Here is a 57,247-nt window from a genome sequence, read left to right on the forward strand (position 1 = left end):
GCGGCGAACTGCGCGGCCTGCGACCCGACTCCGCCGGCGGCGGCATGGATCAGCACGCTGTCCCCGGGCGCAACGGCGGTGACGGAGTTGATCAGGTCGTAGGCGGTCGGCGTGACCCATCCGAACCCGGCCGCCGCACGTGGGTCGACTCGGTCGGCGTTGATCGCCAGCACCGCGGGCGCGGTCACGACCTCGGCGAAGCCACCGCCGCCGATCAGCGCGGCGACCTGTTCGCCCAAGCGGGCGTCCGCCACGCCCTCCCCCACCGCGACGATCTCGCCTGCCGCCTCGAAACCCGGCACGAACGGGCGTTCGACGGGGAAATGACCCGCGCGCACGAGTACATCGCCGTACTGCACTCCCGCATAGGCGACCCGGATCGCGACCTCGCCCGCGCCAGGCACAGGTTCGGCCACCTCGACGACCCGGAAGCAATCATCGACGCCCAGAACGACGGCCTTCATCACATCAAGCCCCTGTCTCAACTCAGTATCCTGACACTTGGAACCCAATCTGTATCAGATACCTGAGTCAACTAAGAGGTCTGTGACATGACCGACGTACCGGTCGAGGAATATCTGTGCACCCGCATCCGGCGCGCCGAGCAGGCCCTGATCGGCCACCACGAAGCGGTGCTCCGCGGCTACGGGCTGACCATGCCCCAGTACACGGTGCTGCTGGCCCTCTCCCGCGAGGAGGCCATGTCCGGAGCACAGTTGGCCCGCGCGTGCGGGGTGACCCAGCAGAGCATGGCCAGCGTGCTGACCGGCCTCCAGAACAAGGGGCTCCTCGACCGCCGGCCGTCGCCCGTGCACGCGAAGGTCCTCATCGCGACCCTCACCGACGCCGGCCACGACATCCTCGACCGCGCCTACCAGGAGGTGATCGTGCTGGAACGCGCCCTCACCGACCGGTTCACCCCGGCGGAACACCGGCAGTTCTGCGACCTTCTCGACCGCGCCACCGCCACCCTCGTCGAGCAGACCCCCGAGCGCGGCGGAAGAACCCAGTAGATCGGACCGCCTCTCGGCTCGGCCGTGGCTGCTCCAGCCGTGGCTACTCCAGCCGTGGCTACTCCAGCCGAGGCTCGATGGCCGGAGCGAGGAGTCTGATCAGCGCGTGCGGCCTGGAGGTCCTGAGGTACTCCCCACAGGCTTTGTCGTTCGCGCGTCGTTCCAGCGACTGCCAGGCGACCGTCCAGCCAGCGTGCGCGGCGAGCTGGCGCAGGAACGCGCGCTGGGTCCGCCCGTTGCCCTCCCGGAACGGGTGGATGGCGTTCAGCTCGCCGTAGAGCGAGGCGAAGGACATGACGAAACCGTCCCACTCCAGCGGGACCAGGAACCTGCGCACGGCCAGCTTGGCGAACAGCTGGTCGAGCCGCTCGGGGACGAGCTGCGCGTCGCAGAACGACACGTCGCCCTTCGAGATGTTGCCCGTGCGTAGCTGACCCGCCCAGTCGTAGACGTCGCGGAACAGCAGGCGGTGGAACCTCAGCAGATGCGCCGTGTCGTACGCGCCGGGAACGACCGACGCCGTGAGCTCGGCCGTGCGGATGCCGACGAGCTCGTGCTCGGCCTTGCTCAGCTCGTCGGCGTCCCGGATGTCGAGCAGGTTGCGCAGGCACGCCGCGCCCGGCCAGCAGTACGGGTCCTCGTCCTCCACCGCCGTCACGACGTCCCGTACTGGACGATCATCTCGGCGATGATGTCGTCCGCCGCGCGTGTCCCAGCGGCCGCCTCACGCAGCCGGTCCACCATGTACGGGCCGAACTCGTGGCCCTCGAGACGCGCGCTGCCCACGGCGACGACCACCGCGACCTCCGGCGAGGTGCGAAGCCGGCCGTAGTAGTCGGCCATCACCGTCGGATCGATCACCTTGGCGGAGCGCCGCGCGACGAGACGCCCGGCGCGGGCGAGCCGCCACGGCGGCTCGGTGCGCACGATCCGCGACAGCTCTCCCTCGGGCAGGGGGCCGTACGACCGCAGGATCCGCTCGACAGCGTCACGCGCCCGCGGGCCGAGCCGCCGCGGGTCGCCGGCCGGCCAGCCGGAGGCCTCCCGCCGGCCGCGGTGCCGGTCGTACAGCCGGCGAACGACCGGCCCGTTCATCCACGCCTCAATGTCGTCCTCGAACAAGTGCTCGCGGTGGTCCGCGAGATGCCAGGCCTGCGCGTAGTAGACGAGCTTCTGAAGCCGCGCGGTCCGCATCGCGCCACGACGCTCCAGCAGGTAGGCGGCGACGTCGTCGACGTTCTCCGCCATCACGCCCTCCCGCTCGGACCGTGACCATGTAGACGTGACGCACGGCCCTGATCAGGCCCGCCCCTGATGCCGTCCACGTCCGACAACGCCCAGTTTACGGCGGTCCGCCGCCGCCGAAGCGCTCTCCCGCGGGATCGGCGCCGCGTCACGCGCTCCGCGCCGCGCGACAGGCCATCCCATATATCGATACGTTTCGGAGGGCCGCGGGTCATCCGCCGGCCGGCACCCGCCCTGTCGTGTCCACCGGAGTCCGAGGAGCGAGGCATCATGCGGTCCGAACTGATCGACACCCAGCGGCGGGGGCGCAAGATCGCCCTCAGCGGCGACGAGGTCGACGCGCTGCTGACCGAGCAGCGGGTGTGCCACGTGGCGACCCTCACCGCCGGCGGGACGCCGCACGTCAGCCCGCTGTGGTTCGTCTGGGACGGCACCTCGCTGTGGCTCTACTCGATCGTGCGCAGCCAGCGGTGGGCCGACCTGCTCCGGGACGGGCGCGCCGCGGTCGTCGTGGACGCCGGCGGCGACTTCGGCGAGCTGCACGGCGTGGAGCTGCGCGGCCGGTTCGAGCCGGTCGGTGAGACGCCCCGCACCGGCCAGACGGACGTCCCCGAGCTGGCGGCACCCGAGCGGCTGTTCGCCGCCAAGTACATCGCCAACCCGGACGGGTCGATGTACCACGACGGCCGGCACGCCTGGCTGCGTCTCACGCCAGAGAAGGCCGCCTCCTGGGACCATCGCAAGCTCGGCTTCTAGCTCGGCTTCTGACGGTCGTCGTCGCACGGTGCTGGCGGAGTGGGTGTATGGGAGAGGTGGGGTAAAGCAGTGAGCGTGGTGACCAGCCGGCAGGGCCGGGTGCTCGTCGTCCGGATCGACCGGGAGGAGAAGCGCAACGCGCTCAACGCGGCCGTCACAGCCGGCATCGACGCGGCGATGAACACCCTCGAGGACGACCCCGAGCTCTGGTGCGGCGTCCTGACCGGCGGGACCCGGGTGTTCTCCGCCGGCGCCGACCTCGCCAGCGGGCCGGGCGAGCCGACCGAGCGCGGCGGCCTGGTCGGGCTCATCCACCGGCGCCGGACCAAGCCGCTGATCGCGGCGGTCGAGGGCCTGGCGCTCGGTGGCGGCGTCGAGCTCGTGCTCTGCTGTGACATGGTCGTCGCCGCGCGCACCGCCCAGTTCGGGCTGCCCGAGGTCAAGCGCGGTCTCATGCCCGACTTCGGCGGCGCGTTCCGGATCACCCGGGTGCTGCCGCGCAACGTCGCCTACGAGCTGCTCGCCACCGGCGACAACCTCACCGCCGAACGCGCCGAACGGCTCGGCTTCGTCAACCTCCTCACCGAGCCGGGCGCAGCCCTCGACGGCGCGCTCGCGCTGGCCGAACGGGTCATCGCGAACGCGCCGCTCGCCGTCCGCGCCGCGCTGGACGTCGCCCATCAGGAGGTCTCCCCCGACGAGACCGCCAGCTGGGCACGCAGCGACGCCGCCCACGCTCGGCTACTGGAGACCGCGGACCTCGCCGAAGGCATCGCCGCCTTCTTCGAGCGCCGGCCGCCCCTGTGGTCGGGCCGGTGACAGCGCCCCGACGGAGGCGAGCCTGAACGCCGAAGGTCCTCGCCGGCGTTCTACGCGACTCCCTCGCTGATGATCTTTACCTCGGTGTACTCCTCGAAACCGAGGGTGCCCATCTCGCGGCCTACACCGCTCTGCTTGTAGCCGCCGAACGGCACCTCGCAGCTGAAGTACATCCCGCCGTTGACGTTCACGACGCCCGAGCGGATCTTCTCGGCGATCGCGCGGGCCCGCGCCGCGTCGGCGCTCTCGACCGTGCCGGCGAGGCCGAAGATGGTCGAGTTGGCGATGCGCACCGCCTCCTCGTCGGTGTCGAACGGGATGACAACCAGCACCGGGCCGAAGATCTCCTCCTGCGCGATCCGAGAGTTCGGGTCGACGTCCGCGAAGATCGTCGGTTCGACGTAGTAGCCGCGCTCCAGGTGGGCCGGCCTGCCGCCGCCGAGGACGAGGCGGGCGCCCTCGGCCTTGCCGATCTCGATGTAGTCGAGCACCCGCTGGCGCTGCCTGGCGTTGATCAGTGGGCCCATGTACGTGTTCGGGTCGGCCGGGTCGCCGTAGGGAATGGAACGGAACGCGTCCGCGACCTTGGTGACCATCTCCTCGTAGCGGGAGCGCTGGACCAGCAGCCGGGTGTTGATCGAGCACCCCTGCCCGGACTGCGCCAGCGACTGGTAGGCGACCATGAGTGCGTTCGTGTCGACGTCGGCGTCGTCGCACTGGATCCAGGCGGACTTGCCGCCGAGTTCCAGGAAGACCTTCTTGACGGTGCTCGCCGCGGTGGCCATCAGGTGGCGACCGACGGCCGTCGACCCGGTGAAGCTGATCAGGTCGACCCGCGGGTCCTCGGCCAGGAGCTGGGCGACCGCGTTGTCGGACGTCGGCACGACGTTGAGGACACCCGGCGGCAGGTCGGTCTCCTCGACCGCCAGCCGGCCCAGGGCGGTGGCGTTCCAGGGGGTGTCCGGCGCGGGCTTGAGGATGACGGTGCATCCGGCGGCCAGCGCGAAGGCCACCTTGGCCAGGTTGACCTGCATCGGCGCGTTCCACGGCGTGATCGCCGCGACCACGCCGACCGGCTCGCGGTACTGGCGCCGCCGGCTCATCCGGCCCATCGACTCGCCGACGCCCAGGTCACGGACGAACTCGTAGCCTTCGGCGAGGTCGGCGGCATAGGTGAGGTTGTCCAGCGCGCGGGCGAACAGCGGCACGTCCAGGCTGACGTTCGTCGCGCCGACCTCCGCGCGGATCGTCTCGCGCAGCTCGGGAGCGTGCCGTAGCAACGCGGCGCGCAGCTGGCGCAGGCAGCGCACCCGCAGCTCGACGTCGCTCGCCCAGGTGCCCTCGTCGAAGGCGGCCCGGGCGGCGGCGATCGCGTCGCGCATGTCCTCGGCCGTCGCGTCGGCCGCGACCCCGATGACCTCCTCGGTCGCCGGGTTGACGTTCTCGTAGGTCCGCCCGCCCGTCGCCGGGCGTAACTGGCCGCCGATGAGCAGCCGCTCCTCGACGAACAGGCCGGAGGGGGTGATCACGGGTGTCGACATACGTGCTCCTCGACAGGTGACGTGTCGGTGATGGTCATGTCGGCCGCGGCCGCGCCGCGCCGCGAGCGAGGCCTGGCCGAGCGCGCCGCCGCGGCTGCGGCCGCGGCCGGCGCGCCCGGCCGCGGGGGCCCGGCTCGCCGGCCCGCCGGGTGCACTGTGGGCGGCGTTGGAGGTGAAGCGCTGCAGAGTGGGCTGGAAGCCGGTGGCTCCGCCGTCGACGGTGATCTGGGTGCCGGTGACGTACTTGGACTCGTCGGAGGCCAGGTAGACGGCGGCGGCGGCGATGTCGGCCGGCTCGCCCAGCCGCGGGAGCACCAGCATGCCGCGGATGACCTGCATGTACTCCTCGTCGGCGAGCAGCCTGCGCATGCCCTCCTCGCCGGTGTAGATGAAGCCGACGATGATCGCGTTGGCGCGGATGTCGTCGGCGCCGTAGTCAACGGCGAGCTGGCGGGTCAGCACGTTCACGCCGCCCTTCGCCGACTGGTAGGCGGGCCGGGAACGCAGCGAGCGCAGGCTGGACGACGCCGAGATGTTGACGATCGAGCCACCGCCCGCGGCCCGCATGTGCGGGATGGCGTACTTGCAGGCCCACATCGTGCCGTAGAGCGCGGTGCGGACGATGTAATCCCAGTCCTCGGTGCTGATCTCGTCGACGTGGTTGTCACGGCCGCTCGCAGTCACGTCGGTTGCGGCCGCGCTGTTGACGAGCGCGGTGATCGGGCCGTAGGTCTCGACGGTCGTCGCCACCGCGCGGGCGACGTCCTGCTCGACCGAGCTGTCGGCCTCGACGTAGGTGACGGTGTGGTCGCCCGCGCGCAGCGTCGCCTCGAGTTCCTTGCCTCGGGTCGGGTTGCGGCCGGTGAAGGCGACCGAGGCGCCCTGCTCGGCGAACATCCTGACGATTCCGGCGCCGATTCCGGCGGTGCCCCCGGTGACCAGCGCGACCTTTCCCCGCAGCCTCATTCCGCGCCTTTCTTCGTGTCGTTTCCGGCGGGGGCCGTACCGTCGCCGGCCGCAACCGGGCCGGCCTTTCCGGGGACGGTCACGCCGATGTTGTCGACGAGTGGGGTGTCGCCGAACGTGGCCGAGACGAGCAGCCGGACGTCGCCCTCGAGAAGATCGAGGGGGCGCAGCGTGTCCGCCTCGACGGCGTGCGCGTAGTCCACGGTCGCGACCCGGCCGATCCGGTCGGCGACCAGGCTGGTCACCGTCTTCGCGTTCCGCTCCCCCGCGCGGACCAGCCGGGCGGCCTCGGTGAGCGCCCGGTGGATGACGGGGGCGGCGGCGCGCTGGGACGGGGTGAGCCGCACGTTTCGGCTCGACCTCGCGACGCCGTCCGGCTCACGCACCGTCGGGCAGCCGACGACCGTCGACGGCAACAGCAGGTCCTCGGCCGCCCGCCTGAACAGGACGAGCTGCTGCCAGTCCTTCTCGCCGGAGTAGTTCGTGCACGGACCGGCGACGTTCAACATCGTGAACACCATCGTGGCCAGAATGCTCGCGTGGTCGGGCCCGAGCAGCCCGGGCAGGTCTGGCACCAGCTCCGACTGGGCGAGGAAGGTGACCGGACGCCGCGGGTACAGGTCGTCGCGCCGCATCACCAGGAAGAGATCGACGCCGGCGGCGGCCAGCAGCTCCTTGTCCCGTTCGATGTCGCGCTCATAGATCTGCGCCGACACCGGCGCCCAGTCGAGCCGCACCACGCCCGCGTAGAAGAGGGCCACGACGTCGTTCTCGCGCCGGGCCCGCTCGACCAGCGACAGGTGGCCCTCGTGGATGGCGCCACTGGTGCCGACCATGCCGACGGTGCGGCCGGCGGCCCGGTGGGCGTCCAGCAGCGCTCGGGTCTCCCGGTAGTCGTGCAGCGTCCGCATCGCCGAGCCCGCCGAGCCTGTCGCGCTCGCCGCGTCTGTCATGCCTGTCGCCGCGCTCGTCGCCGCGTTCACGGTCGCGTCGCCGCCGGCTTCGCCACCGACGTGGCGCGGTGAGCGAGGGTGGCGGCGCGCGGCGCCGGCACGTCGAGCACCGTCTTCGTTCCCGGCTCGGCGGCGACGAGGATCGGGATGGTGTTGACGGCGCGGGCGGCGTTGAGCGCCGAGACCGGCTCCAGGTCCGGGTCGAAGGCCAGGTCGAACACGCAGGTGATGGTCGGGATGCCGCTGATCTCGACCTTCCAGTTGGGCTCGTCCTCGCTGACCCGCCAGCCGGGCGCCAGGCCCAGGCCGACCGTCTGCTCGTTGACGACCTCGTAGAACGGCACGTCGCCGTCCGCGCCGGTGTAGGCGGTGAACGTCCAGCGGGCGCCGGCGATCGTGCCTTTCTTCACCTCCAGCCCGCTGGGATGCAGCACGGCGTCCTCGAGCGCCGCGGCGTACTCCTTCCTGGTCACCCGCACGTCGGTCAGCTCGAACCCGAGACCCGCGGCGACGATCTCCGCCGACTGGCGGATCCCCCAGATCCAGCCCCGGTCCGCCTCGGTGGGTGACTGGTCCTCCGGAACAGGCAGGCCCATGCCCAGCGCCCCCTGCAGCTGCTGGGCACCCGGGTAGTGCGGCACGTAGTCGCTCTGCCAGCAGCGGATCTTCTCGACCTGGCCGGCGTAGCCGGAGACGAACAGCGGCAGCACGTCGCTGACCAGCCCGGGGATGTTGCCGCCGGCGAGGAACGTCGAGCCGCCCTCGGCGCACGCCCGGTCGAGAATCTCGCGCTCGGCGGGGATGAACGGCGGCCACCAGCCGCCCATGCTCGAGTAGACGTTGGTCCCGGCGGCCAGGAACCGTGCGATGACCTCCGGCTCCCAGGTCAGCGAGTGCCAGAGCACGCAGTCCGCGCGCAGCGCGACCAGCGCGTCGACGTCCCGGGTCGCCACGAGCCCGACGGGCCCGATCCCGACCAGCTCACCGACGTCGCGTCCGTCCTTGTCCTCGTGGTGGACGAGGACGCCGACGAGCTCCAGACCGGGCTCGCCGGCCAGCAGCCTGATCGCCTGCGACCCGACGCCTCCCGTGTAACAGACCACAACCCGAATGCCCATCTGACCACCCCTTCCGAGCAGGCCTGGGCCCCGCTCACGGACCACTCCGTGCCGGCGGGAGCGCGGCCGGCCCATCGTCACCACGTGTTTCCGGCGGGTCAATCGGCGTTCAGCAAGCTGAACATTTGTACAGTCGCGGAGGGGCCGTGGAGCGGAAGCGCGGCGGAACGGAAAGCAGCGGACGGAAAGCAGCCGAGAGGAGCGACAAGCGGTGGAGCGCGAACCCGAGGAACGGACACCGGTGCGACCGGACGACCTCACAGCCAAGGCACGCATCCGCAACGCGGCCTTCGCGCTGATCGCCCAGGACGGGGTCGACGCGGCGACGGTGCGCGCCATCGCCCGGCGGGCGGGTGTCTCGCCCAGCCTCGTCCTGCACCACTTCGGCTCGAAGCAGGGCGTCGTCGACGAGGTCGCGACCTGGGTGACCGACGTCCTCGGCGACGTCACGCGGGACACCGACTCCACGGCGGGTCCGGCCGAGGCGCACCGCCGCCGCCAGCTCCGGTTCGAGCGGACGACCACCGAGGCGCCCCTGCTCGGCGCCTACCTGCGCCGGATGCTGCTCGACGGCACCGAGAACGGCCTGGAATGGTTCACCCTGGCGGTCGACGCCTCGGTGGCCGGGCTGAGCCAGCGCGAGGCGCTCGGCATCGCCCGGCCATCGGCCGACGTCCACGTGACGGCCGCGATGCTGGCCCTGCTGGGGTTCGCCCCGGTGCTGCTGCGGCCGCACCTGGAGCACGCGCTGCAGCTGGACTTCGACGACGAGAACGACCGGCGGCGGTGGCGCGACGCCGAGACGGCGCTGCTCACCTCGGCGCTCTACTCCCGCCGCACCGCGACGGATGAGACATCCCGCGCGGGCCGCGGGCGAGCGACACCCCACGAGTGATACATATAGATCTATTCCGGCCGCACCAACGTGAGGTCAGCTCATGGACTTTCAGTTACGCAACCCAGCGGAGACCGCCGGCCGCTTACGCACCTGGCTCACCGACGTCCGCGGGCTGGCGGACGTCGAGGTCGGGAACACGGCCATTCCAGCCGGCACCGGCGCGTCCAACGAGACGGTCCTCTTCGACGCGACGTGGTCCGGCCCCGACGGGCCCGACCAACACCACCTGGTCGCCCGCATCGCGCCGACGAGCTACGTGGTGTTCCCCGACGACACGTTCGCGCTGCAGTTCCACGTGATGCGCGCCCTGGCCGACGCCTCCAGCGTGCCGATGGCCCGCATGCACTGGTTCGAGCCGGACCCGTCCTGGTTCGGCGCGCCGTTCTGGATCATGGACAGGGTCGCGGGGCAGATCCCCAGCGACACCCCGCCGTACGCGTCGGCCGGCTGGCTGGCCGAGGCGACGCCCGAGCAGCAGCATCGCGCCTGGGTCAGCGGGGTGCGCGCCCTGGCGGGTGTCCACAGCACGCCGCTGGCCGACCTGGGCCTCCCCCCGGGCATGCTCGCGACGCCCGACGACCCGCTGGCCGCCGAGATCGACCGTTACGAAAGATTTCTCGCCTGGGCCGAGGACGACAAGCCGTTCGGGCTGGCCAGGGACGCGCTCGCCTGGCTGAGGCGCAACCAGCCTTCGGCACCCGCCGGCGCGCCGGCGCTGTGCTGGGGCGACGCCCGGCTCAGCAACCTCATCTTTCAGGACTTCGAGGTCGCCGCGGTTCTCGACTGGGAGATGGCGACCGTCGGCGACCCGCTCCTCGATCTCGGCTGGTGGGTCTTCGCCGACGCGACGCTGACCACGGGGGCGGGCCTCGGCCGCCTGCCAGGCTTCCCGTCGCGCGACGAGACCGCCGCGCTCTGGCGGTCGGCCACCGGGCGCTCCACCGACAACCTCGACTACTTCGAGGTGTTCGCCGGGCTCCGATTCACAGTGATCATGGTCCGGATAGGAAAGCTGGTCGTCGACATGGGCTTCATGCCCGGCACCTTTCCCTACGACAACCTGGTCAGCCAGGGCCTGCATCGAGTCCTGTCCCGGGTCTGAGCCGGGGCGCCAGCCCGACGGGCGGCGCGGCCGGTCCGTGTCGACGCGGCCGCGCCCACCGCCAGCTCGCGGCCGCGCCAGGAGTGGGCTCAGAGGGCTGGTTCGCCCTTGAGCATTCCGCCGGCGTCGATGCGCAGGTTGAGGCCGGTGATGTACCTCGCGTCGTCGGACGCGAGGAACAGCACCAGCGAGCTGACGTCGTTCGGCTCGATGTACGGAATCGGCATGGACTGCAGCACCGGGAAGGCCAGCTCAGCGTCCTCGCGGGTCGGGTTCTCCAGGTCCGGCCGGAACGTCTTGTAGATCCGGTCGTTCTGCAACAGATGCGTGTTCACGTTCGTCGGGTGGATCGCGTTGAGCCGGACGTTGTGCGGCGCGAGCTGAAGGGCCAGGACCTCGGTGTACCGGGCCACGGTCTGCTTGGCCCACGAGTACCCGACCCCACCCGTGTTCCCGATCACCTCGGTCGTGCCCTTCATCATCCCGGCGGTCGAGCCGGTCAGGACGATCGAGGCACCGGCCGTCAGGTGCGGCAGGCTGACCGCGACGGTGTTCATGACACCGATCAGGTCGACGTCGGTGCCATCGACGAACCCGCCGCACAGCGACAGGTCATCCCACGGGCAGACCCCGGCGTTCCCGAGGACGATGTCGAGCCGGCCGAACCGGGCCAGCCCCTCATCCAGCGCGGCCCGCAGCTGGGCACGCTCCCGGACGTCCGCCTTCACCGCCACGATGCCCCGCCCCAGCGCCTCGACCTCCTTCACGGTCTGCGCGAGGTCCTCCGGCGTCGCCAGCGGATACGGGACGCTCGCGATCTGCTCACACAGGTCGACCGCGATGATGTCCGCGCCCTCCCCGGCCAGCCTTAACGCGTGGCTACGCCCCTGACCGCGCGCGGCCCCGGTGATGAACGCGACCCTGCCATCCAACTTGCCCATGCCGCTCACAGCCACGCCCCTGCCGGTCTCGTCGTGCGCCAAGATAAGTATAGATATTTTCGTTCGAGGGCGAGGGCGTCAAGCGACGGTCTCGGAGCCATCCACGGGTGACCGCGCCACCGCGGATCGGAGCGGTCGCGCCGCCACCGCTCCCGCGGGGCGCCGCCGTCGGCGTCGCACCCGCACGCCAGACCGCCCGTGATACATCCATATGTAACTGCCAGGGGCCGGGGGGCATGCACCGGTCCGCCCGCCCCGACCGCGCCGTCCTGAGGAGCAAACAACGTGCGGCTTCTTCCGCGGCTGACGCCGGCGAACGAGTGGTTCTGGAAGTCGGGCGCCGACGACCGGCTGCGGATCCAGGGCTGCGACGACTGCGGCACGCTCGTGCACCCGCCGACCCCTATCTGCCCGAAGTGCCGAAGCCGGGCGTGCGCGCCGACCGAGGTCTCCGGGCGGGGCACCGTCATCGGCTTCACCGTGAACGCCCACCAGTGGCTGCCGGGCTTCGAGCCGCCCTACGTCGTCGCCGTCGTCGCGCTGGCCGAGCAGCCCGACGTCCGCCTCACCACGAACGTCGTCGGCTGCCCACCGGACGACGTGCGCGTGGGCCAGGAGGTCGCGGTCCGGTTCGAGCGGCACGAGGACGTCTGGCTGCCGCTGTTCGAGCCGACCGGCGGCACCGACCCGGTCGACCGCGTCCCCGCGCCCAGTCGGCCTGTCCCTCGCCCGCCGGTGAGCGAGGACCGGTTCGAGCACCGGGCGGTGCTGTCCGGCGTCGGCCGCTCCGCGATCGGCCGCCGGCTCATGGTCGACCCGCTCTCGCTCACGGTCGACGCGTGCCTCGCGGCCGTCGCCGACGCGGGCCTGACCCTCGACGACATCGACGGGCTGTCCACCTATCCCGGCGGGGACGGTGCCGGCGGCGGGATGAGCGAGGGCGGGGTCACCGCCGTCGAGGAGGCACTGCGCCTGCAGCCGACCTGGATCAACGGCGGCATGGACGTGCCCGGCCCGGGCGGCGCCGTGATCGCCGCGATGCTGGCGGTCGCGAACGGGCTGTGCCGGCACGTGCTCTGCTTCCGGACGGTCTGGGCCTCGACCTTCGCCGCCCTGCGGCTCGGCGGCGGCGGAGGCGGTGGCGGCGAGGGCGGCGGCCGGGTCTCCGGGATGTTCGAGTACCGGGCGCCGTTCGGGGCGATGTCGGCGGCGAACTGGATCGGCATGAACGCCAACCAGTACCTGCACCGCTACGGCGCGACCCGGGAGCTGCTCGGCGCGATCGCCCTCAACGGGCGGGCGAACGCGGCCCGCAACCCGGCGGCGATCTACCGGGACCCGATGACGATGGACGACTACCTGTCCGCCCGGATGATCAGCTCGCCGTTCGGCCTCTACGACTGCGACGTGCCCTGCGACGGGTCGATCGCGGTCATCGTCTCGGCCGCCGAGACCGCGCCCGACCGGCCCCGGCCGGCGATCCGGGTCGAGGCCGTCGGGACCCAGATCCTCGAACGCGTCTCCTGGGACCAGGGGACGATCACCCACGAGCCCCAGGTCCTCGGCCAGGCCGCGCACCTGTGGACCAGGACCAGCCTGCGCCCCGCCGACGTCGACGTCGCCCTGCTCTACGACGGCTTCACCTTCAACGCGGTGTCCTGGCTCGAGGCCCTCGGCTTCTGCGGGTTCGGCGAGGCCCAGGACTGGATCGACAAGGGCCGGCGGATCGCCCTGGACGGCGAGCTCCCGCTCAACCCGCACGGCGGACAGCTCTCCGAGGGCCGCACCCACGGCTTCGGCTTCCTCTACGAGGCGGTCACCCAGCTGCGCCACGAGGCGGGCGCCCGCCAGGTCGCCGACGCGCGGACCGCCGTCGTGTCCACCGGCGGCGGCACCCCGTCCGGCGTCCTGCTGCTCCAGCGCGGCGCGGGCTGATCTCCTCGCCACGCGCCGGCCCGCCGGCCCGCGACTGGTAGATCACCACCACCGTGTCGCCGTGGTCGTGAATCGGGGCAAATCGCGACCACCACAGCACGTTCGCGGCGATCATGGGCTGACGGGGCATGCCGAACCGCTTCTCGATGTGCGGGCGCATCTACGAGGCGACTGCCCGCCACGACGATCCCGAGCGGCGATAGCGGGACTTACCTGCCCGGGTATCCTGAGGGCAATGGAACTGGAGGCAGTGACTGAGCGTGCCGAGAGCGACGATGCCGCGGCGGACTGGCACCGGCGTGTTGTCACGCGGTCGTTGCAGGGCGCGCAGCAGCGTTCGATCGACCGTGGGAACCGGTTCATCCGGGCGGCCGCGAAGGTGTTGGAACGCTCCAACGGGGAGTCATTGACGGTCCAGGACGTCGCCGACGAGGCCGGCCAGTCGCTGCGGACGCTCTACCAGTACTTCGCCAGCAAGGACGACCTGCTGCTCGCGGTGTTCGAGGAGGCGATGCGCACGTACGCGCGGATCATCCGCGCCGCGATCGCCGACCTGGACGACCCGCTCGAACGCCTGGCCGGGGCAATCCTCGCGGCGGCGCACCTGCCGGCGATGCACAACAAAGCAGGCGTCGACCGCGGGCTGGTGTACCTGCGCCTCCAGCTCGGCCAGGCTGATCCCGGCCTCCTCGCCCGCTCGCAGGCCCCGGTGACGTCGCTGTACCGCGAGCTGATCGAGGCCGCCACGGCCGACGCCGCGCTGACCGAGATTGCCGTGGAGCCGGCGACCTACTTCCTGGTGTCGACACGAACGTCGTTCCTCACCTCGATGACCGTGGGCAACGAGTACGGGGTGAGTCCACCCGACCTCATCGACCTTTCCCTGTTCTGCCTGAGCGGCCTCGGCGCCCACCGCCCACGGGAATGGCACCAGAGGGTGGATGAACGCCTCGAGCTGTCCGGCGACGGGCATTCGATCCTGCGCCGCCTGGCGAGGGCGTCGAGCTCCACGGCGTCGAGCTCCATGGCGTCGAGCTCCACGCAGGGCTGACGAGGTCGGCCCCGCGCCGGGTCACTGACCGTCCGAGCACCAGCGTCGCCCACCTCCCCATGCCTCCCAGCGGCCGAGCAGGCCGTGGGCGTGCACGCGCATGAATCGTGCGGATCTCGATGCTGGCACCCCCGGTCGCGGTGCGGCGGGCCAAGAGAGGGTCCGGGTCGCCGCCGGCCTCGACGAACCCATGTTGATCATGATGCTTTCCGGCTACTGGCGCCGTCGCCCGCCGCCAGCCGCTGGTACTGTCACTTTCATTAACGGAGCACGGCGCTTTACCTGAGGTGCCTGCCCTCAGTCGCGACCGCCGGGCGGAGGCCGAAGAGCCGGGAGAACCGAGACACCGCGCCGGACGCCCAGGAGGACGATGTTCACCCAGACAGCGGACCAGGACCTGCTCGAGACCACCACCGAGCAGTACCTCGCCGCCACCTTTCCCCCTGAGCGCATCCGTGAGTTCGCGCGCCGGGACTCGACGTTCGACGCCACGCTGTGGAAGCGGGGCGCCGAGCTCGGCTGGACGACGCTGCTGGTACCGGAGGCCGCCGGAGGTGGCTCGGTCAGCGGCAACGGCCTCGCCGACCTCCTCGCGGTCGCGTTCCAGTTCGGCCGGCATGCCGCGCCCGGTCCGCTGATCGGGACCAACGTCGTCGCCGCGGCACTGGGCCGGTGGGGCTCCGGGGAGCTGCACGGCGGGCCGCTCGCGCAGCTGCTCGACGGGGACGCCACCGCCGCCTGGGCACACGCGCCGAGGATGGGGTCGTGCGCCAGCGCCGTGGTGCGGGCGGCCCGGTCGGGTGACGGCGTCGTCCTCGACGGAACGGCGCCCCTCGTCGAAAGCGGGGCGCCGAAGGGCTATCTCCTGGTCGCCGCGGGGGCCGACGAGGATGGCGCCCGGTCGCACTATCTCGTCCCGTTCGACGCTCCCGGAGTTCGGATCTCGCCGCTGGGCGGCATCGACCTCGTCCGGCGCCACCAGGCGGTGACGTTACGGGAGGTCGTCGTACCCGCGGCGTACCGAGTGGGCGAGCCCGGCACGGCTGACGTCCACGACGAGGTGCTGCTCGACCTCGCGGCCGTGCTGCAGGCCGGCGAGATCGTCGGCGCGATGGAGCGCGCGTTCGACCTGACCCTGCGGTGGACGCGCGACCGCTACTCGTTCGGCCGCCCGCTCGGGTCGTACCAGGAGATCAAGCACCGGATGGCCGACCTGCGCACCCAGCTCGAGGCGAGCGCGGCGGTCGCCGAGAAGGCCGCGCGGCACGTCGGCGAGGACAGGCCCGACGCCCGCTCGTGGGCGAGCGCGGCCAAGGCGTACGTCGGGCGGGTCGGCCCGGAGCTGGTCCAGGACTGCGTCCAGCTGCACGGCGGCATCGGCGTCACCTTCGAGCACGACCTGCACCTCTACCTGCGCCGGGCCACGCTCGACGCGCAGCTGTTCGGCACGCCGGCCTACTTCGCCGAGCGGGTCGTACGGCTGGTCGAGGCCGACATGGAGGAGGGCGCGTGAGCGCGATCGCACAGGACGGCGCGGCTTTGGAGGACGTCGACGCGTTCGCGGCGCGCGCCCGGGCATGGCTGGCCGAGAACATGCCACCGGCCGATCCCGCCAAGGACACGTTCTTCCTCCACGCCGCCACCCACCCCGCCGACGAGGAGGTGCTGGCGCGCGCCGCGACGTGCCGCGAGCTACAGCGTCGGCTCTTCGACGGCGGATTCGCCGGCATCTGCGTGCCCAGACAGTACGGCGGGCAGGAGCTGACCCCGGCGCACCAGACCGCGTTCAACCGGGAGATCAAAGGCTACGACTACCCGGCGGAGATCCAGGCGTCCACGTTCATCCCCTGTATGGCCGTGCTGCTGGAATTCGGGACCGAGGAGCAGAAGCTGCGCCACATCCCGAGGATGCTGCGCGGCGAGGAGATCTGGGTGCAGCTGCTGTCCGAGCCGGGCGGCGGGTCCGACGCCGCCGGCGCGGTCACCAGCGCCACCCGCGACGGCGACCGCTGGCTGCTCAACGGGTCGAAGATCTGGACCACGTCCGGCTGGTGGGGCGACTGGGCGCTCTGCCTGGCCCGCACGAACTGGGACGTCGAGAAGCACCGCGGCCTGACGGTGTTCAGCCTGCCCATGTCCGCGCCCGGCCTGCAGATCCGCCAGATCGAGCTCGTGAACGGCTCGAAGGACTTCTGCCAGGAGTTCCTGACCGACGTCGTCGTGCCCGACGCCGACCGGATCGGCGACGTCGACGCCGGGTGGAGCGTCATGACGCGCTGGCTCTACCACGAGCGGACCATCTCCGGCGGTTCCCCCTACGTGACCGGCGGCGGGAACCGGCCCAACGCCGGCCCGTACGAACTCGCGGCCCTGATCGAGGCCGCCCGCCGGCTCGGCACGATCGATGACAGCACGACCCGGGCCCTCATCGGCGAGGCCCAGACGAGCTCCCTGGTCCTGCGGGCCCTGGTTGAATCCGTCACCCACAAGATGGCCACGGGCTCGCTCCCCCACCACGCCGCCGCGATGCCCAGGCTGTTCGGCGGCACAGCGAACGCCCGCCGCGCCGCGATCGCGACCGAGCTGTACGGCGACGCCGGCGTGGTGTGGGCGCCGGACGACGAGATCGCCGCCCAGGTCGGGCTCGGCTACCTGATCCGCCAGGCCGCCTGCATCGGCGGCGGCACGACCGAGATGGCCCGCAACGTCATCGCCGAGCGGCTCCTCGGCATGCCCCGCGAGCACCGCGCCGACACCAGCGCCTTTCGCGACGTGCCCCGCGGACCGCGGGCGAGCGGCGCCCACTGACCGCGCGGCCCCGACCGGCCCATGCTCCAGCCACCCGCGCCGCCCCCAGACCCGGCGGCGCGGCCGCGACGGGGCTTGGCGGCAAGCCGACTACGCGGGTAGAAACATCTATATCTCTTCATTGCTCGTAGGGAGGCTGCCATGGCGGTTGAACGAGGGCCCGAGCCGGCGGCGGCGCGGCCGGTCGACGCGGACAACCACTACTACGAGACGCTCGACGCCTTCACCCGCCACCTCGACCGGAAGTTCCGGCACCGCGGGGTACGTGTCGTCCAGGACGGCCGTCACGTCGAGATGGTCATGGGCGGGAAGGTCAACAACTTCATCCCGAACCCGACGTTCGACCCGGTGATCGTCCCCGGCTGCCTCGACCTGCAGTTCCGCGGTCAGATCCCGGAGGGAGTCGACCCGCGCAGCCTCACCAAGGTCGAGCCCATCCGGCCCGAGTACCGCGACCGGGAGGCCCGCCTGGCGACAATGGACGCCCAGGGCCTCGACGCGGTGCTGCTCTTCCCGACGCTGGGCTGCGGTGTCGAGCAGGCGCTGCGCCACGACGTCCCGGCCACGATGGCGAGCCTCGCCGCGTTCAACCTCTGGCTCGAGGACGACTGGGGCTACTCCTACGAGGACAGGATCATCGCCGCGCCGATGATCTCGCTGGCCGACCCGGACGCGGCACTGGTAGAGGTCGACCGGGTGCTCGGACTGGGCGCGCGCGTCGTCCACATGCGCCCCGCGCCGGTCCCGACGGCGACCCCCAAGGGACGCTCTCTGGGCGACAAGCTGCACGACCCGGTCTTCGCCCGCCTCGCAGAGGCCGGCGTACCCGTCGCGTTCCACCTCGGCGACAGCGGCTACAACGCGATGATCGGCGCCCCGTGGGGCGGCGCCGAGGAGTTCGCCCCGTTCCGCGCGCCGGACCTCCTCGGCGGCGTCCTCATCGGCGACCGGGCTATCCACGACACCATGGCAAGCCTCATCGTCGGCAGCGTCTTCACCCGCCATCCGAACCTGAAGGTCGCCAGCATCGAGAACGGCTCCGACTGGGTCCACCCACTGCTCAAGGGCCTGCGCAAGCTCGCGAACCGGGCCCCGTCGCTGTTCGCCGAGGATCCCCTTGACACGATCCGGCGCCACATCTGGGTCACGCCGTACTACGAGGAGGACCTGCGCAAGCTCGCGGACACGATCGGCGTCGAGCGGGTGCTGTTCGGCTCCGACTGGCCGCACGGCGAGGGCCTGGCCGAACCGGCGTCGTTCACCGACGAGCTCACCGCCTTCAGCCCCGACGAGGTGCACCGGATCATGCGCGCCAACTGCGCCGAACTGGTCGGGCTACCCGCCTCCTGACGTCGCGAAGGAGGGACGACCCGATGACCAGACCCACCCTGGAGCACACCGGCCTCGCGCCGGCGTACCGCGACGACCCGCGGCTCGCGCCGCTCATCCACCCGGGAGGACCGTTCGAGGTCGAGAACGTCGTGCTGGCCGGCATCCCACTACGGGACTTCGTCCGCGCGCCGCGCACCATCGTCGACGTCTTCCGGGCCGGCGCCGCGCACGACGCGCTCGTCAACGTCGTCTACGAGGGCGAACGGCTCACCTTCGCCGACGTACGCGGCCGGGCCCGCGGTGTGGCCCGCGAACTGCGGACGACCTTCGGGGTCCGTTCGGGGGACCGGGTCGGGATCGCGATGCGCAACCTGCCGGAATTCGTCATCGGGTTCTGGGGCGCCGCGCTGGCCGGGGCGGTCGTCGTGCCGCTGAACTCCTGGTGGACGGGTGGGGAGCTGACATACGCCTTACGCGACGCCGGCGTCTCGGTGCTGTTTGCCGACGGCGACCGGTGCGAGCGGATCCGCTCGGCCGACCGGCCCGAGGGCCTGGCTTTGGTCGGGGTGCGCACGGACGCCGGCGACCTCGCCTTCGATGAGCTGACGGCCGCCGCCCCGCTCGCGGACGACGAGTTCGCCCGGCTCGACCGGGACGACCCGGTGACGCTCCTCTACACGTCCGGTACCACCGGACGCCCGAAGGGAGCGCTCAACACCAACCGCGGCACGATCGCCAACCTCTGGAACATGGCCTTCGCCAGCGCGCGCGAGGCCATCATCGCCGGCCGCCGGCCGGCGCCGCCCCGCCAGTCGGTGACGATCTCCACCGCGCCGCTGTTCCACATCGGCGGGGTGTCGGCCATCGTCGGGGGTCCGCTCGGTGGCGGCAAGATGGTGCTGATGCGCCGTTGGGACGCCCAGGAGTGGGCGCGGCTCGCCGTCGACGAGGAGGTGACGGCGCTCGGTGGCGTCCCAGCGGTCGCCCGCCAGATCCTCGAGTACCCGGGCGTCGGCGAGTTGGGGCTGGACGTGCGGCTGTTCTCCATCGGCGGCGCCGCCGTCCCACCCGACCTGGTGACGCTCGCGACCCAGGTGTTCGGCGCGGACGTCGCGCTGCTGAACGGCTACGGCCTCACCGAGACCACATCCGCGGTGGTCACGAACGTCGGCGTCGAGTTCGCCGCGCACCCCGACAGCGTCGGGCGACCCAACCTCACCGCCGATGTCAAAGTCGTCGACGCCGACGGCACGCCCCTCGGCCTCGGCGACGTCGGCGAGATCTGCTTCCGCTCGCCACAGGTCGCGCGCGGCTACTGGAACGACGCCGCCGCGACCAAGACCTCGTTCCGGGATGGCTGGTTCCACTCGGGCGACCTCGGCTGTGTCGACGCCGAGGGTTTCGTCCACGTCGTCGACCGTCTGAAGGACGTCGTCATCCGCGGCGGCGAGAACGTCTACTGCGCGGAGGTCGAGGCCGTCCTGCACGAGCACCCGGACGTGGTGGAGGCCGCGGTCGTCGGGATCGATGACCGGGCGCTGGGCGAGCGGGTCTGCGCCGTGGTGGTCCCCCGCCCCGGCACCGAGCCGACCCTGGCGAGCCTGCGGGCGTTCGCGGCCGGCCGGCTCGCCGCCTTCAAGTGCCCGGAAGCGCTGGTCGTCCTGGCCGAGCTTCCCACGACCGCCACTGGCAAAATCGCAAAAACCGCCCTGCGCGCCCAGGTCGCCGCCGCCGCCGAACGGGCCTGGTGACCAAAGCAGTCACTCTGCGACTGCCCCAGGGACTGATCAGCGTCCTTGTACTCCTGGCCCAGGGCAGCTCCCATGCATGAAACGAAAGTCAGGCTTCACCATCCAATCAGTCTCACGGCAAAACCCTGGCCAGGAACAAAGTGAGGTGCGGGCATGAGCGAGACAACGACCCAGACAGCCCCGGTGGCGGAGGAAACGACGGAGGCCGGCCACCGGCGCGAGACCTTCCGCTTCGCCGAGGCGCCGCTGCTGCACGAGACCGGGATGATGTCGATGCCGGTCATGACCCCGGAGGCGCCCGAGCAGTTCATGGAGTGGGTGTCGAGCGGCGGCCAGCTCGTCAAGGTGCTGTTCGGCGACCCCGAGGCCGGCGGGACCAGCCTCGTGTGGTCACGGTTCGGTCCAGGTTATGTGCTTCCGCGCCACTCCCACAGTGCCGACTGCCTCTACTACGTGACCCGCGGCGAGCTGCGCATGGGCAGGACCGTGCTGGCGGAGGGCGACGGGTTCTTCCAGCCGGCGGACCGCCCTTACACCTACACCGCGGGCCCCGCCGGCGTCGAGATACTCGAGTTCCGTACCAGCAGCCCCTTCGACATGCAGATCACCGAGAGTCTGCCCGGCTGGGGACGCGTCCTGGAAGCGATGCGGGCCAACCGCGACCAATGGGCGGCGGAGGCGAAGGCCTGAGCAGGCCGGCGCCAGGTACTTCCTCGCACGTTCCGCGACACCGAGATCACCGAGATCACCGAGTCTTCTCCTCTCGCCCTCCCACGGCGCCGGCGCGACACCGGGCCGAAAGACGAGGGAAAGGCTCACTCACCTATGAGAGGAGACCGGCGATGACCCGCGCCATGGACTGTCTGGTGAACGTCGACTTCGGCGACCAGAAGAAGCAGCCCGACTGGATGATCCGCGTGAAGGAGGACTACTTCAAGGGCGGCGACGACTTCTTCAAAAGCCCCGAGCTGCCCGAGCTTCTCGACGACATGGACGCCAACGGCGTCGAGCGGGCGATCCTGATCGCAAAAGTCGGGAAGACCGACGGCCGGGCGTTCCAGTTCGCCGAGGCCCGCCCGGACCGCTTCGCCCTCGCGATCGGCGGTTTCAACCTGCTGCGCCCGATGCCGGCGGTGCGGGCGTTGGAGTCCTACGTCCGCGACTATCCCGTCGTGTGCACGAACGTCGGCCCCAGCTTCTGGGGCGACGGCATGTACCCGCCCACCGACCCGGTCTACTACCCGATCTACACGAAGTGCTGCGAGCTCGAGCTGCCGCTGTGTGTCAACACCGGCATCCCCGGCCCGCCACTGCCGGCCGAGCCGCAGAACCCGATCCACCTCGACCGGGTCTGCTACCGGTTCCCCGAGCTGAAACTGTGCATGATCCACGGCGCCGACCCCTGGTGGGACACCGCGATCCGCCTCATGATCAAGTACCGAAACCTGCGGCTGATGACGTCGGCCTGGTCGCCGAAGCGGCTGCCGGCCTCGCTGCTGCATTTCATGTCGACCCGCGGCAAGGACCGCGTCATCTTCGCCTCCGACTATCCCGTGCTGTCGTTCAAGCGGACCCTGGGCGAGGCGGCTGCGCTCGACCTGACCGACGAGGTCCGGGACAACTGGCTCTACAGCAATGCGGACGCCTTCTTCTTCGGCGGCAAGACCTCGTCCTGACGACAGGCGCGACCGCGGCGGGCGGCGCTCACAAAGATCTAGACGTACTGCGCACCAACAGCGGCCAGGTCGACCCTGGCGGCCACATGGTCCGTTCGCCTGCCAGGCACGGATGAGGTCGCTCGGTCGCTGGTCCAAGACCAGCCGGAGGCTCCTATGACCGATCTCTACTGGGACCCGATCGCTCCCGAACTGCGCGACGACCCGTACCCGCTCTGGCGGCGGTTACGGGACGAGGCGCCGGTGTATCGCAACGACCGGTTCGACTTCTACGCGCTGTCCCGCTTCGAGGACATCGAGGCGGCCCACCGTGACGCCGAGACGTTCAGCTCGAGCCACGGCACCACCCTCGAGACGATGTCGCCGGAGCCCCACGACACCGCGATGATCATCTGGCTCGACCCGCCCAAGCACACGACACTGCGCAAGCTGGTGTCACGCGCGTTCACCGTCCGCCGAGTGACGATGCTGGAGGAACGCATCCACGAGATCTGCGCGGAGCTCCTCGACGCCCAGATCGGCTCCGGCGGTTTCGACTACGTCCAGGACTTCTCCGCGATCCTCCCGCCGACGGTCATCTCGATCCTGCTCGGCGTTCCCGGCAGCGAGCGCGAGGAGCTGCGCCACCTCGTCGACAACGTCTTCCACATGGAGGAGGGCGTCGGCATGGCGAACGAGGTGTCCCTCCATGCTCTGACCGAGCTCGGGCAGCGCCTCGGCACGCACTTCGCCGACCGGCGCACGCATCCCCGCGACGACGTGTTCACCGACCTGGTCAATGCCGAGGTCGCCGACGAGCTGACCGGCGAGCCGCGCCGGCTCACCGACGAGGAGCTCGCCAGCTTCGCGATCCTGCTGTTCAGCGCCGGCAGCGAGACGGTCGCCCGCCACCTCGGCTGGGCCGCCAGCGTGCTCGACGATTACCCGGACCAGCGGGCCGAACTGGCACGGGACCCCGCGCTGATCCCCGGAGCGGTGGAGGAGATCCTCCGCTATGAGCCACCGTCGCCGGTGAACGCCCGCTGGACGACCCGCGACGTCACCCTGCGGGACGCGACGATCCCGGCGGGCTCCCGCGTCATCCTCATCACCGGCTCGGCCGGCCACGACGAGCGCAAGTACCCGGACCCCGACGCGCTCGACATCCACCGCAAGGTCGACCTGCACATGACCTTCGGCTACGGCATCCACTTCTGCCTCGGTGCGGCGCTGGCCCGCCGTGAGGGCCGGATCGGCCTGGAGGAGACGCTGCGGCGCTGGCCGAAGTGGACCGTCGACCGCGCGGCCACCGAGATGCTGTACACCAGCACCGTCCGCGGCCCGCTGCGCCTGCCCATCCGCGTGTGACGGTCAGGTCGTCCACTGCCCGCGGTCGACGCCCCGTGGCCGGCCGGCCACGGCGGCACGGTCGTAGCAGGCGGGCAGGCCGACGCCCGCCGGGCGAAGCCGAGGAGGCTCACGGCCCACCAGCCCGATGTCAGCCATGTCCGCGACCTGGCCGTCCTCGAACCAATATTCGTATAATGTATTCACTCCATAGAGGTAAAATCTCTTGAAAGGTGCCCGTGTGATGGTGGAGAACGAGTTCCAGGGTCGTTACGGGCCGTGGGCGATGGTGGCCGGCGCGTCGATGGGGATCGGTGCCGCGCTGTCGCACGAGGCCGCTCGGCGGGGCTTACACGTGGTGCTGCTGGCCCGGGGCAAGGACCAGCTCGAGGCGACCGCGGCCGAGGTCGCCGCCCAGCACGGCGTCCAGGTACGGACGATCGCGGCTGACCTGGCGTCGCCCGACATCGGCGCGGTCGTGGCCGACGCGACGAAGGACCTCGATGTCGGCCTGTTCGTCTACAACGCCGCGGTCGGGCCGAACAGCCGCTTCATCGACGGTGACCTCGACCTGCACCTGCTGAGCGTCGACGTCAACTGCCGCACACCGGTGATCCTCTGCCACTCCTTCGGACGTCGGCTGGTCGAGCGCGGGCGGGGCGGCATCGTGATGATCAGCTCGATGGGCGGCACCCAGGGAGCGGTCAACTTCAGCACCTACAACGCTGGCAAGGGTTTCCAGTGGATCCTCACCGAGTCGCTGTGGACCGAGCTGGCCGACCGCGGCGTGGACGCGGTCAACGTGTTCGTCGGCGCCACGTCGTCGCCGAACTACAACTCGTTCCAGGAGACGCTCGACACCGAGCTGTGCGGCCGCGTCGACACGGACGACCCGCTCGACCGGGCCCGCTCACGGCTCATGCGGCCGAGCACCCCAGAAGAGGTAGCGACCGCATCATACGAAGGCCTCGGCCGGGGTCCGGTGACGTACACCCACCCCGACGACGCGTTCGTGTCGCAGCGGTGCTTCGCGCTGCCCCGGAACGAGGCGACGCTGGTGTGGCGGGCGTTGCAGGAGACCTCCACCCGCCGCCCCGACCGGGTCGCCCGGTGAGCCGGCGGCTACGGGTCGTCCAGTGGACGACCGGAAAGACGGGCAGCGCCGCCGTGCGCGGCATGGTCGACCACCCGGTGCTCGACCTCGTCGGCTGCTACGCCCACTCACCCGACAAGGTCGGCCGCGAAGTCGGAGAGCTGTGCGGGATCGACCCGATCGGCGTCACCGCCACAGACGACATCGACGCGCTGCTGGCGCTCGAGCCCGACTGTGTCTCCTACATGGCGTACCGGCCGAACTTCGACCACCTCGAACGGATCCTCGAGTCCGGCGCCAACGTCGTGTCGACCATGTACATGATGGCCGGCTTCGGCTACGGCGAGCAGGCCACCCACCGGCTGCGGGACGCCTGCCTGCGGGGCGGCTCGTCCCTCTACGCCTCCGGCATCTATCCCGGCCACGCGCCGACGGTCGCCGTGGCCGCGAGCGCCATGTGCAGCCGCATCGAACGCCTCTCGGTCCTCGAGTCGCTCGACATCTCCGGCTACGCCAACGAGCAGATGTTCCGCGCCCAGGGCTTCGACCTCGACCCCGATGACCCGGCCGCCCGCCAGGCATGCGAGGCCTCGTGCGGCTCGTTCAAGGACCAGATCCCGGTACTCGCCAAAGCGCTCGGCGTAAGGATCGACGGCGTCGGCTTCCGGGTCGAGTTCGCCACCGCCAACCAGGACACCGACTTCGGCTTCATGACCGTGAAGAAGGGCCGCGTCGCCGGCTTCAAGGGCACCGTGTCGGGCGACAAGGACGGACGCTCACTCATCGAGTGCAGCTTCGTCTGGAAGCTCGGCGAGGACATGACCCCGAACTGGCCCGTCACCCACGGCTACGTCATCGAGCTCGACGGCGTCCCGGGCGTCCGCGTCCGCCTCGAGCCCCAGGGCGACCACCTCGACGGCACCGTCACCACCGCCATGCCCGCGGTCAACGCCATCCCGCTGGTGTGCGCGGCGCAGCCGGGGATCGTGAACCTGATGGAGCTGCCCCTCGTCCGCGCGGCCGGCCAGTTCCGGCCATGATCGGCGACCTGCTGCGACTCGACGGCCGGACCGTCGTCGTCGCGGGCGCCGGGGGCGGCGGCATAGGCACGGCGGTGTGCGCGGCGGCCGCCGAGCTCGGGGCCAACGTCGTCGGCCTCGACGTCGACAGGGCGGCGCTGGCGGACGCCGAGGCGGCGGTCGCGGACACGGGTGCCGCCGCGCCGTTCCGGGGTGTGGTCGCGGACGTGCGCGTGAAGGACGAGGTCGACGCCGCCGTCGCCGACGCGGTGGCGGCGTTCGGCTCGGTCGGCGGACTGGTCCACGTCGTCGGCGGCCAGCGGCCCCGGCACTGGCAGCCCGCCGACGACTTCCCGCTCGCCGACCTCGACGAGGTCCTCGACCTCAATCTGCGCTCGGCGCTGCTCACCAGCCAGGCCGCCGCCCGCGCGATGACCACGGCGGGCCAGGGCGGCAGCATCGTGCACATCGCGTCGGTCGCCGCGTTCTTCGCGGCGCCGTTCAGCCTCGCCTACAGCGCGGCCAAGGCCGCGCTCATCTCGCTCACGAGAACGACCGCCGCCGAGTGGGGCCCGCGCAACATCCGCGTCAACGCCGTCGCCACCGGCACCATCCGCACCCCGCACAGCCGAGGTAACGACGCCGCCGACCAGGCCCGCGACGCCGTGCTCGCACTCAGGCGGCGCGGCACACCACGGGAACTGGCGGGAGCCGTGATGTTCCTCCTCAGCGACCTTGCCGGTTTCGTCACCGGCCAGACCCTCACGGTCGACGGCGGCTCCACCATCCGTCCCTCCTACCTCGGACCGGACGACGTCCCGGTCTTCATGGAGGACGGCGACCTACGCCGAAGGCTGCTCCAACAATGACCAACCCGCGCGTCCCGTCCCCGGCTGACGCGGGCCACCCGGCCCTTGGACAGCCAGATCGCATGGATCGCGCGGCTTGGCCCCGACCGCCGAAACATCTATACTATTCAGTCATGTTACCGAGCGGTTCAGCCCCGCGCGCGCCGCGCGACCGGGTGATCGGGGTCGCCGGGGCCTGGTCGCGGAGGACCCGCTGATGACCGTGGCCGGGACCGACACGCGAGCCGCGTTGCTGGCGCCCGGGTCGTACTTCGAGGTCGTGGACGAGGATGTCCGCGGCGTCCGGATGCCGGTGTTCCGGCACCGGGCCCGGTCGCTGCGCGAACTCCTCGACCGGACGGCCGGGTTCGGCGAGCGGACCTACCTGGTCGACGGCGACGTGCGGCTCAGCTTCGCCGCCCACCTGGAACACGTCGACGCCCTCGCCGCGGCCCTGCGGGACACGTACGGGCCGCGCCCGGGCGACCGTGTCGCGCTCTATGCCGCGAACCGCTGGGAGTGGGTCGTCGCCTTCTGGGCCGTCGCGACGACGGGCGCGATCCCCGCCGCCTTCAACAGCTGGTGGACACCCGACGAGTTCGCCCACGCCTCGGCACTGGTCGAGCCGTCGCTGGTCATCGGGGACGCGCCGCGCCTGGCGCGCGCGGCCGAGGCCGCCACCACTCTCCCGTTGCTCGACCTCGACGAGGTGCCCGGCCTCGCCCGGGCCCACCGCGGCGCACGGCCCGCGCCGGTCACGGTCGACGAGGACGACCCCGCGGTCCTCATCTTCACCAGCGGCACCACCGGCCGGCCCAAGGCCGTCAGCACCGCGCACCGGGGGCTGTGCGGCCTGGAGCAGGTCAACAGGTTCACCGAGATGCTGGCGATGGCCGCCATGGGCCGGCCGGTCCCGGCGTCCGCCGACGACCTGCCCGTCCGCGACGACGTCGTGCTCGTGACCTCACCGCTCTTCCACACGTCGATGCTCTACGGCGTCGTGCTGCGCGCGGCCGCGGCCGGCACGGCGGGGGTGCTGCTGCCGGGACGCTTCGACCCCGAGCGCGTGCTCGCCACGATCGAACGGGAGCGGGTCACCAGCTGGCTCGCGCTGGGCAGCGCGGCTCCACGGGTCTGTGCCCTCCCGGGCCGCGACCGGTTCGACACGACCAGCCTGCGCCACATGGGCGTCGGCGGCGCCCCGGTCAGCCCCGCCGTCCAGCGGGCGATCCGGGAGACCTTCCCCGGGGTGGCCCGGACACTCAGCATCGGCTACGCCAGCACCGAGAGCGTGGCGGTCGTCGCCAACCTCAGCGGACCGGCCCTCGAGCGGCACCCCACCTCCACCGGCCGGGCGAGCGTGACCACCGCGGCCGAGGTGCGCGACCCTTTCGGCGCGCCGGTACCCGACGGCACGCTGGGCGAGGTACACGTCCGCAGCCCCTACCTCATGCTCGGCTACTGGAACGACGCCAAGGCCTCGGCCGAGGTGCTCAAGGACGGCGGCTGGCTGGCGATGGGGGACGTCGGCCGGCTCGTCGACGGCCTGCTGTACATCGACAGCCGGGCCCGCGACATGATCATCGTCAGCGCGGAGAACGTCACGCCGACCGAGGTCGAGCACCGGCTGGAGGCGCACCCCGACGTAGTCGAGGCCGCCGTCTTCGCGGTCGACGATGAGCTGACCGGTGACGCGGTCTGCGCCGCCGTCGTCGCCGGGCCGGACGCGAGGCTGGACGAGAGCGACCTGGACGCGTGGTGCCGGGCCACCCTCGCGCACTACAAGGTGCCCACCCGCTGGCACCTCGCCCACGACCCGCTCCCCCGCACGGCGACCGGCAAGCTGCTCAAGCCCGTCATCCGCGCCCAGGTCACCGGGGCGGAACCCTCCGCCGACCGCGGACAGGGCGACGGGGGCGACGGGGGCGACGGGGGCGACGGCGTCTGAACCAGCGGTCCCCGCCTTACGGCTGCCGACCATCAGCCCGGCGGGGCGATGGTGCCGCGCCGGTCGTTCAGGAAGCCGCCGACGGGAGCAGGACGGGCTTGATTTTTCGTCGCGACGACTCGACGCCCCTCGACGCGGATGAGCCGGATCGGCTAGCGGTGCAGGTGCGGCGGCTGGGTCAGCGGCAGGTCCAGGTGGGTCCGGAGGCCGGCCGGCGCGGCGACGACGGTGGGGATGGCGTTGACGGCCGCCATGGCCGTCCAGATCCGCCCCCAGTAGCCGATGTCGCCGTTCGGGCCGGGCTCCGTCGGCTCGTAGTTCACCCGGAACGAGGGCAGCCCGGTGAAGTACAGGGCGTACTTGGCGTTCTCGTACCCCCAGTCGGGGTCGGTGGTGTCGTCCATCCGCCAGTAGGACCGGAAGATCACCACCGGCTTGCCGCCATTCCAGACGCGCCATTCGAGGCGCATCCCGGCGACGTGCCCCTTCTTGATCGAGCCGGCCCGCACGGTGACGTCCCGGACCGCGACCGCCGTGTCCCACACGAAGTCGTAGTCCTCGACCTCGATCCCCAGGCCCGACGCCAGCAGGTAGATCGACTCCTTGAAGGTCCGGCCCATGGTGTCGAACATCCGCGGGGGGTCGGCCTTCAGGTCGTCGGGGTCCCGGCCGAACCCGAGGCCGTCGAATATCATCGCCGCCGAGGGATGGTTGCGGAAGTCGCCCACCTCCTGGACGACGAGCTCGTCGATGCGGGATGCCAGCCGGGCGAAGGTCAGGGGCAGCAGGTCGCCGGCGAACCCGGGGTGGATCCCGGAACCGAACAGCGACACCCCGCCCTCCTGGCAGGCCGCCTCGAGCCGCTCGCGCACGTCGGCGTCGAGCGCGGCCGGGAAGGTGAAGCCGGACGGCGTCACCAGGTTCTTGCCGCTGCGAAGGATCCGGACGATCTCGTCGAGGTCCACGTACAGGGGCGCGTAGTTGACGCAGTCGGCGTCCAGTGCCAGGAGCGCCTCGGCGTCGCGCGTCGCGACCACGCCGACCGGGTCGATCCCGGCGAGCTCGCCGACATCCCTGCCGTCCTTCTCGTCCGAGGTGACGTAGCAGCCGACCACCTCGAAGGCCGGGTTGTCGACCATGTGCCGGACCGAGATCTGCCCGATGCTGCCCATCGCCCACTGGATGACCCGCAGCGGAGGTGAGGTCGCCATGATCGATCTCCTCGTCTCTGGGTGTTCCACGCGCGGCGCACCCCTCGGTGCCGGCGCCGTGGCCCGCGGTCCGCGGGTCGGAGCCTCCCCGAACACCTCTCCCTAAAGATATATAGCTTTAGGGAGCGGGCGGGTGATAGGAAGGGCTGATGTTCGAGGACAACCAGGTCGCGATCGTCACTGGCGTCGGCCCGGGCATGGGCCGCAGCATCGCGCTGGGCTTCGCCCGGCGGGGTGTCGACGTCGCCCTCGCCGCCCGGCAGCGGGCCCGCCTCGAGGCGGCGGCCGACGAGGTGCGCCAGGCCGGGCGCGAGCCGCTGGTGGTGCCGACCGACATCACCGACCGGGCCTCCTGCACCGCCCTTGTCGAGGCCGCGGTGGAACGCTTCGGCGGCGTCGACTTCCTGGTCCAGAACGCCCACCACGAGGGCGACTGGGCCCCCGTCGCCGATGCCGATCCCGCGAGCTGGCGGACGGTCTTCGACGTCAACCTCTTCGGAACCCTGTACCTCGTCCAGGCCACGCTCCCGGCGATCCGCGCGCGCGGCGGTGGAGCGATCGTCCTGGTGAACAGCGGCGCGGTGCTGTCGAACCCGCCCAACCTCGCGGCCTACACCGCCTCCAAGGCGGCACTCGCCGCCGTCGCCCGCACCCTGGCGGTCGAGGCCGGGCAGTGGGGCATCCGTGTCAACGGCGTGTTCCTCGGCGGCGTGCTCGGCGACAACATCCTCCACGCGGCCGAGCACCAGTCGGCGGCCGAGGGCATCACCGTCGACGAGTGGCTCGACCGGCGGGGCGCCACGCTGCCGCTGCGGCACATACCGACACCGGACGAGTGCGCCGGCGCCGTGCTGTTCCTCTGCTCCGACCTGGCCGCCGCCGTCACCGGACAGCACCTGAGCGTCAACGGCGGACAGTGGACGACCTGACCGCCGGCATCAGCCCGCCATCCTGGATCCCGACGTAGCCCACCTGAACCGCCCGCATCGCCGATTCGGCTGTCGGCGGACCTGGCTGTCCCGAGTCATCCGGCGGCAGACCGCCATGGCATCGAGGTCGTCGGCTCCGCGAGACGGCTGGCAACAGGCGAACGCCGCCGGCTGGGGCAGCCGACGAGACAGGAGACGAACCATGGCCGTGGGACACCAGGCGGAGCCGATCAAGCTCGGGGTGCTTCAGGACTTCACCATCCCGCCCGGGAGCGCGTACGACACCCGGCAGGACTTTCTCGACGCGCTGGCGCTGGTCTTCCGCGAGGCGCGGGAGTCCGGTCTGCTCGACCGGTCGGTGGAGCTCGTCGAGCGGAACGCCGACGGGTTACCTACCGGCAGCGTGAAGTCCGTCATCGACACCTACGGGGAGCTCGTCGACGAGGGCTGCCTCGCTGTCTTCGGCCCGCACATCTCCGAGAACACGCTCGCCCTGCGGCCGGAGATCGAGCGGCGGTTCCGGGTGCCGTCGATCAGCGTCTGCGGCGCCGACCAGTGGCTGGGGAAGTGGACTTTCGCGCTGCCGAACGGGTCGATGACCGACGAGCCGATCGTCCTCGCGCACCTCGCCGCCAGGGCCGGCGCGCGCACGGTCGGGGTGCTCGTAGAACGCTCGGTGATCGGCCAGCTGTACGGGCGCAGTTTCCGCGACGCCTGCCGCGAGCAGGGACTGCGCATCCTCGCGGAGGAGACCATCGCGCAGACCGGGCAGGACATCGCCGACGCGGTGCGCTCCATCCACGGGTCGCGGCCCGACGCGCTCGTGCACCTCGGCTTCGGCTACGGCGTGATCCGGATCAACGAGGCGCTCGAGGCCGCCGGGTGGGACCCGCCGCGGTACATGGGGACCGCGTTCGAGGACGCGTACTTCTCGGACGAGATCTGGGACGCGTACGTCGGCTGGGTCGGGCTGGAGCAGTACGACGAGGAGAACCTGGTCGGCCAGCGGTTCCTGGACCGCTTCGAGGCCGCGTACGGCCGCCGGCCGGAGTACTACGCGCCGGGGCTGTGCCACGACGCCGGCGCGGCGCTGGCACGCGCGTTCGCGGGCGCCGAGCCACTGTCGCCGCGCGGCGTGCGGGACGCCCTCGAACGCGTGAAGCTCGTGCCGGCGGCATCCGGCGCCCCGGGAACGACGATCTCCTTCGGCCAGTGGACCCGCCGCGGCTGGATGGGCTCGAGCTACCTGGTCGCCCGCGCCTTCGAGCCCGACCGCAGGTCCCACCGCCTCGTCGCCAGGTTCGAGCCCAGGTGAGCTCGTCGGCTGGTTTGGAGTCCCAGGGTGAGCGCGTGACGATTGATTCGCCGGGATCCCCGGTGATCCGAGTGAGCGCCGTGGTGCTGCGGGACGCTGCCGGCCGGGTGCTGACGGTCCGCAAGAGCGGGACGTCGCGGTTCATGTTTCCCGGCGGGAAGCTGGAACACGGCGAGTCCTTCGAGCAGGCCGCGGTGCGCGAGGTCGCCGAGGAGCTGGGCCTGCCGCTCGCCTTGGCCCAGCTGCGGCCACTGGGAACGTTCGTCGCCGCGGCGGGTCGGAGACTGCCTTGCCGTATGCCATCGAACTCTTCCTCGACGAGCACGCCGACCGCCAGGTCAGACAGATCTGGGCCGCTCTGGACGAACACGGCATCCCGTCGCTGGGTAGCATTCTCAATGCCGATTGCCACCCGCACGTCACGTTCTCGGTGTTCCGCTCGTTCTCGCTTGCGTGGTCGAAGGACGTGATCCGCGCGGCAGTGAAGTGTGGCCCGCTTTCCGAGTCACCGGAGCAGACAGCTCGCTCCGCGCCGTTCTCGAACACCGTGGTGCGGCCGGTCCGCTCGCAGACGAAGCAGTCGAGCTGGAACTCGATTCTGGGACGCCAGTGCAGGTTGTGAAACGGCGAGACGGGTACTGCCAGGGCAGCCGTGACCTCAACGGAGCGGAGCATGGACGGATCTTGGCACGACCGGCGCGCCCGGTGGCCCGTCGGCCAAGACCTGAGCGTTGAAGGCAGCTGAGCGGAGGTACGCCTCGTCGGGTACGGGGAGACGCTCCGGCGAAGCCGGCGCCGAGGCCCGGGCGAGATCGTCGCCCGGGCCTCGGGGAGGGAGCGACGGCGATGAGCCTCGCCGCGCCCCCGGTGGCTACCCGGCTACCAGATGCGGACCCGGTCGGGCGGGTCCAGCCATAGTCCGTCGCCCGGTGCGGTGTCGAAGACCTCGTGGAACTCGTCGAGGTTGCGCACGATGTTGGCGCGCAGCTCCGGCGGGCTGTGGGGGTCGGTGGTGAGGTACTGCCGCTCGAGCTCCAGCCGGCGCTTCGTGCGCCACACGAAGGCCCAGTTCATGAACAGCCGCCGCCGGTCGTCGCGCGACGCCTCGCCGCTCTGGGAGATGACATAGGCCTGGTGCGCGATGGTCAGGCCGCCGAGATCGCCGATGTTCTCGCCGACGGTGAGCGCGCCGTTCACCTTCTCGCCCGGCAGGTTGCGCGGCTCGAACCCGTTGTACTGCTCCACCAGCGTCTTCGACTTCACCTCGAAGGCGGCCTTGTCGTCCGGGGACCACCAGTCGTTGAGGTTGCCGGCGCTGTCGTACTGCGCTCCCTGGTCGTCGAAGCCGTGACCGACCTCGTGGCCGATGACCGCGCCGATACCGCCGTAGTTCTCGGCCGGGTGCGCCTCAGGGCTGAAGAACGGCTTCTGCAGGATGCCGGCCGGGAAGCAGATCTCGTTGGTGCCGGGGTTGTAGTAGGCGTTGACGGTCTGCGGGAGCATGAACCACTCGTCGCGGTCGACCGGAGAGCCGATCTTGGCCAGATCCCGGTCGGTCTCGAACGCGGCGGCGGCCTGGGCGTTGCCCATCAGGTTGCCACGGCGGACGAGTAGCCGCGAGTAGTCCCGGAACTGGTCGGGGTAGCCGATCTTCGGCCGGAACGTCTCGAGCTTCTCGTATGCCCGCCGCTTGGTCCCCTCGGTCATCCAGTCCAGCCGGGAGATCGACTCGCGGTAGGCCGCGAGCAGGTTCGCGACCAGGTCGTCCATCTGCGCCTTGGCATGCGGCGGGAAGTGGCGGGCGACGTACTCCTTGCCGACAGCCTCACCGATCGCGCCCTCGACGAACGACACCGCGCGCTTCCACCGGGCCCGCAGCTCGGGCGTGCCGGTGAGCGTGCGGCCGTAGAAGTCGAAATGAGCCTCGACGAACGCGTCCGGCAGGTAGGGCGCGGCCGAGCGCAGCACGTGGCTGCGCGCCCACTCGCGCCACACCTCGATCGGCGTATCGGTCAGCACGGTCGCCAGGTGCCGGAGGTACGACGGCTGCCGCACGCACACCTCCGCCAGCGTCGCGTGCGGGCCGGTCAGCTGCCCGCCGAGGCCGGTGACGTAGACGTCCCAGGCGAAGGCCGGGCAGAGCGCCGTCAGCTGCTCGGTCGTCATCAGGTTGTAGGTCTTCTGGACGTCGCGGGTCTCGGCCCGCTCCCAGTGGCCCTTCGCGAGCAGGGTGTCCAGGGCGAGGATCCGCCCCGCGGCGCCCTCTGGGTCGGGGTGCTCGCCCAGGCCGAGCATGCGCGTCAGGTAGGCGACGTACTTCTGCCGGATCTCGGCGAACTTCTCGTCGCGGTAGTACGACTCGTCCGGCAGGCCGAGGCCTCCCTGAACAAGGTGGAACAGGTAGCGGTCGGAGTTGCGGTCGTCGGTGTCGACGTAGGAGCCGAACAGTCCATGGCCGCCGATCCGCTCGAGCTCACCGAGGAACGCGGCCAGGTCGCGGATGTCGTTCAGGCCGCTGGCGGCGTCCAGCAGCGGCCGCACCGGGCCCAGGCCGAGCTCCCGGATCGTCTCGACGTCCAGGAAGGAGTTGTAGAGGTCGGCTATCTTCCGCGCGTCCTCGCCCTGGGTAGCCGGGTCCTGCGCGGCAAGGTGGGTGATGATGTCGCGGACCTGCTGCTCGGCGGCGTCGGCCAACTGCACGAACGGGCCCCAGCTCGAGCGGTCGGACGGGATCTCCGCCTCGGCGAGCCACCGTCCGTTCACATGGCCGAAGAGGTCGTCCTGCGGTCGTACGTCGAGGTCCATGCCCTCGCGGGCGTCGTCGAGGATGCTCACGGAACGAAAGTCTCCAATCTAGTGGGCGTTCAGGGAAGTCTCCCGCCAAGAACCCTTCGGCCGGCGGCCCGGCCGCTCCGCCCGTGACCAGGCCCAGCGGCAGTGAGCCCGTCCCAGAGCCCGGTCCTTCTCAGCCCGTGTTGCGCAGGCCCGCGGCGATGCCGTTGATGGTCAGCAGCAGGGCCCGGCGCAGGCGCGGGTCGGTCTCGCCGGCCGGGTCGGCCTGGGCGTCGGCGCGGGAGCGGGCGAGCAGGGAGACCTGCAGCGCGTGCAGCGGGGCGAGATACAGGTCGCGTACCTCCAGCGTCTGGCGGAGCACCGGCGTGTGCTCCAGCAGGGTCGACGTCCCGGTGACGGCCAGCACCTCGGCGACCGTGCGCTCATGCTCGGCGCGGATCACCTCGAACAGGCCGGCATGCTCGGCGGGCACCAGCGTGGTGACGTAGTCGGCGGCGATGCGCAGGTCGGTCTTCGCCAGCGTCATCGACACGTTGCTCAGGAACGTGCGGAAGAAGTGCCAGGACTGGTACATCTCGGCGAGGGTGTCGCCCGCGCCGGCCGCCCGCGCGGCGGCGAGCCCCGTGCCGACCCCGAACCAGCCGGGCAGGATGATCCGGGACTGGGTCCAGCCGAACACCCACGGGATCGCGCGCAGGTCGGCGAGCCCGCCGGCGCCGCCCGGCCGGCGCGACGGGCGGGAACCGATGTTGAGGTGGCCGAGCTCGTCGACCGGAGTCGCCGCCAGGAAGAACGGCACGAGCGCCGGGTCGGCCGTCAACGCCCGGTAGGCGGAGCGCGCCGAGTCGGCCACCGCGTCCATCGTCTGGTCCCACTCGGCCAGCACGTCCGCCGGCTGGCGGGACGCGCGGTGCAGGATCGACGCCTCCAGCACGGCGGCCAGCGCGATCTCCAGGTTGTGGCGGGCCAGCTGGGGCAGCGTGTACTTGTCCGAGATCACCTCGCCCTGCTCGGTCACCTTGATCGGGCCGTCGAGGGTGCCGAACGGCTGGGCCAGGATCGCCTCGCCGGTTGGCCCGCCGCCCCGGCCGACCGAGCCGCCGCGGCCGTGGAACAGCCGCAGCACGACGCCGTGCCGGCGGGCGACGTCACGCAGCTCCCGCTGCGCCCGGTGGATCTCCCACTGGGACGCGGTGATGCCGGCGTCCTTGGACGAGTCGGAGTAGCCGAGCATGATCTCCTGGAGGTTGCCGCGCGCGGCGACCACCGCCCGGTAGGACGGGTCGGCGAGCATGCCGTCGAGCAGCCGCCCGGCGGCGCGCAGCTCGGCGACCGTCTCGAACAGCGGCACGAACCCGATCCGCGCCCGCGCTCCGGCGCCGGCACCGGCACCCGGAGCTGGGCCGGGGTTGACGTCGACGAGGCCGGCCTCGCGGGCGAGCACGACGACGGCGAGTATGTCGTCGACGTCGCGTGTCATCGACACGATGTAGCTTTCGATGACGTCGTCGCCGAACCGGTCCAGCGCGACCCGGATCGTGGTGAACAGCTCCAGCACGGCCGCCGCCGTCGGGTCGGCCGGGACGGGCGCCGCCGCGCCGGACAGTGGCCGGCGTCCCGCGAGCTCCCGCGAGAGCAGCGCGATCCGCTCGGCGCGGTCGAGGTCGGCGTACGGGCGGGGCAGCTCGCCGAGCCGGTCGTAGAGCGCGCCCAGCGCGGCGTGGTGGCGCTCGGCATGTTCGCGGATGTCGAGCGTCGCGAGCGACATCCCGACCGCCGCCGCCACCCGGATCGCGCGCCGCAGCGGCCCGTCGGCCACCAGCTCGCCCCGGTGCTCCGACAGCGACCGGTGCATCACGGTCAGGTCGGCGAGCAGGTCGCGGGGGTTCAGGTAGTCGCGGCCGGGGACGTGCGCGGCGCCGGCGGCCAGCCGGTCGCGGGTCGCCGCCAGCCGGGCGAGGATGTAGCTGCACTTGAGCCGGTACGGCTCCGCGGCGTTGAGCCGGATGAACCGGTCGTATACCTCCGGATGGGCGGCCCGGTCGGCGTCGAGGCTGGCCAGCAGCTCGTCACTGACCTCGACGACCAGCGTCGAGGCCGTCAGGTCCTTGATCAGGCCGTCGACGGCGCCGAGCAGGACCCGGATGCCGAACTCGTGCTGCAGCGTGAGCACGTCGAGCGTGACGGCCGGGGTGACGTTCGGGTTGCCGTCCCGGTCGCCGCCGGCCCACGAGCCGAACCGGAGCGGCCGCGCGGTGACCGGCAGCCCGGCCCCGACCAGGGAGAGCGCGCCGTCCAGCTCCTCCAGCAGGCCGGGCAGCACGTCGGTGGCGATCGACGTCAGGTAGTAGGCGGCGGATCGGGCCTCGTCGGTCGGCTTCGGGCGCTCCACCCGAAGCTCGTCGGTCTGCCAGAGCACGTCGACGGCCTCGGCGAGGCGGCGGTCGACGACGGCGCGCCGCGAGGGGTGCGCGCGTGGGTCGTCGGCGGCGTCGAGCAGCTCGGCGATCCCGCGCAGCACGTCGAGCACCGATCTGCGGCTCGCCTCGGTCGGGTGCGCGGTGAACACCGGGCGCAGCTCGAGGCGGTCCACCAGCTGGGCGGGCAGCTCCGGGTCGAGCTGGCCCGCGGCCACGGCGGCGGCGATCCGGGCGCCGGTCTCCTCGAGCGCGCCGCGCGGGCGGTCAGTCAGCTCGCGCGCCCGGTGCAGCTGCTCGGTGATGTTGGCGAGCTGGAAGTACGCGGTGAACGCCCGCGCCAGCACGATCGCCGTCGGGTGGTCGACGGCGGCGAGCACCCGGTGCAGGTCACCGCGGTTACCGCGGTCACGGTCGGCGCCGTCACGGTCACCGCCGCGGGCGAGCGCGCGCACCCGCTCGACGAGCTCCAGCAGCTCGGCGCCCTCGTGCCGGGTCAGCGCCTCGCCGAGCAGCTGGCCGAGCCGGCGCACCCCGGCGCGGACTCCGGCGTGCCGCACGTCCGAGGCCACCCCGCCGGCGAACGTCCCTGCGTCGCGGCTCCCGGCGCTCCCGTCGCGGCTCCCGGCGCCCCCAGTGCTTCCGGCGTGCGGTCCCTGCGCGGCGCCCGGCCCGGGACCGGTCCCGTCTGTCCGTGCCTCGCCGCGGTGGTCCCTGGACGTCACGCCGCCTCCGGTGGTCTCGGGCTTCGCGCGGGACGCGCTCAGCGGTATGCGAACGATGTCGGCGCGGCCGGCGCTGGCCGTGCTCGCCGTCCGCTCACTGCCATGTTCCCTGGATGTAGCGGGCAGGACGTGCCTGCGACGAGCCGGTGGTCTCGAAGGAGGGCTGGCCCGGGTTGTCAGCGGCGGTGCCGTCGCGGGCGCCGTCCGGGCCGACGGTGATCATCCGCCTCTCGTCGCCGACTTCGAGCTCGACCTCGACCCGCCAGCGGCAGTCGCAGGTCGCGGTCGTCACGGCGAGCAGGAACGAGCCGCTCGCGCCCGGGGGCAGCACGCTCGCCTGCCCGGCCGGCGCGGGAACGACGACGCGGGCCCCGGCGGCCGACAGCACCATGTCGAGGTTGATGCTCGTCACCGCTCCCGCCAGGCCGGGTGGCGCGGCGCATGTGAGCAGGAGCCCGCGCCTCGGTTCCTTGGCCAGGCCGTCGAGGCGCGGAGTGAACCCGACAACTTCGACCGTCTCGTCCGGGCCGGCGGTGAGGTTGAGCTGGACCGGGGTGGTGTCCGCCGGTACCGCGCCGAGCGACGCGGCCCAGGCCGCACGGCCGTAGCAGTCGTCGCGGCCCCCCGGAGGCGCCGGTGGCATGCCCACGTCCTCGCCGGCCACGTAGCTGGCGACGCGCGGGGTGCTCGCCGCGCCCAGCGTCATCTGGTCCGGGTCGGTCTGGACCGTGAGGGCGTACGGGGTGGCGCAGCCCCAGTCGAAGTCGTGGCAGACCCAGCTCCGCGCCCCGTCACCGGCGGGCGTGGCGGTGAGGGTGACCGTTCCCGCGGCCACCAGCACGACGGCCACCCCGGCGCCGATGAGGATCCGGACTCGGCGCCGCGGCCGGCCGGGCGGCGGCCCGGCTGCCCGCGGGGCCAGTGCCGCGTCGTCCCCCGGCGGCGGACCAGCCGGCTGACCAGTCGTCGGCCGGCGCGCGGTGGCATGCCTGCCGGCCCGGCCGGCGGGCGGCCGGCTCGAGGGCGGCCGGCCTGAGGCCCGTGTGTCCGCCGGTGTGTACGAGGCCGGCTTCCGCGGCGTCTTCTCCTCGGCTGGGGGCGTCGCCGAGGACGGCGTGCCCACGGTGTGCTCACCCGGCCCCCGCCGTTCGCGCCAACGCGCCATCCCGGTCCCGCTTCCCACCGTCAATCAGGACAAAGATCCGTGGCCAGCATGTCCGGGCATCAGGCGAGCACGCCGCCGGTTTCGCCGACGCGTCAGGGTGTTGGGCTAATTCAGTGGAGATAGACGGACCGTTGGGGGAGTGGGGCTGACTGTAACGTCGACGAGCCGGCACGTTGGCGGTCTCCTGGCCGCGACGATGGAGCCGGCCGCCTTCGCGCGTTCGGCTGGCTGGTGCCGCTTCGGTGAAGGTTGGACCGCCGGCATCGCCCCGCCGTGAGCCTCAGCGGCGGGTCTGTATCCGGATCCGAACCGGTGGGGGCTCGGAGTCGAATCCGGGTACCGTCCGCGCGATCTTCCGTGATGAGGCTCGGGCGACGCTTGTCGGAGCTGACTGTCGGCGGTCACTGTACCGATGGAGCTCGAGCTGGCTATCTGGCCCGGACCTGATCAGACCGAATTTCCGTACGTCGATGAGTTGGTCGATGGCTCGGCTTCGACGATCTGATCAATGGATACGAACCGGTGGTTCGAAGCGCGGGTCGACTCCTGGGCCCGAGTTCTGCTAACCGCGGGTTGCCGCGCCGTTCACGAGCATCCGCAGGAGGCGTCGACTGGGCGTCCGTGCCGTCGGAGCGCGGCCGTGCTGGCCGCCGTGGCCGCCCCCTTCAGGGGCGTCAGCCGCGGCGGACGGTCAGCGCGGGATCGAGACCCGGTGGCGGACCCGTCCGCGGCGAGCGCCTCGATGACACGATCGGCGATCGCCTCCGCGGTGGCCATGGCACCGGCGTCACCGATCGCCAGGCCGTGGAAGCGGAACAGGCAGAAGAGCAGGTCCTCGCGGAAGCCCGACACCGTCGAGTCATGGTCGCCGCACACCACTCCCGGCCGCCCTTCGGGCAAGGAGACAGCTAGGTGGCAGGTGGGCTCCGGGCGATTCCCGCAGACCACACATCGTTCAAAGATCATATTCACTTTACCCCCGTTGCGGCCCGTGAGTGCCACCGAGGCATCATGGCATACGAGACCGGATGAGCTGGGCATTCAGGTGCGTCGGCCGCCGTGCGTGTCGAGCGACAGCCACCGACGGTCACCAGCGAGGTGGCCTCGGGGCGCGGCCGCGCCGCCGGGCATGTCGCGGAGGAGGCGGTTGTGCGCTATGTCGCGATCGGGGACAGCTTCACCGAGGGCGTCGGCGACGAGCGAGACGACGGCGCTCCCCGCGGCTGGGCCGACCTCGTCGCGGCCGGGCTCGCCGTGCACCACCACCCGGCCGAGGTCTGGTACGCCAACCTCGCCGTCCGCGGCCGGCTGCTCGAACCGATCATCACCGAGCAGCTCGACGCCGCCCTCGCCCTCGACCCGGCGCCGACGATCCTGACGCTCAACGGCGGCGGCAACGACATGATGCGCCCGGGCGCCGACGTCGCGCGCCTGAGCGCCCTGACGGCGAGGGCCGTCGACCGGTGCCTGGAGGCGGGCGTCACTCCCCTCCTGCTCGCCGGCGCGGACCCCTCCAACCGGCTTCCCTTCGGCCGGACGCTGCACCGGCGCGCGGCCGAGCTGACCGACGCGGCCGCCGACCTCGCCCGGGACCGCGGCGTGCTGTTCGTCAACGTCTTCGCCGACACCGAGATCCGCGAGGCGCGCTACTGGTCCGAGGACCGGCTACATCTCAACCCGCTCGGCCACCACCGGGCCGCGACGTTCGTCCTCGCGGCCCTCGGCGTCGCGGCGCCCCCGCCCCCGCCGGCCGACGAGGTGCTGCCGCGGTCTCGCCGTCTCGCCGAGGCCGGCTACTACTGGCGCCACGTCCGCCCCTGGCTGGCGCGGCGACTTACCGGACGCTCCTCCGGCGACGGGCGGGACGCGAAGCACTCGACCTGGGCCCTGGTCAAACCCACCGTGGCCTGACCAGCCTCCGCGCCCGCCCGCCCGCGCCTCTGCCCGCGGCTCAGGTGAGCGAGCGGACATCCACGACGTCATATTCAGCCACGTACGCCGCGAGTGTCGCCGCGGTCTGCTCGTCGCTCGGGCCGCTGCCGCGGAAGGCCTCGACGGCTTCCAGGGTCTCCCAGCGTTCGAACACGTTGATCCGTGCCGCGTCGATCAGGTCGGCACTCAGGGCGAAGTCGAGGCATCCCGGCGTCCGGCGCGCGTGCTCGACAACGCCGACACAGCCGACGAGGTAGCGATCTCGCTCGGCAGGGTCTACCAGGATCTGCCCCGCGACGATAATCATGAAGTCCCCTTTCCGAGCCTCGACGCCGCGACCGACGTGCGGAACAGACTCCCCTGCGCTTCGCGGCTCATCGCCAGGCGACGAACTGAGCGCAACGCATCTGGCCGCGCCTCGTCAGGGCGACGACTGCGACCAGTGCCGTCCCGGCAACGTTCACCCGCCTCTCGCCACGAAAGATCGCCAGGACTGTACCCAGATCCGAGCTCTGATCCCCTATCCAGTTCGGATCCGCATCCTCTTGTAGGTCAGCTCGAGATTCCTCGTCGGCACGCCGACCCAGCTGCCACCGCTCTCCACGCTGATCAGGCGGGCCCGCGACCACGCCGGCTGGCCCGCCTGACCGGCCCCGGGCGCCCGGCCCACCGGCCGGGTGGTCCGGCGCCCGCCCCGCCCGCCGGGCCCCGGGGCGCCCCCCATCCGGGGGGGTGGCCCGGGCGCCAGCGCCTCGCGCGGGCGGTGCCGAGATGCGGATGTCCGGCGTCCGTGGTGGCTATTCGCCGGCCGGGATCTCGTAGAACTGGGTTGCCCAGCGGCGGTAGGCCATGTAGGGCTTGGCGTCCTGGATGGCCAGGGTGGGGTGCTCGATGTAGTCCTGGTAGCGCCAGATCTCGAGGTCGTCGTCGAGGGTGGAGAGGAATTCCTTCTCGAGGCGTTCGAGGACGTCGGGCGGCGGGGCGTCGGACTCGTCGCCGGGGATCCGGGGCCACCAGATCGAGTAGAACATGTCCGAGCAGCCGTCCTCGACCGGTGTGGTCGCGAAGATGAGGCGGTAGTTGTCCGCGCCGGCGAACGCGCTGATCGCGCCGCCGAGGCCGAACAGGTAGCTGTGGATCCGCAGCGCCATCACGTCCGGGTCGTCGCTGCGCCTGTCGGGCCAGCCGGTCTCGAACAGCCATCCGTTGTCGTCGGACTCCCAGTTGAGCAGGACCGGGGTGACGGTGGCGTGGTGGACGTACCGGAAGTGCATGCTGTCGGCCGCGTTCTCGCCCGGGATCTGCGGGTGTACCGGCTCGCGCTCCACTTTGCGGGACAGGGCCGGGTAGGGCGGGTAGTAGGCGGCGGGGTCGGTCTCGAACTGCGGGAACACCGTGAAGATGTCGGGCATCTCCCAGCGGGGCGCCTGGCCGTTGGGCTGGTGCCAGATGAACACGCAGCCGTACTGCTCCCGCACGGGCCACACCCGCAGCTGGGCGGCGCGGTTGGGCCGGTCCTGGTAGGGGATGTAGCGGTTCCGGCCGTCCGGCCCCCAGCCCCAGCCGTGGAACGGGCACTCGATGCAGTCGCCGTTGACCTTGCCACCGTGGCCGAGGTGCGCGCCGAGGTGTCGGCAGTGTGCCTGCAGGACATGCAGCCCGCCGTTGTCGTCCCGGTAGGCGACCAGGTCCTCACCGAGGTACCGCAGCGGGCGGCCTTGGCCGGTGGGGAACTCGGCCGACCAGCCGACCATGAACCAGCCGGTTGGCTTCCAGGTGAACGGAACCTTCATCTGACGTCCCTCGCTAAAAGCTCTAGATTTATCTAGCGCCAGGTCGAAGCGGCAAGGGTGGTGCGCGGCCGCGGCCGGTGGCCGTCGCGCGGCCTGGGTGGGTCCCGTGCGCCGGGGCCAGTGCGCGGGCCGCTTGGGCGGGCCTCGATGGACGAGGCGCCGACCCGAATAATATATACATATCAACGGACGGTGTCGGGCCAGACGGCCCCGCCGTCCCAGCCGAATGGCGGCCGACCCTCGGGAGACGCGGATGGACCTGTCGCTGGACGAGGCGTCGCGGGCGGCGCGGGAGCTGGTCCTGGCGGTGCTCGCCCGGCGTCCAGGGCTGGCGGCGGCGCGGGCTGCCGAACCGCTCGGGCACGACCCGGGGCTGTGGGCCGAGCTGTGCGCGGCCGGGCTGCCGGGGCTCGCGGTCGCCGAGGAGCACGGCGGCGGCGGTACCGGCCTGCACGCGCCGGCCGTCGCGGCCGTGGAGCTCGGCCGGGTGCTCGCGCCGGTGCCGTTCGCGGAGCACGTCGCGGCCGCGCGGCTGCTCGCGACGGCCGCGCCGGAGCATCCCGACCTGCCCGCCGTCGTCGCCGGCGAGCTGGTCGCGACACTGGCGACGCGGGTGCGCGCGGGCGTCGGCGTGGCGGTGCCAGCGGGGGCGGTCGCCGGCCTGGTCCTGGCCGTCGTCGACGGGCGACTGGTCGCGGCGCGTTCCACTCCTCCCGGCGTCGCCGTCGCCAATCAGGCCGACCTGCCCATCGCCGACCGCGACCTGCGCGGCGCGATGGTGCTCGGCGGCGGTCCGGCGGTGGTCGCGTTCGAACGGGCACGCTCGGAGTGGCTGGTCCTGATGGCCGGATGGCTGGCCGGGCTCGCCGACGGCGCGCTGGAGCTGGCGACCCGGTGGGTGAAGGAGCGCGTCCAGTTCGGCGTGCCGATCGGCTCGTTCCAGGGAGTGCAGCACGGCCTCGCGGACCTGCCGGGACTGGTCGACGCCGCGGCGCTGCTGGCGCGGGAGGCGGCCTGGAGCCTGGACACCGGGCGGCGGTCGGAGACCGGCGCCGACGGCGGCCAGCTCGCCGGGATGGCCGCCTTGATGGCCACCGACGCCGCCCGGCACGCCGCCGACCGCGCCGTTCAGTACCACGGCGGCCTCGGGGTCGCCGTCGAACACGACGCGCAGCTGTTCTTCCGCCGCGCCCGCGCCTACCCGGTGCTAGCCGGCGCCCCCCTCGCCCTCGCGCGCGAGCTGGGCCGCGCCCTCGTCGACAGCTCCGTCGCCGACGCCGCCCCCGCGTCGTCGGCCGGCACGCCGGCCCAGCCCGGTGCCGACGGCGTCGGCGGGACGGACTTCGCCCACAGCCCGTCGGTCGCCGCGTTCGCCGCCGAGGTCCGGGCCTTCGTCCGGTCCTGGCTGACCGACGAGGTTCGCCGCGAGGCACGCCGGACCGGCACCGTGCACGTCCCCGCGCTGCACCAGGCCCTGGCCGAACGCGGCTGGCTTGCCGCCTCGGCACCGGGCGGGCGCGCCGCCAGGGATCCCTACGAACTGGGCGCGCTCTTCCGCGAACTGGAGCTCGCCGACGCTCCGTACCACGGCATCGGCACCACCATGATCGTCGCCGGGGTGCTCGACCAGATCGGCGGCCCGGCGCTGCGGGCCGACGTGCTGCCCCGGCTGCTGACCGGCGAGGCCACCGCGGTCCTCGGCTACTCCGAGCCGGGCTCCGGTTCCGACGTCGCCGCCGCGCGTACCCGGGCCACCCCCGTGGACGACGCGCGCACCGCCTGGCGGATCAACGGCCAGAAGATGTGGACCACCCTCGCGCACACCGCGGCCCACTGCCTGCTGCTGACCCGCACGAACCCCGACGTCCCCAAGCACCGCGGCCTGACGATGTTCCTCGTCCCGATGGACGCCCCGGGCATCACGATCCAGCCGATCCACACGATCGCCGACGAGCGGACCAACGTCGTCTTCTACGACGACGTGATCGTCCCGGACTCCTGCCGGGTCGGCGACGTGGACGAGGGCTGGCGGGTCATGGCCATCGGGCTGAGCCTGGAACGCGGCGTCATGGGCAGCACCGCGATGCTCGAACCACTGCTCGCCGACGTGACGGCCTGGGCCCGCGTCCCCGGGCCGGCCGGCAGCTGGCCAGGCGGGGGGCGACCGGCCGACGACCCGGCCGTGCTGACCGCGATCGCGCACGCCCGCGTCGACGCCGAGGCCGCCTTCCTGCTCACCCAGCGCACCGCCTGGCTGAACGTCTCCGGGCAGTCCCCCGCGGTCGCGGGCACGATCGCGAAGCTGTTCGCGTCCACCGCCTACCAGCGTGCCAGCCGTGAGCTCCAGGATGCCGTGGGCCTTGGTGGCATCCTGCGCGCGCCCTCCGGCGAAGGCACCGTCCCAGCGGCCGCCGGCGGCGAGATCGAGCGAGCCGCCCGCCACTCCTGCGTCGTCACCATCCAGGGCGGCACCACCGAGATCGCCCGCAACCTTGTCGCCGAACAGCGCCTCGGCCTCCCGAAGACCCGCCAGGGTACCCGTCGCCAGCCTGACGGGGGTGGTGAGACCGCCGCCCGGCCAGCTCAGACTTGACGCCTCCATCCGCCAGGTTAATCATCTATATATATAAATCTATGGGCGACAGAGACGCTCCGCCGGTCGGTGGGTCCGGACGGATCCGGGCCGACGTGACCACCACCGCCGGCGGGCCTGAGCCGTCTCCGCCGAGCGGTCTGGCGATTCATCCAGCCGCGGCGGGCCTGGCGGCCCGCCGCGTTTATCGCGAAGGACTCTGATGAGACTGCCCGCACGATTAACGACCCGCCTCGTCGCGGCACTGGCCGCCTCGGCCGCGGTCATGGCGGGGATGGCCGCCTGTTCGGACGACAAGGCCGACACGACCACCAGCGCTCCGACGGTCGGCGTCGCCGACGTGAAGGCCGGGCCGCCCTCCGGGTGGAGCGACGGCGGCTACAAGCCGGACCTGTCCACGCTGAAGTGCGGCCAGACGGCCGCCGACCCCACCCGGGGAATCACCGACACGGAGATCACCATCGGTGGCCTGGCCTATCTGACGAGTCCGTCCGGTGCCTCGATGACCGGCACGGAGGCGGGCGCCCAGGCACGGTTCGCCCGTGCCAACGCCGAGGGCGGCATCAACGGACGTAAGATCAACTATGTTGGCACCCTCGACGATGGCAACGACCCGGCCCGCAACAGCTCGCAGGCCAAGGTGCTCGTCGAGCAGAAGAAAATCTTCGCCGCCGTGCCGGTGATGACCAGCGGCGCCAGCTACCTGGACACGTTCTGCGCGCAGACCGTCCCGTTCTTCGGCTGGGGGTTCAACTCCGGCTTCTGCAACACCTCGATCGGGTTCGGCATCACCGGATGCCTGCTGCCCGGCAAGGACCTCAAGGCCACCGCGACCACCTACGGCGTCATGCTCAACGCCCTCTTCGGCGGCAACGCGACCGGGAAGACAGTCGCCCTCGTGGGCAACGACGACGACACCGCACGCACGGGGCTGGCGTCCATCGCCCGGCAGATCAAGTCGGTCGGCCTCGACGTCGTGTACCAGGAGACGCCGATTCCCGACTCCGGCCTGAGCGACGCCACCCCGATCGTCAGCGGGATCATGACGGCGAACAAGGGCGCGCCGCCGGACGTGGTGCTCTACGGCACGGACTTCACCGCGACCACCAAGCTGACCGAGGCGCTGGATGCCGCCGGGTACAAGGGCAAGCACCTCAACACCGTCGGCTATGACCCTCGGCTGGCCGCCGCCAAGCTGCCCGGTCTGGAAGGGGCCTACACGTCCCTGCAGTGGCAGCCGGGCTCGGACGTCTCCGTGCCGGCGATCAAGCAGATGGCCGACGACATCAACAAGTACGCCCCGGGCACTGCGATCAGCCTGCCGACGATCGCCGGGTACTGGTCCGCCGACATGTTCGTCGCCGCGGCGACCAAGGCCGGCAAGGACCTGAACCTCAACACCCTGCTCAAGCTCATGAACGGCAACTTCTCCTACTACGTCGACAACGCGGTGGCCGAGTCCCGCTGGCCGCTCAACCACTTCCTCTCGACGCCGTGCACCTCCGTCGTCCAGCTGAACGGCGACAAGTACGACGTCACCAGCGCCCTGTCCTGCGGGGCCTACACGGCCGGCTGACAGCCTGTGATCCGTGCACAGGCGCCGTGCGCGTGCCGGGCGCGGGGCCGCCGCGCGGATCACATGGTGAACATGTCTGAGGGGCGCCGCCAGGCGGGCGGCGCCCCTGAGCACGGCGGCGCCGGACCGGTCATGGGCCTCAGATGTCAGGCCTCGCGAACCGGCGACCGCCGTCGGCGCCCAGCCGGAGGCGGAGTCTGGTGATGACTGACGAACGGGACGCCGGGCGAGGCCCCGACGCGAGCGAGCGACCGGCGGCGGAGGGCCTGAAGGTCGGGCTGTTCGTGGACGCGCGGAACCCCCAGCCGTGGCGGCGCCCCTGGCGGGAGCACTACCCCAGGCTGCTCGACCTGGCCGCCGAGGCCGACCGGCTCGGCGCGGACTGCATCTGGCTCACCGAACACCACGGGTTCGACGACGGGTACCTTCCGCAGCCCCTCGTGCTGGCGGCGGCCGCGGCGAGCCGCACGGCGCGGGCGAGGATCGGCACGGCCGTGCTGCTGGCGCCGATCCGCGACCCGGTTCACCTGGCGGAGGAGGCGGCACTCGTCGACCTCGTGTCGGGTGGCCGGCTGGAGCTCGGCCTTGGAGCGGGGTACGTGCCGGGCGAGTTCGAGCTGTTCGGCGTCGACATGGCGGCGCGGTTCGCCACCCTCGACGCGGTGTTCACCCGGGTGCGCGCCCTGCTGACCGACGGTGGCGTCACCCCGGCGCCTCTGCAGCGTCCGGTGCCGATGTGGCTGGGCTACGGCGGGCCGGTGGGTGCGCGCAGGGCCGGGCGGATGGGCGCGTCGCTGCTCACCATCGGCCGGCGGGCGGCGGCCGCGTATCTCGAGGGCCTGGCCGAGGGCGGGCACGACCTCGCGTCGGCCCGGTTGGCCGGCGACGTGGACATCGTGGTGGCCGACGACCCGGAAGCCGCCTACGAACGGATCAGGCCGCACTACCTGTACCAGCTGAACTCCTACCGGCAGGCCGGTCGGCTGGGGCCACCGCATTCCGAGGCGGAGCTCGGCGACCGGCTCGGGCATGGCCGCGCCCGCGTTCAGCTGAACCTGCTCGTGCTGTCGCCCGACGAGGCCGTGACCGAGGTGCGCCGCCGGGTCGCGGGCCTGCCGGTGGCGCACGTCTACACCTGGGCGACGGTCGCCCAGATGCCCGAGGACCTGGCCGCCCGTCACCTCGAACTGTGGCTCGGACCGGTACGGGACGCCCTGTCGGCGCCCTGACCGCCCGGCCACGCGCACGTCGACCCAAGCGACACCAACGACACGCATGACACCAACGACCCGCACGACTTGCATGACCAAGGAGGCGCAGCTATGGACTTGGCCGACCGCCTGGCGCTCGGCGAGCTTCCGGCCCGCTACGGCGACCTGATCGACGACCGCAACTGGCGGGATCTCGACCAGATCTTTCTACCGGACGCCACGTTCGACATACCCGGTCAGGTCCTCGACGGGCTGGCCGAGATCCGGACGTTCATGACCCAGGCCCGCCACCCGCGGACCCACATCATGACCAACATCTATGTCGACGAGACGCCGGACGGCGTCATCCTCCGGTTCCGCCTCGTGGGCATGCGGCCCGACGGCCGGATCAGCACCGGCCGGTACCGCGACGTCGTGGTGAAGCGCCCGGAGGGCTGGCGGGTGGTAAGCCGGGTCTTCACCGCGACTCCGTACGAGGATCCAGCGTAAAGAACGTTCACCCGACCGTAGTCGTGAAAGATCGCCGGTTCTGTACCCGGATCCGAGTTCTGACCCCCTGCCAGGTTCGGATTCGGGTACACATCCGCCGATCAAGCTCATGGCGCGGTGGCACGGCCGGGCCAACGTTGGCTGACGCAGGACACTAGCTGGGAACGGGTCGATCACGACTCACCACTTCCGCCCGGCGAAGGCTGTGAGACGCGACACTCGGGCCGCGAGGGCCGTCGATGGGCCGCCGGAGGCCGACCAGCGCCTGTGAGCTGGACATCTGTCGCGAGACCCATAGCCTGTGCACGGGTGTTCAGCGCGTACCGTACCGAAACAGGCAGCGAGAAAACACACACCGAACTACACTGATGGCGCGACGGAGAATGCGACGTGTAGCCCCGGTCAGCCACGTTCCCGCGCGCCGGAAGAGCAGACCGACAGGCTGGAGTCGATGCCGTGAGAAGGCACTGGTCCTGGCTTATTCCTCTTCTCGTCGCGGTCACGTCCCTCACGACACTGATCTTGCTTCCGGTCGATGGCCGCGGCGCACTGTACGTGTTGCTCGTGGTGGTCAGCTGGGTCCTTTTCGCCGTCTTCCTGACCGCAATGGTGATCACCGTCGTGAACGCGGTGCGCCTGCGACGGAGCCGTCGCCGCCGGGCCCGCGCGGAGATCGCCGCGCGGGAGACGCGGAAACAGGCTGAGACCGTCGAGGCATGGCGTGAGGCATGTGACCTGCTTGTCGCGCTCGCTCGGGGGACTCTGCTGCCAGCGCTAACCGTATGGGGTCCTGTCCTGAACCCCGGTGAACAGGCGTTCCTCGACACGGTGGTTTATGGTTCACGGTACTACGGCGGAGACGGCGCCTACGTGCACGTCAACTCCGTGTTCGTGGGGCCGGCGCCGTTCATGGTATTCGGGATGGCCGCCACGGCGATGGGGAACAGCGCCCGTCGAAACGCGGCCGCAGCGGATGTGGTTCGCCGCTGGCGCGACCCGCGGCAGCTGCGCATCATCGTCACCAACTACGGGTTCCTCTGCTTCGCGGAGGATCGATGGCACTCCTTCGCGTTCCGTCTGGTCTCCGGTTTCTATCCCGAGCCGCTGAACTGGTCGGTCGTGTTCACCTTCAGCGACGGGATACCGCCGTTGCGCCTTGACGGCGAGGGCGCACCCGCTGTCGCGGTCCTCTCCGCCTGGGCGATGGGGGGGCAAGCCTGGCTTCGGGACCATCCGGCGCTGGAACCGCTTCGCCCGGTACGCCACAGCGCCCACTGACCGGTCGCTCACGCTCCCGCGCGGAAGACGGCCCGTCGAGGTCAGGTGGCCGGGCTTGGCGCGCCCGGTTATTCGGCGTGGGCTGGCGTGGGCCGGACGTATCGCTCGGCGAGGAGCTGCCGGTTTCCCTCGCCCTTCGAGGTGTGCGGGATCCGGTCGACCAGGTGGATTCGCTTCGGCACGGCGAATGCGCCCCTTGCCGAGGACCACCAGCGGCCGCTTCGCCTCGGTGAGCAGCGCCAGCGCACGTCGGACCGACCCCGGCGCCGGCGGCCGGCTGGGCGCCGGGCCCGCCACGGTGAACACCGACTCCCGCGCCGCCTCCGGCGACATCGTCTCTCCGAGAACCCGCGCGGGAAGGCCGAGGTAGACCCCTCCCGGGCGTCCGGACACCGCTGCCCGAACGGCCCTGGCCACCCCGAGCCCGACCTTTCCACGGCGTCAACCCGAAACGCCGCCTTCGTATGGGGCCGCGCGGCGGAGAGCTGGTCGAGTTCCTCGTAGTCACCCTGCCGCAGATCGACGATGGCGCGATCGCTCGAACCGCTGATCTGGACGACTGGGAAACAGTTGGTGGTCGCGTTCGCGCGGCTCGCCGGCCCCCCAGGGACCTTTCGCGTGGCGGCCGAGGATCAGCGGCCGAAGCCGCCGTCAAGGCCACCAGCGTCGCACGCGGAGCAGTGCGGAGATGAGCCACCGCGACAGCCCATCCGCCTTTCCGGTCGCGGATGGCGGCCGCCATTGCCTCGGCGAGGGCAGGTTGGAGCTGGGTGGCCGGAAGATGCGGCGCCAGCGCGGCCAGGACCCGTGCCCGGGTGACTGGCCAGTCGACGAGCGAGTCCCGAGGCGGACCATCGAGCCCGCCAGCGCGAGGGCCTGGATCAGCCCGCCGCAGCGCCGGACGATCTCACCGGCGACCGGCGGGAGTTCGTCGACCGCGCGGCCGGCATGCGCCGCCAAGACCCTTCGGGAGAGGTTCTCGTCTGCCATCGCCAGCTCGTGGCCACCGGCGTCGGCGTACCACGCCTGCCGCGTGCGGGATGTGACCAGGATCCGCACCCCGGCCGGCGGCTGGAAGGCATTCACGACGGCGATGTCCCAGACGTCGTCGAGAACGATCAGGCAGCGGGCACCGACCAGCATCCGCCGCAGCCGGCGCACCCCCTCGGCGGCGTCGACGACCCGGGCGACGTCGCCGAACGCGGTCAGCACCCGGCCGAGGAGCCCGGCGAGGCCCGGGATACGTCCGACCCGTTCCCACACGATCCCGTCCGTGAACAGCTCCCGCACCGCGGGGTCGTGCACGACGGCGGTCGCGATCGTCGACTTGCCAGTTCCGCCCATCCCCCACACCTCGACCGCCTGACCGGCCTCCAGCTCGGCCAGCAGCTCGCGCAGCGCGCCGACGTTGGCGCCGCGAGCCACATAGCGGGGTGGCAGGGACGGCAGCAGGTCCTACGCCGGCTTCATACGGCCACGCGCCAGCCCGGCGCCGGCCCCACCCGCGAACACAGCGTTGGCGGGGAACAATCGCGCCGCCTCCGCGAACAGTGTCTCCGAAGGCCCGCTCGCACACCCTGGGTGATCAGAGCGGAGACCTCGGACCAGAAGGCGTATGCGTCGGGTACCTGCCAGGACGGGTGCCGACCAGCGCCGAGCCCCGCCGCCACCAGCAGCCGCCGCGCCGCCCCGGGATCCGCGAACACGTCCGCGAACTCCCCGATCTCCGCCGGCGAGAGGGCACCCACCGGCGGCCCACCCCCGCCCCGACACCGCCACACGCTCTGGCCGGCCGTCCTCACGAACATCATCCCACCCGGCATGGGTTCCCCGACACGCCGCGTTGCCCATACCGGGACACCCCGGCGAGACACCCCGGCAGCGCAGCCCGCGGCAGTCCGGCAAAACCGATCTTGGAGCGTCGCATGCGCGCCCGCGGGCCCGGGGCGCGGACGCGAGTACGGGCGACGGCCGGGGCGGCAACGCACCGCCGAGAAGGCGGCCTCCCCTTGGGGGATGATCTGGTCGGGCCATCCGAGCCTGGAGCGGTATCGATGATTGAGGGTGAGCATGGCCGGCGAGAACACAACCAGGCTCGCGGTACTGATCGACGCGGACAACGCGTCGCCCGCGAGCGTCGAGGGGCTGCTGGCCGAGGTCGCCAAGTACGGCACCGCGCACGTCAAACGCGCCTTCGGGGACTGGACCGGAACCAGCCTGAGGGGATGGAAGGACCAGCTGCTGGCCCAGTCGATCCAGCCCATCCAGCAGTTCGCCTACACCAGCGGCAAGAACGCGACCGACGCGGCGATGGTCATCGACGCGATGGACCTGCTGTACTCCGGCCGCTTCGACGGGTTCTGCATCGTCTCCAGCGACAGCGACTTCACCCGGCTCGCCCAGCGCGTGCGGGAGTCCGGCCTGACCGTGTACGGCTTCGGCGAGCGCAAGACCCCGAAATCCTTCGTCGCCGCCTGCGACAAGTTCATCTACGTCGAGAACCTCACCACCGAGGCCGAGCCCATCACCGCGGCCGGCACGGCACCCAGGCTGGCGACCCGCCCACCCGCGTTGCAGCTCAAGGCGGACGCCGGCCTGGTCAACCTCCTGCGCAATTCGATAGACGCGGCCTCCGACGACGACGGTTGGGCGACACTGGCATCGGTTGGCAACATCATCACCAAGCGGAAGCCGGACTTCGACTCCAGGAGCTACGGCTACACCAAGCTCAGCGACCTGCTGGCCGCGATCAGTCTCTTCGAGGTGAGCCGCCGCAGCCCGGGCGACGGAAAACCCGCGATAATCTACGTGCGCGACAAGCGAAACACCCAGGGCGACAAACCCAAGATCGGCGCATTGGGCGGGTAGGACGGCGCCGAACCGTCCCCAGCCCAGGCGGGCCGTAGTCGGCCGAGGCGCCCTGACGACCAACCCTTCAGGCCCATCCGGATCGAGAAGGTTCATGGTGTCGATCCCATCCCGGCCTGGGTTCTGTGTCCCGGGTCGAGCGGCGGATCGGCCTCGGCGGACCGGCTCCCGACCGACGGACCGAGCTGGTGCTGTCACGGATGTGGCTCCGCTCGGTAATGCCCGCTCGCCTGGAACCACGGATAATTGCGTCATGAGCGAGATCTGCACGGACCGCTGGGGCGTCCCGGTGCGGGCAGCCGACCCGGCCGCCGTCACGTTGCTGGACCAGGCGATCCAAGATCTCGTCTCGCTCGCCGGGGACCCGGTCGGCGGCGCCGAGGCCGCGATCGCCGCGGACGGCGAGCTGGCGCTCGCCCGGGTCTTTCGCGCCTACCTGTCGCTCTACGCGACGACCGCCGAGGGTGGTGCCCAGGCCAGCGAGCTCCTCAAGCCGCTGGAGGTCGCCACTGCCGGCCTGGCCGGGGCCCCCGCCGGGCTGGCAGCCCCGCGCGAGGCCCATCACCTGGCCGCCGCCAGGGCGTGGGCGGACGGCGACTGGCGGGCGGCCACCCGGGCGCTGGAGCGGGCCCTGCTAGCCAACCCCCGTGACCTGCTGGCGCTGAAGGTGGCGCAGGATCTCTACTTCTTCCTCGGCAACCGTCACGAGCTGCGCGACGTCGTGGCGCGGGTGCTCCCCTCCTGGCCGGAGGGCGACCCGGCCTCGGGGTTCGTCCAGGGGATGTACGCGTTCGGACTGGAGGAGAACGCGGACTACCGAGGTGCGGAGGAGGCGGCCCGCCGCGCCCTTGCCCGCGACCCGAAGGACGTGTGGGCCGTGCACGCGCTGGCCCACGTGTTCGAGATGGAGGGCGGCCTCGCGTCGGGCACGTCGTTCCTGACCTCGTCGGCCCCCGCCTGGCGGGACAGCTTTTTCGCGGTGCACAACTGGTGGCACCTCGGGCTGTACCTGCTGGAGCTGGGCCGGGCCGACGACGCGCTCGCGCTGTACGACGAACGGATCCGCGCGGCCAGGTCGACCGAGTGGCTCGACGTCGTCGACGCGGCGGCCCTGCTTTGGCGGCTGGCGCTGTACGGGACGGACGTGGACGCCCGCGCGGCCGCGCTCGCGGCGGACATCTCCGACCTGATGGGCGCGCCGGCATATATCTTCAACGACTGGCACGCTGTCATGACCTTCGGGCTGGCCGGCGATCATGCCCGCGCGGCCCAGGTCATCGCCGCCAACCGGAGCCTGACCGCCCCCACCAACAGAAGGGCGGCCGAACGGGCCGGGCTAACTCTTCTCACGGCCTTCTCGGCGTTCTCCGCCGGCGAGCCTGTGGCCGCGGTGGACCTGCTGATCGACATCCGCCCCGAGGCCAACGCGGTCGGCGGGAGCCACGCGCAGCGCGACATCATCGACCTGACCCTGATTGCCGCGGCGGCAAGGTCCGGGCAGGCCGGCCTCGCCCGCGCCCTGGTCACCGAGCGGGTCGCGCGGAAGCCGCCGGCCGAGCCCTCGGCCCGCGCCCTGCTTCTCGCCAACGGCGGCGACGAAGCCTGGCTCACCTGGTAGCCGGCAACGGGGAGCAGACCAGCCAGCCAGGAAAGCGCGGCGGCACGCGTCGACGAACGCCGAGTGATCAACGCCACAATGCTGGCGTGGTCGCCATAAGCCCTGGTCCCGGGACCAGGGGCCCGGAGCGGGCCCGGCCCCGGACCGCCTGTGCCGCACCTCGTCTGGCTAAGCTGCGGGTGCTTCTGGTCCTCCCGTAGACCGGTGGTGCGGACGACGCCCACGCGCGTGTACGGGGGCTGTATCCATGCGTACGCAGCATCCATGCGTACGCGGCGAGTATGTCGGAGGTCCTGCGTGACCGAGAGGCCCACACTCAGCTGGGACGGCGCGGTGGCCAAGGTCGACCCGGTTGAGCTGCGCACGGACGTTCCTCATTCGGCGCGCGTCTATGACTACTTCCTGGGCGGTAAGAACAACTATCCGGCCGACCGGGAGGCCGCCGAGCTCGTCCTGAAGTCGGGCCCCAACACGCGGATCTCCGCGCTGGCGAACCGGGCTTTCCTGCACCGCATCGCCCGCTACCTCGCCGGGACGGTCGGCGTTCGGCAGTTCCTCGACATCGGCACAGGCATCCCGACCTCCCCGAACCTGCACGAGATCGCGCAGGGAGTCACCGCGGATGCCCGAGTGGTCTACGCCGACCACGACCCGATCGTGCTGGCCCATGCCCGCGCCCTGCTCGTCGGGAAGCCCGAGGGCAGGACCGCGTACATCGACGCGGACCTGCGCGAGCCCGAGAAGATCCTCGGCTCGCCGACGTTGCTGGAGACGCTCGACCTCAGCGAGCCGGTCGCGCTCTCGGTCATCGCGATCCTGCACTTCATCCCGGACTCCGACGACCCGCTCGGCCTGATGCGCCGCTATCTCGACGCCCTCCCGTCGGGGAGCTTCCTGGCGATCACCCACGTCACCCCGGACTTCGCCCCGGAGGAGGCCAGGCAGGTCACGGAGATCTACCGGGCGCGGGGAATCCCCCTGCAGGCGCGTACCCGGGCCGAGGTCGGCCGTTTCTTCGACGGGCTGGAACTGGTCGAGCCGGGCGTCCAGGTCGTCCACCGTTGGCGGCCGGACGCCGGCACCGACCTCAGCGCCACCGACGCCCAGGTCAACCTCTACGGCGGCCTCGCGCGCAAGCGCTGACATCAGGCGTCACCGGGTCTCGGCTCGGCCAGATCCTTCGAGGCCCCCCGCCAACAGGACGGCCAGGTCGGCCCAGGACCCGGCCGGGATCGCCCATGAGGGCACCGGCCTGGTCCCGGCCTCTTCCCGGGCGTCGCCCAGGAACAGGTAGCGGTGCGGGACGGTCGTCATGTGGACCAGGACGTCGAGGCGGTCGTCGACGAAATGGGTGATGCCGAGGCGCGCACAGACCGGGGCCTTCTCAGGACGGCGGCGGACGAAGTGCAGGTTCGCCGGCGGGATTCCGGTGCGTTCGAAGAACTCGTGATGGGCCAGCCACGCGCGGGTGAGCGCGGCGATCTTCGGGCCGCATTTGGAGACGACGTGGACCCGGCCGGCAAAGGGGCCGGCGGTGAGTGCCGTGAGCGCATCGAACGCGCCGGCGACCGCCGGCGTCAGCATCGGCTGGGAGCCGAAGAACGAGGTGTCCTGGTCGTCGGCGGCCCGGCTCGTGAGCACCCCACCGACATCGACGCCGAGCATCGACGCCGACGCGGGCTCCGGATACGGCACCGGCTGGGAATCGGTGAGACCAGCGCGACCCGGGGCGGCTGGTACCCGTCCGCCACCATCGGCAACTACTGCTTCTGTCGAGATTTCCATCATTCTGGACACTCAGGATAGCCACCGCACTTCCTTCGCGACGGGCAAGGTCAGCCGGCCTCAGCCGGCGGTGATCTCGGCAAGGTGCCGCTCAAGATCGCGGGCGGCGGGGACGGACACGTGCCGGCGCAGGCGGCGGCGGACCTCGTCGGCGCGCCGCGCGTTGCGCCGCGACCGGATGACCGTCAGCAACGGGACGGCCTGTGCGGCCAGCGCGCAGCCGGCGTCGACGTCGCCCAGGTCGATCTGCACGCCCGCGCGGCGCAGCAGGTACGTCGCCCGGTCGCGGGCCTTCTCAGCCGGGTGGGCCGCCTGCGCCTGGCTGAGCCATCCGTCGGCCGACAGCAGGTGGCCGAGGTCGACGTAGCAGCAGCCGACCTGGGCCTGGAACTCGGCCTCGTCGAAGTAGTACGCCCAGGCCGGCTCCTGCGTCGTCGCCTGGTCGAACGCGGCCTCGGCGACGGCGAGCTCGCGCATGCACGAGACCTGGTCGCCCAGCGCCGCGTGTGCCCGGGCCTTGCGCATGTGCAGCATCGCGCCGACCCGGCCGGTGATGCTGCCAGCCGTGCGCACGGCCGCCTCCGCCAGCCTGATCGCCTCGACGGGCCGTGCGGAGTCGACGCACTGCAGCGACATGTTCTTCAGCACGTTCGCGCCGAGCGGGCGGTCACCGCCGACGTGCGCGGCGTGCAGCGCGGCCACCCAGTAGCGTTGCGCACTCGTCAGGTAACCGGCGTCAAAGGAGACCCAGCCGGCGAACCGGGCGAGCTCGGCGGCCACGATGTGCAGCTCGCGGCCGATCCGTTCGGTGTAGCGGCCGCGGGCGAGCAGCTCCGCTACCACGCCGAGCTCCGCGTCGACGAGCCGGCGTACGCTCGCGCCGCCGAGCCGGTCGTCCATCACCCGCAGGCTGGGAATGTTGTGCGCGATCTGGTGCACGATCTGCTCGTCGACGAGACCGCCGTCCAATGCGCCCGCCAGACGCGCCGGTTCCAGCTCCAGCCACTCGTCCGCGAGCGCGGCGACGCCGGAGCCGCTGATGGTCAGGAAGCCGCGACGGTCGGTCACCGCATCCTGGACGACGTCGGCCAGCGCGGTCAGGCTGCCGACCTGGGTCCAGGGGTAGTCAACGCGGACGTTGTCGCCGGTGGGCAGCCAGGACGGCCACGGATGGGACTCCAACCGCTCGGTGGGCACTCCCAGCTCCGTGGCCAGCGCCAGCTGGGACACCCGGTCGGGCACGACCCCGCGGTGCTCCCAGCGCCACACCTTCTGCCGCTCGGCGGCCATGTTCGCCTCGCCGAGGTCGCGGGCTCTCCTCGCGACGACCCGGGCGAGTTTCTGATAGGTCCAACCCCGCTGGGCACGGACGAACGTCAGCGGATGCGCGCATATCTGGACATTCTCTGC

49 protein-coding genes and 2 pseudogenes (2 of these 51 only partly in view) are annotated in these 57,247 nt (G+C 71.7%); 31 read left to right on the forward strand and 20 right to left on the reverse strand.

The window, feature by feature from the left end:
* Positions 1-485 carry the 5' portion of a quinone oxidoreductase family protein gene (locus QOZ89_RS13780; protein ID WP_312623958.1) on the reverse strand. The gene continues 484 nt to the left of window position 1, outside the view, so the window shows 485 of its 969 coding nt (coding positions 1-485); its start codon is at positions 483-485; its stop codon lies off the left edge, out of view.
* 66 nt (positions 486-551) lie between these two features.
* Here QOZ89_RS13780 and QOZ89_RS13785 point away from each other — a divergent pair, with 66 nt between their 5' ends.
* Entirely contained in the window at positions 552-1,013 is a 462-nt protein-coding gene (locus QOZ89_RS13785) for a MarR family winged helix-turn-helix transcriptional regulator (protein ID WP_312623959.1), read from the forward strand.
* 58 nt (positions 1,014-1,071) lie between these two features.
* Here QOZ89_RS13785 and QOZ89_RS13790 read toward each other — a convergent pair whose 3' ends face one another.
* Together QOZ89_RS13790 and QOZ89_RS13795 are read right to left on the reverse strand one after the other, a co-directional pair.
* Positions 1,072-1,671 carry a Fic/DOC family protein gene (locus tag QOZ89_RS13790; RefSeq protein WP_083418531.1) on the reverse strand — a complete coding sequence of 200 codons (600 nt, stop codon included), beginning with the start codon at positions 1,669-1,671 and terminating at the stop codon, positions 1,072-1,074.
* Positions 1,668-2,261 carry a Panacea domain-containing protein gene (locus tag QOZ89_RS13795; protein ID WP_071048524.1) on the reverse strand — a complete coding sequence of 198 codons (594 nt, stop codon included), beginning with the start codon at positions 2,259-2,261 and terminating at the stop codon, positions 1,668-1,670. Before QOZ89_RS13795 ends, QOZ89_RS13790 begins: the two co-directional genes overlap by 4 nt.
* Before the next feature lie 267 nt (positions 2,262-2,528).
* Here QOZ89_RS13795 and QOZ89_RS13800 point away from each other — a divergent pair, with 267 nt between their 5' ends.
* Together QOZ89_RS13800 and QOZ89_RS13805 are read left to right on the forward strand one after the other, a co-directional pair.
* Positions 2,529-3,014 carry a pyridoxamine 5'-phosphate oxidase family protein gene (locus QOZ89_RS13800; RefSeq protein WP_071048525.1) on the forward strand — a complete coding sequence of 162 codons (486 nt, stop codon included), beginning with the start codon at positions 2,529-2,531 and terminating at the stop codon, positions 3,012-3,014.
* Between the two features lie 69 nt (positions 3,015-3,083).
* Positions 3,084-3,833 carry an enoyl-CoA hydratase-related protein gene (locus QOZ89_RS13805; RefSeq protein ID WP_312623960.1) on the forward strand — a complete coding sequence of 250 codons (750 nt, stop codon included), beginning with the start codon at positions 3,084-3,086 and terminating at the stop codon, positions 3,831-3,833.
* Between the two features lie 50 nt (positions 3,834-3,883).
* Here QOZ89_RS13805 and QOZ89_RS13810 read toward each other — a convergent pair whose 3' ends face one another.
* From QOZ89_RS13810 to QOZ89_RS13825, 4 genes and pseudogenes are all read right to left on the reverse strand, one after another.
* A complete protein-coding gene (locus QOZ89_RS13810) occupies positions 3,884-5,374 on the reverse strand; it encodes an aldehyde dehydrogenase family protein (RefSeq protein WP_312623991.1) in 1,491 nt (496 codons plus the stop codon).
* Positions 5,375-5,587: 213 nt separating this feature from the next.
* Positions 5,588-6,340 (reverse strand): annotated as a pseudogene (locus tag QOZ89_RS13815) (SDR family NAD(P)-dependent oxidoreductase); the annotation flags it as partial.
* Entirely contained in the window at positions 6,337-7,251 is a 915-nt protein-coding gene (locus QOZ89_RS13820; protein ID WP_071048557.1) for a pantoate--beta-alanine ligase, read from the reverse strand. The pseudogene QOZ89_RS13815 and the gene QOZ89_RS13820, both read right to left, overlap by 4 nt.
* A gap of 68 nt (positions 7,252-7,319) precedes the next feature.
* Entirely contained in the window at positions 7,320-8,411 is a 1,092-nt protein-coding gene (locus QOZ89_RS13825) for a dihydrodipicolinate reductase (RefSeq protein ID WP_312623962.1), read from the reverse strand.
* A 211-nt stretch (positions 8,412-8,622) separates the two neighbouring features.
* On the opposite strand from QOZ89_RS13825, the gene QOZ89_RS13830 reads away from it, so the two are divergent.
* Positions 8,623-9,306: a TetR/AcrR family transcriptional regulator gene (locus tag QOZ89_RS13830; protein ID WP_312623963.1), complete on the forward strand. Its 684-nt coding sequence runs from the start codon at positions 8,623-8,625 to the stop codon at positions 9,304-9,306.
* 43 nt (positions 9,307-9,349) lie between these two features.
* Positions 9,350-10,411 carry a phosphotransferase family protein gene (locus QOZ89_RS13835; protein ID WP_312623964.1) on the forward strand — a complete coding sequence of 354 codons (1,062 nt, stop codon included), beginning with the start codon at positions 9,350-9,352 and terminating at the stop codon, positions 10,409-10,411.
* Between the two features lie 89 nt (positions 10,412-10,500).
* Here QOZ89_RS13835 and QOZ89_RS13840 read toward each other — a convergent pair whose 3' ends face one another.
* Complete coding sequence (locus QOZ89_RS13840) at positions 10,501-11,352, reverse strand: mycofactocin-coupled SDR family oxidoreductase (RefSeq protein ID WP_071048532.1); 852 nt, start codon at positions 11,350-11,352, stop codon at positions 10,501-10,503.
* A 285-nt stretch (positions 11,353-11,637) separates the two neighbouring features.
* On the opposite strand from QOZ89_RS13840, the gene QOZ89_RS13845 reads away from it, so the two are divergent.
* The 9 genes from QOZ89_RS13845 (at position 11,638) to QOZ89_RS13885 (ending at position 23,252) form a co-directional block, all read left to right on the forward strand.
* Entirely contained in the window at positions 11,638-13,287 is a 1,650-nt protein-coding gene (locus QOZ89_RS13845; protein WP_071048533.1) for a thiolase C-terminal domain-containing protein, read from the forward strand.
* Between the two features lie 250 nt (positions 13,288-13,537).
* The gene (locus QOZ89_RS13850) at positions 13,538-14,338 is read left to right on the forward strand and encodes a TetR/AcrR family transcriptional regulator (protein WP_083418532.1); all 801 of its coding nucleotides are present in this window, start codon (positions 13,538-13,540) and stop codon (positions 14,336-14,338) included.
* A gap of 370 nt (positions 14,339-14,708) precedes the next feature.
* Positions 14,709-15,851 (forward strand): acyl-CoA dehydrogenase family protein, encoded by a 1,143-nt coding sequence (locus QOZ89_RS13855; RefSeq protein WP_071048535.1) that lies wholly within the window; start codon positions 14,709-14,711, stop codon positions 15,849-15,851.
* Positions 15,852-15,931: 80 nt separating this feature from the next.
* Positions 15,932-17,146, forward strand: coding sequence for an acyl-CoA dehydrogenase family protein (locus QOZ89_RS13860; protein WP_241841679.1), 1,215 nt, complete (start codon positions 15,932-15,934; stop codon positions 17,144-17,146).
* A gap of 141 nt (positions 17,147-17,287) precedes the next feature.
* A complete protein-coding gene (locus tag QOZ89_RS13865) occupies positions 17,288-18,496 on the forward strand; it encodes an amidohydrolase family protein (protein ID WP_071048537.1) in 1,209 nt (402 codons plus the stop codon).
* Positions 18,497-18,519: 23 nt separating this feature from the next.
* Entirely contained in the window at positions 18,520-20,229 is a 1,710-nt protein-coding gene (locus tag QOZ89_RS13870; protein WP_083418533.1) for a class I adenylate-forming enzyme family protein, read from the forward strand.
* Positions 20,230-20,382: 153 nt separating this feature from the next.
* Positions 20,383-20,919 carry a cupin domain-containing protein gene (locus QOZ89_RS13875; RefSeq protein ID WP_071048538.1) on the forward strand — a complete coding sequence of 179 codons (537 nt, stop codon included), beginning with the start codon at positions 20,383-20,385 and terminating at the stop codon, positions 20,917-20,919.
* Positions 20,920-21,071: 152 nt separating this feature from the next.
* Positions 21,072-21,905 (forward strand): amidohydrolase family protein, encoded by an 834-nt coding sequence (locus QOZ89_RS13880; RefSeq protein ID WP_071048539.1) that lies wholly within the window; start codon positions 21,072-21,074, stop codon positions 21,903-21,905.
* A gap of 156 nt (positions 21,906-22,061) precedes the next feature.
* Positions 22,062-23,252 carry a cytochrome P450 gene (locus tag QOZ89_RS13885; protein ID WP_071048540.1) on the forward strand — a complete coding sequence of 397 codons (1,191 nt, stop codon included), beginning with the start codon at positions 22,062-22,064 and terminating at the stop codon, positions 23,250-23,252.
* A gap of 3 nt (positions 23,253-23,255) precedes the next feature.
* On the opposite strand, the gene QOZ89_RS13890 is transcribed toward QOZ89_RS13885, so the two are convergent.
* Positions 23,256-23,390, reverse strand: a complete 135-nt coding sequence (locus tag QOZ89_RS13890; protein ID WP_274536515.1) for a hypothetical protein — start codon at positions 23,388-23,390, stop codon at positions 23,256-23,258.
* 85 nt (positions 23,391-23,475) lie between these two features.
* Here QOZ89_RS13890 and QOZ89_RS13895 point away from each other — a divergent pair, with 85 nt between their 5' ends.
* The 4 genes from QOZ89_RS13895 (at position 23,476) to QOZ89_RS13910 (ending at position 28,139) form a co-directional block, all read left to right on the forward strand.
* Positions 23,476-24,345, forward strand: a complete 870-nt coding sequence (locus QOZ89_RS13895; RefSeq protein ID WP_071048541.1) for an SDR family NAD(P)-dependent oxidoreductase — start codon at positions 23,476-23,478, stop codon at positions 24,343-24,345.
* Positions 24,342-25,364: an NAD(P)H-dependent amine dehydrogenase family protein gene (locus QOZ89_RS13900; RefSeq protein WP_071048542.1), complete on the forward strand. Its 1,023-nt coding sequence runs from the start codon at positions 24,342-24,344 to the stop codon at positions 25,362-25,364. The genes QOZ89_RS13895 and QOZ89_RS13900 overlap by 4 nt, the downstream gene beginning before the upstream one ends.
* The gene (locus tag QOZ89_RS13905; RefSeq protein ID WP_312623965.1) at positions 25,361-26,212 is read left to right on the forward strand and encodes an SDR family NAD(P)-dependent oxidoreductase; all 852 of its coding nucleotides are present in this window, start codon (positions 25,361-25,363) and stop codon (positions 26,210-26,212) included. Before QOZ89_RS13900 ends, QOZ89_RS13905 begins: the two co-directional genes overlap by 4 nt.
* 196 nt (positions 26,213-26,408) lie before the next feature.
* The gene (locus tag QOZ89_RS13910; protein ID WP_312623966.1) at positions 26,409-28,139 is read left to right on the forward strand and encodes a class I adenylate-forming enzyme family protein; all 1,731 of its coding nucleotides are present in this window, start codon (positions 26,409-26,411) and stop codon (positions 28,137-28,139) included.
* Positions 28,140-28,291: 152 nt separating this feature from the next.
* Here the strand turns inward: QOZ89_RS13910 and QOZ89_RS13915 are convergent, their stop codons facing one another.
* Positions 28,292-29,350, reverse strand: a complete 1,059-nt coding sequence (locus tag QOZ89_RS13915; RefSeq protein ID WP_312623967.1) for an NAD(P)H-dependent amine dehydrogenase family protein — start codon at positions 29,348-29,350, stop codon at positions 28,292-28,294.
* Positions 29,351-29,499: 149 nt separating this feature from the next.
* Between QOZ89_RS13915 and QOZ89_RS13920 the strand changes: the two genes are divergently transcribed.
* The 4 genes and pseudogenes from QOZ89_RS13920 to QOZ89_RS13935 all read left to right on the forward strand — a co-directional run bounded on the left by QOZ89_RS13920 (position 29,500) and on the right by QOZ89_RS13935 (position 32,216).
* The gene (locus QOZ89_RS13920; RefSeq protein WP_071048546.1) at positions 29,500-30,279 is read left to right on the forward strand and encodes an SDR family oxidoreductase; all 780 of its coding nucleotides are present in this window, start codon (positions 29,500-29,502) and stop codon (positions 30,277-30,279) included.
* 202 nt (positions 30,280-30,481) lie between these two features.
* Entirely contained in the window at positions 30,482-31,594 is a 1,113-nt protein-coding gene (locus QOZ89_RS13925; protein ID WP_071048547.1) for an ABC transporter substrate-binding protein, read from the forward strand.
* 83 nt (positions 31,595-31,677) lie between these two features.
* Positions 31,678-31,839: pseudogene (locus tag QOZ89_RS13930) on the forward strand (NUDIX domain-containing protein); the annotation flags it as partial.
* Between the two features lie 44 nt (positions 31,840-31,883).
* On the forward strand, positions 31,884-32,216 hold the full coding sequence (locus tag QOZ89_RS13935) for a hypothetical protein (protein WP_312623994.1): 333 nt from the start codon (positions 31,884-31,886) through the stop codon (positions 32,214-32,216).
* A gap of 257 nt (positions 32,217-32,473) precedes the next feature.
* Here the strand turns inward: QOZ89_RS13935 and QOZ89_RS13940 are convergent, their stop codons facing one another.
* The 4 genes from QOZ89_RS13940 to QOZ89_RS13955 all read right to left on the reverse strand — a co-directional run bounded on the left by QOZ89_RS13940 (position 32,474) and on the right by QOZ89_RS13955 (position 39,594).
* A complete protein-coding gene (locus QOZ89_RS13940; protein ID WP_071048549.1) occupies positions 32,474-34,429 on the reverse strand; it encodes a M13 family metallopeptidase in 1,956 nt (651 codons plus the stop codon).
* A 130-nt stretch (positions 34,430-34,559) separates the two neighbouring features.
* On the reverse strand, positions 34,560-37,529 hold the full coding sequence (gene ppc / locus QOZ89_RS13945; protein WP_083418534.1) for a phosphoenolpyruvate carboxylase: 2,970 nt from the start codon (positions 37,527-37,529) through the stop codon (positions 34,560-34,562).
* A 94-nt stretch (positions 37,530-37,623) separates the two neighbouring features.
* Positions 37,624-38,652 (reverse strand): hypothetical protein, encoded by a 1,029-nt coding sequence (locus QOZ89_RS13950; RefSeq protein WP_131803950.1) that lies wholly within the window; start codon positions 38,650-38,652, stop codon positions 37,624-37,626.
* Between the two features lie 627 nt (positions 38,653-39,279).
* Entirely contained in the window at positions 39,280-39,594 is a 315-nt protein-coding gene (locus QOZ89_RS13955; protein ID WP_131803952.1) for a hypothetical protein, read from the reverse strand.
* Between the two features lie 159 nt (positions 39,595-39,753).
* Here QOZ89_RS13955 and QOZ89_RS13960 point away from each other — a divergent pair, with 159 nt between their 5' ends.
* Entirely contained in the window at positions 39,754-40,605 is an 852-nt protein-coding gene (locus QOZ89_RS13960) for an SGNH/GDSL hydrolase family protein (protein ID WP_241841677.1), read from the forward strand.
* Positions 40,606-40,645: 40 nt separating this feature from the next.
* On the opposite strand, the gene QOZ89_RS13965 is transcribed toward QOZ89_RS13960, so the two are convergent.
* Positions 40,646-40,933, reverse strand: a complete 288-nt coding sequence (locus tag QOZ89_RS13965) for a putative quinol monooxygenase (protein WP_071048553.1) — start codon at positions 40,931-40,933, stop codon at positions 40,646-40,648.
* A gap of 490 nt (positions 40,934-41,423) precedes the next feature.
* On the reverse strand, positions 41,424-42,419 hold the full coding sequence (locus tag QOZ89_RS13970; RefSeq protein WP_312623968.1) for an aromatic ring-hydroxylating oxygenase subunit alpha: 996 nt from the start codon (positions 42,417-42,419) through the stop codon (positions 41,424-41,426).
* A 253-nt stretch (positions 42,420-42,672) separates the two neighbouring features.
* Between QOZ89_RS13970 and QOZ89_RS13975 the strand changes: the two genes are divergently transcribed.
* From QOZ89_RS13975 to QOZ89_RS13995, 5 genes are all read left to right on the forward strand, one after another.
* Positions 42,673-45,012, forward strand: coding sequence for an acyl-CoA dehydrogenase family protein (locus tag QOZ89_RS13975; protein WP_071048560.1), 2,340 nt, complete (start codon positions 42,673-42,675; stop codon positions 45,010-45,012).
* 202 nt (positions 45,013-45,214) lie between these two features.
* Positions 45,215-46,588, forward strand: coding sequence for an ABC transporter substrate-binding protein (locus tag QOZ89_RS13980; protein WP_071048752.1), 1,374 nt, complete (start codon positions 45,215-45,217; stop codon positions 46,586-46,588).
* Positions 46,589-46,791: 203 nt separating this feature from the next.
* Positions 46,792-47,817 carry an LLM class flavin-dependent oxidoreductase gene (locus QOZ89_RS13985; RefSeq protein ID WP_116271511.1) on the forward strand — a complete coding sequence of 342 codons (1,026 nt, stop codon included), beginning with the start codon at positions 46,792-46,794 and terminating at the stop codon, positions 47,815-47,817.
* Positions 47,818-47,910: 93 nt separating this feature from the next.
* Positions 47,911-48,288 carry a nuclear transport factor 2 family protein gene (locus QOZ89_RS13990; RefSeq protein ID WP_071048753.1) on the forward strand — a complete coding sequence of 126 codons (378 nt, stop codon included), beginning with the start codon at positions 47,911-47,913 and terminating at the stop codon, positions 48,286-48,288.
* Between the two features lie 456 nt (positions 48,289-48,744).
* Positions 48,745-49,566: a hypothetical protein gene (locus tag QOZ89_RS13995; protein ID WP_071048754.1), complete on the forward strand. Its 822-nt coding sequence runs from the start codon at positions 48,745-48,747 to the stop codon at positions 49,564-49,566.
* A gap of 651 nt (positions 49,567-50,217) precedes the next feature.
* Here the strand turns inward: QOZ89_RS13995 and QOZ89_RS14000 are convergent.
* On the reverse strand, positions 50,218-50,991 hold the full coding sequence (locus QOZ89_RS14000; RefSeq protein ID WP_071048756.1) for an NB-ARC domain-containing protein: 774 nt from the start codon (positions 50,989-50,991) through the stop codon (positions 50,218-50,220).
* A gap of 41 nt (positions 50,992-51,032) precedes the next feature.
* Entirely contained in the window at positions 51,033-51,638 is a 606-nt protein-coding gene (locus QOZ89_RS47335; protein ID WP_397428756.1) for an effector-associated domain EAD1-containing protein, read from the reverse strand.
* On the opposite strand from QOZ89_RS47335, the gene QOZ89_RS14005 reads away from it, so the two are divergent.
* The 3 genes from QOZ89_RS14005 (at position 51,637) to QOZ89_RS14015 (ending at position 55,195) form a co-directional block, all read left to right on the forward strand.
* The gene (locus QOZ89_RS14005) at positions 51,637-52,434 is read left to right on the forward strand and encodes an NYN domain-containing protein (RefSeq protein ID WP_071048757.1); all 798 of its coding nucleotides are present in this window, start codon (positions 51,637-51,639) and stop codon (positions 52,432-52,434) included. The two genes, QOZ89_RS47335 and QOZ89_RS14005, sit on opposite strands and share 2 nt — an antisense overlap.
* Before the next feature lie 253 nt (positions 52,435-52,687).
* Positions 52,688-54,052, forward strand: coding sequence for a tetratricopeptide repeat protein (locus QOZ89_RS14010; RefSeq protein WP_071048758.1), 1,365 nt, complete (start codon positions 52,688-52,690; stop codon positions 54,050-54,052).
* A gap of 297 nt (positions 54,053-54,349) precedes the next feature.
* Positions 54,350-55,195 (forward strand): SAM-dependent methyltransferase, encoded by an 846-nt coding sequence (locus QOZ89_RS14015; protein ID WP_071048759.1) that lies wholly within the window; start codon positions 54,350-54,352, stop codon positions 55,193-55,195.
* Between the two features lie 9 nt (positions 55,196-55,204).
* Here QOZ89_RS14015 and QOZ89_RS14020 read toward each other — a convergent pair whose 3' ends face one another.
* The gene (locus QOZ89_RS14020; RefSeq protein ID WP_241841708.1) at positions 55,205-55,747 is read right to left on the reverse strand and encodes a hypothetical protein; all 543 of its coding nucleotides are present in this window, start codon (positions 55,745-55,747) and stop codon (positions 55,205-55,207) included.
* A 150-nt stretch (positions 55,748-55,897) separates the two neighbouring features.
* Positions 55,898-57,247, reverse strand: the 3' portion of a protein-coding gene (locus QOZ89_RS14025) for an NsdA family TPR-like regulatory protein (RefSeq protein ID WP_071048760.1). 3 nt of this gene lie beyond the right edge of the window; the window shows 1,350 of its 1,353 coding nt (coding positions 4-1,353); the start codon falls outside the window, past its right edge; the stop codon is at positions 55,898-55,900.

It is taken from the genome of Pseudofrankia coriaricola, from assembly GCF_032027725.1.
Lineage (GTDB): Bacteria > Actinomycetota > Actinomycetes > Frankiales > Frankiaceae > Pseudofrankia.

What these genes read in the sequence shown, in the direction of transcription:
- QOZ89_RS14010 (WP_071048758.1), top strand. Translation starts at nt 52,688, where the DNA reads ATGAGCGAGATCTGCACGGACCGCTGGGGCGTCCCGGTGCGGGCAGCC.
- QOZ89_RS13925 (WP_071048547.1), top strand. Translation starts at nt 30,482, where the DNA reads ATGGCCGTGGGACACCAGGCGGAGCCGATCAAGCTCGGGGTGCTTCAG.
- QOZ89_RS13825 (WP_312623962.1), bottom strand. Translation starts at nt 8,411, where the DNA reads ATGGGCATTCGGGTTGTGGTCTGTTACACGGGAGGCGTCGGGTCGCAG.
- QOZ89_RS13990 (WP_071048753.1), top strand. Translation starts at nt 47,911, where the DNA reads ATGGACTTGGCCGACCGCCTGGCGCTCGGCGAGCTTCCGGCCCGCTAC.
- QOZ89_RS47335 (WP_397428756.1), bottom strand. Translation starts at nt 51,638, where the DNA reads ATGCTCACCCTCAATCATCGATACCGCTCCAGGCTCGGATGGCCCGAC.
- QOZ89_RS13840 (WP_071048532.1), bottom strand. Translation starts at nt 11,352, where the DNA reads ATGGGCAAGTTGGATGGCAGGGTCGCGTTCATCACCGGGGCCGCGCGC.
- QOZ89_RS13895 (WP_071048541.1), top strand. Translation starts at nt 23,476, where the DNA reads ATGGTGGAGAACGAGTTCCAGGGTCGTTACGGGCCGTGGGCGATGGTG.
- QOZ89_RS13885 (WP_071048540.1), top strand. Translation starts at nt 22,062, where the DNA reads ATGACCGATCTCTACTGGGACCCGATCGCTCCCGAACTGCGCGACGAC.
- QOZ89_RS13855 (WP_071048535.1), top strand. Translation starts at nt 14,709, where the DNA reads ATGTTCACCCAGACAGCGGACCAGGACCTGCTCGAGACCACCACCGAG.
- QOZ89_RS14005 (WP_071048757.1), top strand. Translation starts at nt 51,637, where the DNA reads ATGGCCGGCGAGAACACAACCAGGCTCGCGGTACTGATCGACGCGGAC.
- QOZ89_RS13860 (WP_241841679.1), top strand. Translation starts at nt 15,932, where the DNA reads ATGCCACCGGCCGATCCCGCCAAGGACACGTTCTTCCTCCACGCCGCC.
- QOZ89_RS13820 (WP_071048557.1), bottom strand. Translation starts at nt 7,251, where the DNA reads ATGCGGACGCTGCACGACTACCGGGAGACCCGAGCGCTGCTGGACGCC.
- QOZ89_RS13970 (WP_312623968.1), bottom strand. Translation starts at nt 42,419, where the DNA reads ATGAAGGTTCCGTTCACCTGGAAGCCAACCGGCTGGTTCATGGTCGGC.
- QOZ89_RS13880 (WP_071048539.1), top strand. Translation starts at nt 21,072, where the DNA reads ATGACCCGCGCCATGGACTGTCTGGTGAACGTCGACTTCGGCGACCAG.
- QOZ89_RS13975 (WP_071048560.1), top strand. Translation starts at nt 42,673, where the DNA reads ATGGACCTGTCGCTGGACGAGGCGTCGCGGGCGGCGCGGGAGCTGGTC.
- QOZ89_RS13835 (WP_312623964.1), top strand. Translation starts at nt 9,350, where the DNA reads ATGGACTTTCAGTTACGCAACCCAGCGGAGACCGCCGGCCGCTTACGC.
- QOZ89_RS13890 (WP_274536515.1), bottom strand. Translation starts at nt 23,390, where the DNA reads ATGGCTGACATCGGGCTGGTGGGCCGTGAGCCTCCTCGGCTTCGCCCG.
- QOZ89_RS13870 (WP_083418533.1), top strand. Translation starts at nt 18,520, where the DNA reads ATGACCAGACCCACCCTGGAGCACACCGGCCTCGCGCCGGCGTACCGC.
- QOZ89_RS13910 (WP_312623966.1), top strand. Translation starts at nt 26,409, where the DNA reads ATGACCGTGGCCGGGACCGACACGCGAGCCGCGTTGCTGGCGCCCGGG.
- QOZ89_RS13920 (WP_071048546.1), top strand. Translation starts at nt 29,500, where the DNA reads ATGTTCGAGGACAACCAGGTCGCGATCGTCACTGGCGTCGGCCCGGGC.
- QOZ89_RS13865 (WP_071048537.1), top strand. Translation starts at nt 17,288, where the DNA reads ATGGCGGTTGAACGAGGGCCCGAGCCGGCGGCGGCGCGGCCGGTCGAC.
- QOZ89_RS13905 (WP_312623965.1), top strand. Translation starts at nt 25,361, where the DNA reads ATGATCGGCGACCTGCTGCGACTCGACGGCCGGACCGTCGTCGTCGCG.
- QOZ89_RS13785 (WP_312623959.1), top strand. Translation starts at nt 552, where the DNA reads ATGACCGACGTACCGGTCGAGGAATATCTGTGCACCCGCATCCGGCGC.
- QOZ89_RS13795 (WP_071048524.1), bottom strand. Translation starts at nt 2,261, where the DNA reads ATGGCGGAGAACGTCGACGACGTCGCCGCCTACCTGCTGGAGCGTCGT.
- QOZ89_RS13810 (WP_312623991.1), bottom strand. Translation starts at nt 5,374, where the DNA reads ATGTCGACACCCGTGATCACCCCCTCCGGCCTGTTCGTCGAGGAGCGG.
- QOZ89_RS13800 (WP_071048525.1), top strand. Translation starts at nt 2,529, where the DNA reads ATGCGGTCCGAACTGATCGACACCCAGCGGCGGGGGCGCAAGATCGCC.
- QOZ89_RS13985 (WP_116271511.1), top strand. Translation starts at nt 46,792, where the DNA reads ATGACTGACGAACGGGACGCCGGGCGAGGCCCCGACGCGAGCGAGCGA.
- QOZ89_RS13875 (WP_071048538.1), top strand. Translation starts at nt 20,383, where the DNA reads ATGAGCGAGACAACGACCCAGACAGCCCCGGTGGCGGAGGAAACGACG.
- QOZ89_RS13980 (WP_071048752.1), top strand. Translation starts at nt 45,215, where the DNA reads ATGAGACTGCCCGCACGATTAACGACCCGCCTCGTCGCGGCACTGGCC.
- QOZ89_RS13965 (WP_071048553.1), bottom strand. Translation starts at nt 40,933, where the DNA reads ATGATTATCGTCGCGGGGCAGATCCTGGTAGACCCTGCCGAGCGAGAT.
- QOZ89_RS13915 (WP_312623967.1), bottom strand. Translation starts at nt 29,350, where the DNA reads ATGGCGACCTCACCTCCGCTGCGGGTCATCCAGTGGGCGATGGGCAGC.